Annotated in this window: 44 protein-coding genes and 1 pseudogene (2 of these 45 running past the window's edge); 32 read left to right on the forward strand and 13 right to left on the reverse strand. The window is 70.6% G+C overall.

All coding sequences use genetic code 11. The annotated features are described in order from the left end of the window. The 5 genes from FGX59_RS08660 to FGX59_RS08685 form a co-directional block, all read left to right on the forward strand. A protein-coding gene (locus FGX59_RS08660) for an alpha/beta fold hydrolase (RefSeq protein ID WP_138466133.1) crosses the window boundary here: on the forward strand, positions 1-97 show its end. It extends 893 nt beyond the left edge of the window; only the last 97 of its 990 coding nucleotides appear in the window; its start codon lies beyond the left edge, outside the window; it ends in the stop codon at positions 95-97. A gap of 1,095 nt (positions 98-1,192) precedes the next feature. Beyond that, a complete protein-coding gene (locus tag FGX59_RS08670) occupies positions 1,193-1,744 on the forward strand; it encodes a hypothetical protein (protein WP_138466135.1) in 552 nt (183 codons plus the stop codon). Next, entirely contained in the window at positions 1,741-3,111 is a 1,371-nt protein-coding gene (locus tag FGX59_RS08675) for a GAF domain-containing protein (protein WP_138466136.1), read from the forward strand. The genes FGX59_RS08670 and FGX59_RS08675 overlap by 4 nt, the downstream gene beginning before the upstream one ends. 386 nt (positions 3,112-3,497) lie before the next feature. Further along, positions 3,498-4,886 carry an FAD-binding oxidoreductase gene (locus FGX59_RS08680; protein ID WP_138466137.1) on the forward strand — a complete coding sequence of 463 codons (1,389 nt, stop codon included), beginning with the start codon at positions 3,498-3,500 and terminating at the stop codon, positions 4,884-4,886. Positions 4,887-5,614: 728 nt separating this feature from the next. Then, a complete protein-coding gene (locus tag FGX59_RS08685) occupies positions 5,615-6,112 on the forward strand; it encodes a c-type cytochrome (protein WP_138466138.1) in 498 nt (165 codons plus the stop codon). A 49-nt stretch (positions 6,113-6,161) separates the two neighbouring features. Here the strand turns inward: FGX59_RS08685 and FGX59_RS08690 are convergent, their stop codons facing one another. Both FGX59_RS08690 and FGX59_RS08695 read right to left on the reverse strand, forming a co-directional pair. Further along, entirely contained in the window at positions 6,162-7,073 is a 912-nt protein-coding gene (locus FGX59_RS08690; protein WP_138466139.1) for a DNA-binding response regulator, read from the reverse strand. Next, positions 7,070-10,417, reverse strand: a complete 3,348-nt coding sequence (locus FGX59_RS08695) for an ATP-binding protein (protein ID WP_138466140.1) — start codon at positions 10,415-10,417, stop codon at positions 7,070-7,072. Before FGX59_RS08695 ends, FGX59_RS08690 begins: the two co-directional genes overlap by 4 nt. Positions 10,418-10,595: 178 nt before the next feature. Between FGX59_RS08695 and urtA the strand changes: the two genes are divergently transcribed. From urtA to FGX59_RS08770, 15 genes are all read left to right on the forward strand, one after another. Beyond that, a complete protein-coding gene (gene urtA, locus FGX59_RS08700; RefSeq protein ID WP_138466141.1) occupies positions 10,596-11,876 on the forward strand; it encodes an urea ABC transporter substrate-binding protein in 1,281 nt (426 codons plus the stop codon). 88 nt (positions 11,877-11,964) lie between these two features. Next, positions 11,965-12,891, forward strand: a complete 927-nt coding sequence (gene urtB, locus FGX59_RS08705; protein WP_138466142.1) for an urea ABC transporter permease subunit UrtB — start codon at positions 11,965-11,967, stop codon at positions 12,889-12,891. A gap of 8 nt (positions 12,892-12,899) precedes the next feature. Beyond that, on the forward strand, positions 12,900-14,021 hold the full coding sequence (urtC, locus tag FGX59_RS08710) for an urea ABC transporter permease subunit UrtC (RefSeq protein WP_138466143.1): 1,122 nt from the start codon (positions 12,900-12,902) through the stop codon (positions 14,019-14,021). Positions 14,022-14,031: 10 nt separating this feature from the next. Beyond that, positions 14,032-14,784, forward strand: coding sequence for an urea ABC transporter ATP-binding protein UrtD (urtD, locus tag FGX59_RS08715; RefSeq protein WP_138466144.1), 753 nt, complete (start codon positions 14,032-14,034; stop codon positions 14,782-14,784). Positions 14,785-14,794: 10 nt separating this feature from the next. Continuing rightward, entirely contained in the window at positions 14,795-15,484 is a 690-nt protein-coding gene (gene urtE, locus FGX59_RS08720; protein ID WP_138466145.1) for an urea ABC transporter ATP-binding subunit UrtE, read from the forward strand. Positions 15,485-15,508: 24 nt separating this feature from the next. Continuing rightward, entirely contained in the window at positions 15,509-16,738 is a 1,230-nt protein-coding gene (fmdA, locus tag FGX59_RS08725) for a formamidase (RefSeq protein WP_138466146.1), read from the forward strand. A 58-nt stretch (positions 16,739-16,796) separates the two neighbouring features. Beyond that, positions 16,797-17,129 (forward strand): FmdB family zinc ribbon protein, encoded by a 333-nt coding sequence (locus FGX59_RS08730; RefSeq protein WP_138466147.1) that lies wholly within the window; start codon positions 16,797-16,799, stop codon positions 17,127-17,129. 210 nt (positions 17,130-17,339) lie between these two features. Then, positions 17,340-18,128: a hypothetical protein gene (locus FGX59_RS08735; protein WP_138466148.1), complete on the forward strand. Its 789-nt coding sequence runs from the start codon at positions 17,340-17,342 to the stop codon at positions 18,126-18,128. A gap of 142 nt (positions 18,129-18,270) precedes the next feature. Continuing rightward, entirely contained in the window at positions 18,271-19,317 is a 1,047-nt protein-coding gene (locus tag FGX59_RS08740) for a LacI family DNA-binding transcriptional regulator (RefSeq protein WP_138466149.1), read from the forward strand. A gap of 212 nt (positions 19,318-19,529) precedes the next feature. Then, entirely contained in the window at positions 19,530-20,657 is a 1,128-nt protein-coding gene (locus tag FGX59_RS08745) for an ABC transporter ATP-binding protein (RefSeq protein ID WP_138466150.1), read from the forward strand. A 176-nt stretch (positions 20,658-20,833) separates the two neighbouring features. Beyond that, positions 20,834-22,177 (forward strand): extracellular solute-binding protein, encoded by a 1,344-nt coding sequence (locus tag FGX59_RS08750; protein ID WP_171060574.1) that lies wholly within the window; start codon positions 20,834-20,836, stop codon positions 22,175-22,177. A 77-nt stretch (positions 22,178-22,254) separates the two neighbouring features. Beyond that, positions 22,255-23,127 carry a carbohydrate ABC transporter permease gene (locus tag FGX59_RS08755; RefSeq protein ID WP_206078325.1) on the forward strand — a complete coding sequence of 291 codons (873 nt, stop codon included), beginning with the start codon at positions 22,255-22,257 and terminating at the stop codon, positions 23,125-23,127. Continuing rightward, the gene (locus tag FGX59_RS08760; protein ID WP_138466153.1) at positions 23,127-23,951 is read left to right on the forward strand and encodes a carbohydrate ABC transporter permease; all 825 of its coding nucleotides are present in this window, start codon (positions 23,127-23,129) and stop codon (positions 23,949-23,951) included. The genes FGX59_RS08755 and FGX59_RS08760 overlap by 1 nt, the downstream gene beginning before the upstream one ends. A 115-nt stretch (positions 23,952-24,066) precedes the next feature. After that, a complete protein-coding gene (locus FGX59_RS08765; protein WP_138466154.1) occupies positions 24,067-24,543 on the forward strand; it encodes a heme-degrading domain-containing protein in 477 nt (158 codons plus the stop codon). Continuing rightward, the gene (locus FGX59_RS08770; RefSeq protein WP_138466155.1) at positions 24,536-25,351 is read left to right on the forward strand and encodes a tectonin domain-containing protein; all 816 of its coding nucleotides are present in this window, start codon (positions 24,536-24,538) and stop codon (positions 25,349-25,351) included. Before FGX59_RS08765 ends, FGX59_RS08770 begins: the two co-directional genes overlap by 8 nt. Positions 25,352-25,396: 45 nt before the next feature. On the opposite strand, the gene FGX59_RS08775 is transcribed toward FGX59_RS08770, so the two are convergent. Then, positions 25,397-26,161 (reverse strand): SDR family NAD(P)-dependent oxidoreductase, encoded by a 765-nt coding sequence (locus tag FGX59_RS08775; RefSeq protein WP_138466156.1) that lies wholly within the window; start codon positions 26,159-26,161, stop codon positions 25,397-25,399. Between the two features lie 149 nt (positions 26,162-26,310). Between FGX59_RS08775 and FGX59_RS08780 the strand changes: the two genes are divergently transcribed. The 6 genes from FGX59_RS08780 to FGX59_RS08805 are packed head-to-tail and all read left to right on the forward strand — an operon-like array spanning position 26,311 to position 31,822. Then, positions 26,311-27,111, forward strand: a complete 801-nt coding sequence (locus FGX59_RS08780) for an IclR family transcriptional regulator (RefSeq protein ID WP_240722332.1) — start codon at positions 26,311-26,313, stop codon at positions 27,109-27,111. Continuing rightward, positions 27,108-28,073, forward strand: coding sequence for a 2-dehydro-3-deoxygalactonokinase (locus FGX59_RS08785; RefSeq protein WP_138466157.1), 966 nt, complete (start codon positions 27,108-27,110; stop codon positions 28,071-28,073). The genes FGX59_RS08780 and FGX59_RS08785 overlap by 4 nt, the downstream gene beginning before the upstream one ends. After that, entirely contained in the window at positions 28,066-28,719 is a 654-nt protein-coding gene (locus FGX59_RS08790) for a 2-dehydro-3-deoxy-6-phosphogalactonate aldolase (protein WP_138466158.1), read from the forward strand. Before FGX59_RS08785 ends, FGX59_RS08790 begins: the two co-directional genes overlap by 8 nt. A gap of 55 nt (positions 28,720-28,774) precedes the next feature. Beyond that, complete coding sequence (locus FGX59_RS08795; protein ID WP_138466159.1) at positions 28,775-29,737, forward strand: tripartite tricarboxylate transporter substrate binding protein; 963 nt, start codon at positions 28,775-28,777, stop codon at positions 29,735-29,737. 57 nt (positions 29,738-29,794) lie between these two features. Next, a complete protein-coding gene (locus tag FGX59_RS08800) occupies positions 29,795-30,289 on the forward strand; it encodes a tripartite tricarboxylate transporter TctB family protein (RefSeq protein ID WP_138466160.1) in 495 nt (164 codons plus the stop codon). A gap of 21 nt (positions 30,290-30,310) precedes the next feature. After that, positions 30,311-31,822: a tripartite tricarboxylate transporter permease gene (locus FGX59_RS08805; protein ID WP_138466161.1), complete on the forward strand. Its 1,512-nt coding sequence runs from the start codon at positions 30,311-30,313 to the stop codon at positions 31,820-31,822. 871 nt (positions 31,823-32,693) lie between these two features. Here the strand turns inward: FGX59_RS08805 and FGX59_RS08810 are convergent. Then, a pseudogene (locus FGX59_RS08810) lies at positions 32,694-33,609 on the reverse strand (IS110 family transposase). 576 nt (positions 33,610-34,185) lie between these two features. Here FGX59_RS08810 and FGX59_RS08815 point away from each other — a divergent pair. From FGX59_RS08815 to FGX59_RS08830, 4 genes are all read left to right on the forward strand, one after another. Continuing rightward, the gene (locus FGX59_RS08815; protein ID WP_171060575.1) at positions 34,186-35,085 is read left to right on the forward strand and encodes a LysR family transcriptional regulator; all 900 of its coding nucleotides are present in this window, start codon (positions 34,186-34,188) and stop codon (positions 35,083-35,085) included. A 115-nt stretch (positions 35,086-35,200) separates the two neighbouring features. Continuing rightward, complete coding sequence (locus FGX59_RS08820) at positions 35,201-36,214, forward strand: TAXI family TRAP transporter solute-binding subunit (RefSeq protein WP_138466163.1); 1,014 nt, start codon at positions 35,201-35,203, stop codon at positions 36,212-36,214. An 85-nt stretch (positions 36,215-36,299) separates the two neighbouring features. Next, positions 36,300-38,480 carry a TRAP transporter fused permease subunit gene (locus FGX59_RS08825; RefSeq protein WP_240722334.1) on the forward strand — a complete coding sequence of 727 codons (2,181 nt, stop codon included), beginning with the start codon at positions 36,300-36,302 and terminating at the stop codon, positions 38,478-38,480. Then, positions 38,467-39,633, forward strand: a complete 1,167-nt coding sequence (locus FGX59_RS08830; RefSeq protein WP_138466165.1) for a mandelate racemase/muconate lactonizing enzyme family protein — start codon at positions 38,467-38,469, stop codon at positions 39,631-39,633. Before FGX59_RS08825 ends, FGX59_RS08830 begins: the two co-directional genes overlap by 14 nt. 30 nt (positions 39,634-39,663) lie before the next feature. On the opposite strand, the gene FGX59_RS08835 is transcribed toward FGX59_RS08830, so the two are convergent. The 7 genes from FGX59_RS08835 to FGX59_RS08865 form a co-directional block, all read right to left on the reverse strand. Next, positions 39,664-45,891 (reverse strand): Ig-like domain-containing protein, encoded by a 6,228-nt coding sequence (locus FGX59_RS08835; RefSeq protein WP_171060576.1) that lies wholly within the window; start codon positions 45,889-45,891, stop codon positions 39,664-39,666. Positions 45,892-46,303: 412 nt separating this feature from the next. Further along, positions 46,304-47,347, reverse strand: a complete 1,044-nt coding sequence (locus tag FGX59_RS08840; protein ID WP_138466167.1) for a substrate-binding domain-containing protein — start codon at positions 47,345-47,347, stop codon at positions 46,304-46,306. Positions 47,348-47,350: 3 nt separating this feature from the next. Beyond that, positions 47,351-47,989 carry a dual specificity protein phosphatase gene (locus FGX59_RS08845; protein ID WP_138466168.1) on the reverse strand — a complete coding sequence of 213 codons (639 nt, stop codon included), beginning with the start codon at positions 47,987-47,989 and terminating at the stop codon, positions 47,351-47,353. Next, a complete protein-coding gene (locus tag FGX59_RS08850; protein ID WP_240722336.1) occupies positions 47,986-48,822 on the reverse strand; it encodes an inositol monophosphatase family protein in 837 nt (278 codons plus the stop codon). Before FGX59_RS08850 ends, FGX59_RS08845 begins: the two co-directional genes overlap by 4 nt. Before the next feature lie 66 nt (positions 48,823-48,888). Continuing rightward, a complete protein-coding gene (locus FGX59_RS08855; RefSeq protein ID WP_138466169.1) occupies positions 48,889-50,001 on the reverse strand; it encodes an ABC transporter substrate-binding protein in 1,113 nt (370 codons plus the stop codon). A gap of 34 nt (positions 50,002-50,035) precedes the next feature. Beyond that, positions 50,036-51,181, reverse strand: a complete 1,146-nt coding sequence (locus tag FGX59_RS08860; RefSeq protein ID WP_138466170.1) for an ABC transporter ATP-binding protein — start codon at positions 51,179-51,181, stop codon at positions 50,036-50,038. Between the two features lie 3 nt (positions 51,182-51,184). Next, positions 51,185-53,008 (reverse strand): iron ABC transporter permease, encoded by a 1,824-nt coding sequence (locus tag FGX59_RS08865; protein WP_138466171.1) that lies wholly within the window; start codon positions 53,006-53,008, stop codon positions 51,185-51,187. Between the two features lie 243 nt (positions 53,009-53,251). On the opposite strand from FGX59_RS08865, the gene FGX59_RS08870 reads away from it, so the two are divergent. Further along, on the forward strand, positions 53,252-54,277 hold the full coding sequence (locus FGX59_RS08870) for an ABC transporter ATP-binding protein (RefSeq protein WP_138466172.1): 1,026 nt from the start codon (positions 53,252-53,254) through the stop codon (positions 54,275-54,277). Between the two features lie 81 nt (positions 54,278-54,358). On the opposite strand, the gene FGX59_RS08875 is transcribed toward FGX59_RS08870, so the two are convergent. Both FGX59_RS08875 and FGX59_RS08880 read right to left on the reverse strand, forming a co-directional pair. Next, positions 54,359-56,065, reverse strand: coding sequence for an iron ABC transporter permease (locus FGX59_RS08875; protein WP_138466173.1), 1,707 nt, complete (start codon positions 56,063-56,065; stop codon positions 54,359-54,361). A 65-nt stretch (positions 56,066-56,130) separates the two neighbouring features. Further along, a complete protein-coding gene (locus FGX59_RS08880) occupies positions 56,131-57,108 on the reverse strand; it encodes an ABC transporter substrate-binding protein (protein WP_138466174.1) in 978 nt (325 codons plus the stop codon). Positions 57,109-57,426: 318 nt separating this feature from the next. Between FGX59_RS08880 and FGX59_RS08885 the strand changes: the two genes are divergently transcribed. Continuing rightward, positions 57,427-57,671, forward strand: the 5' portion of a protein-coding gene (locus FGX59_RS08885) for a bifunctional 2-polyprenyl-6-hydroxyphenol methylase/3-demethylubiquinol 3-O-methyltransferase UbiG (RefSeq protein WP_206078326.1). It continues 478 nt past the right edge of the window; only the first 245 of its 723 coding nucleotides appear in the window; its start codon is at positions 57,427-57,429; its stop codon lies off the right edge, out of view.

Raw genomic sequence — 57,671 nt, forward strand, 5'->3', positions numbered from 1 at the left:
TCTGGGCCATGTCGCCGGGGCGCCGGGCCGCCACGCCGCCGAGACCGCCCGGATCGAGGCCGCCATCGCCGAATTGCTCGCCCCTCCGCCGGGGTAGCGGGGGCCGGTACGGCTTTGGACAGCTTGCGCCAAACCCTTGGAGCCCGCGGTATCCGGCCGATGGCTGCAGCCGGGCGGGAACCGTGCCTATTGCTTGGCGAAGGGCACGCTCCGTTTCACGCCGCCTAGGCCCACCGCAGCGATCCGCTGGCCCCGCAGGACGGCGCGGCCGGGCGCAGGGCCCGGCGCGCCAGGTCTGCCACTCGCGCTTGACCGCACCCGACGGCAAAGGCGCTCCGACAGGTCTCTGTCGGGGCACGTGTTCGGACAGGTGGCGCCAATACGCTGCCAATACGTGCGGAGAGGCCATCAAAGGAGGCGTCCGGGACGTCGCTACCAAGGGAACCGCATCTGGCAGGCTGCTGAAAATGGAACTTGGCAGGCTGGTGAAAAGTCCGTTTGGCCGAGCTGCTGGGGCAAGACTGGACCAATCGTCCAGAAAGCGGCTGGACTTGCCGATCTCTGAAGAAACCACCTGACCAGATCCGGAACAAATTCCTCCACAGCGAGGCCCTGGGTTCCCTTTTCGCCAGCCTGTCAGCGCCTTGCCGCGGAGGAAATCGTTCCAGTTCCGGCAAGGACCGCCCCCGGGATCGAACAAGTCCCGCCGCCTTCGGGACCTGCTGCTGACCTACGTGGCGGAACCGGCATTTTCGGCGCCCAGCCCGATGCAGCCAATGCGGCTCCCCGAAGCAGCAGAGATCCGGCCGGCTCAGGGGCGCGTTTCCGGCCCGGGTCCAGCCTGTTAGCGGAACCGGCTTTTCCTGTACCCTGCCAAGTGTGCCCGCCGGACACCGCCGGAAGCTCCGTGCCCCGGGGACAGAGCCCGGGGCTGAACGGGAGCACAGACAGCGTGCCGCTTCTGCCCGTCTCCCGGGTGCAAGCGTCGCTGTCCTGCGGAGGGTGGCCGGTGCGCGCCGAGCGGGGCAGCGCCGCTGGCGAAGCAGGCCGTGCCGCTGTGCCCCTGCCGGTCGGACCGCGGTCTGCGACGCCGTTTCCGGTCCGGATCCCGCAGATTGACAGGCGCGCGGTTCCGCGCTCTCCTCGCAGTTGCGGGGAGGGTTGGGCCCCGTGCCGGATCCCCTGATTTGCCATGACCGACGCCATTCCTCCCGCGCGTGCCGATGACGAGATCGCGGCCTTCCGCATGGCCGGGCGCCCCGGCGGCGCGCCGCTGACCGCCGATATCGCCGCCTTCCTGGAGGCCGGGCAGACCGTCGCGCTGGCGGCGGGCGGGCGCGGGGACTATCCGGTCTGCGCCATGGGCATCGGCTGCCGCGTGCTCTGCCCGGCGCCCGGCACCCTGCTGATCCGCGTCTACCTGGCCGCCGCCGCCAATGCCGCACTGCTTGCACGGGTGCGGGCGGGCGGCTCGGTCGGCGCGACCCTGACCGGGGTCGATCACCGCTCGATCCAGCTCAAGGCCGCCCATGGCCGGCTCGTCCCGACGGGCGCGGAGGAGATCGCGCTCCTCCATCGCCAGGTCGCGGCGCATCGCGACTGGCTGGAGATCGTCGGCTTCCCGCGCGACTTCGCCGAGACGCTGACCTGCTTCGCCGATGACGACGTCGCCTGCATCGAATTCCTGCCCGAGCGGGTCTATGTCCAGACCCCGGGGCCCGGCGCGGGGAGTCGGCTGGAATGAGCGCCGCGATCGATCTGGAACGGCTCCGCCCGTCGATGGAGGGCGTGGTCGCGGCGGTGCTGGCCACCTGCGACGCGGAAGGCCAGGTCAATGTCTCGCTGATCTCGCAGGTGCACTATGTCGGGCCGGGGCTGATCGCGCTCAGCTACCAGTTCTTCAACAAGACCCGCCGCAACCTGCTGGAGACCCGCCGCGCGGCGGTCACCGTGATCGACTGCGCCACGGCCGAGCGCTACCGGCTGTCGCTCGACTACCTGGAGACCGATACCGAGGGCCCGGTCTTCGAGGCGATGCGCGCGCGGCTCGCCGGGATCGCCTCCCATACCGGCATGGCGGGGGTGTTCCGCCTGCAGGGGGCCGATCTCTGCCGGGTGAGCGCGATGGAGCAGGTCCCGGGCCCGGCGCTGCCGTCGCCGCCCGCGGGGCCCAGCCGCCTCGCCGCAGCGCGCCGCGTGGCGGAGCGGCTGCGCGGCGCCGCCGATCCCGGCGCGCTGGCCGATGCCGCGCTTGCCGGGATCGCCGAAGAGCTCGGCATCACCCATGCGATCTTCCTGGCGGCGGATGCGGGGGAAAGGCGGCTCTTCACGCTGGCGTCGCTCGGCCATGCCGAGACCGGCATCGGCTCGGAAATCGCCTATGGCGAGGGGCTGGCCGGGGCGGCGGCGCAGTCCTTCGCGCCGGTGCGGATCACCATGATGACCGCCGAGTACCGCTATGGCGCGGCGGTGGCGGGCACGGCGCGCAGCCTGGGGCTCGACTGGGACCGGGCGCGGACCATCCCCTTTCCCGGCCTCGCCATGCCGGGCAGCCAGATGGCGGTGCCCCTGCGCTTCGGTGACCGTCTCTGCGGCGTGCTGCTGGTCGAGAGCCCCGAGATCCTGCGCTTCAGCCACGAGGACGAGGATGCGCTGGCACTGATCGGCGACCAGATCGGCGCGCTGATGGTGGCGCTCGATGCCGACCGGGCGGGCGAGGAGCCGGGCGAGCCCGCGGCGAAGGACGGCCCCGCCTGCATCGCCATCCGCCATTTCGACCGCGACGACAGCGTCTTCATCGGCCATGACTACCTGATCAAGGGCGTGGCCGGGGCGATCTTCTGGCGCCTGCTGCAGGAGCACGCGGCCAGCGGGCGCACCGAATTCACCACCCGCGAGCTCCGGCTCGACCCGGCGCTGCGCCTGCCCGGAAATGCCGAGAATTTCGACACGCGGCTGATCCTGCTGATGCGGCGGCTGGAGGAGCGCGCCGCGCCGGTCCGGCTCCTGCGCGCGGGGCGCGGGCGGCTGCGGCTGGCGCTCTCGGCGCATCCGGTCCTGTCGGAGGCCGATGCCGGCAGCAGCGCCCGGGCCGTGCCGGATCCGGCCTAGCCGCCCGCGGGACCTGGCTGCGCGGCGAAGGAGGCTGGCCATCTGCGGGACCCGCCTGTCCGACCGCAAGGACGGTCCGCGGGCAGGGAAACAGCCGCAGCCCGTCCAGACGCGGCTCCGGCAGGATGCCCGGCATTTCCCTCCGCACCGTCCAGTCCCCTGGCCACGACCACGGCCGCGGCGCCGGGCCGCTACGACAGGTTCATCCGCGAACCCGCGGCAGGTCCGGGCGGCGTCTTTTAGCGGTCTTTTAGCATTCCGCGCGGGATGTCTTAGCAAGCCCCGGCGGCCCCGCCGCGCTATTCCTCCGGCATCGCGAGCGGCCCGGCATCGGCGCCCGCTCCCGCAACCGGCCCCGGCCCGGGGCCCGCCGACAGGATGACGACATGGAACTCGAGACCCTCAGGTCGGCGGTGCGCGGCACCGTCGTCTCCGACCGCGATCCCGGCTATCCGGCGATCTGCGACGCGCTGCTCTTCAACGGGCGCAAGCCCGCCCGCCGGCCCCGGCTGATCGTCGAGGCGGCCGATGCCGAGGATGTCCGCCGCGCGGTGCGCTATGCCGCCGCCGAAGGGCTGGCCGTGTCGGCGCGGGGCGGCGGCCATAACTGGTCGGGCGTCGCGCAGCAGGCCGGGATGGTGATCGACCTGCGCCGCCTGGACGCGATCCGCATCGATCCGGTCCGGCGCCGCGCCGAGGCCGGGCCCGCCGCCACCAACCGGCGCATGGCCGCGGCGCTCGATGCGGCCGGGCTCGCCTTCCCCCTGGGCCATTGCGGCAGCGTGCCGCTCAGCGGCTACCTGCTGGGCGGCGGGCTGGGCTGGAATGCCGGGTCCTGGGGCGTGGCCTGCTTCTCCGTCGAGAGCCTCGAGGCGGTGCTGGCCGACGGCCGGCTGGTCTCGGCCAGCGCCGCCGAGCATCCCGGGCTCTTCTGGGCGGCGCAGGGCGGCGGGCCGCTCTTTCCCGGGATCGTCACCGGCTACCGGCTGCGGCTGCAGGAGGCGCCGGGGGCGATCTGCACCGCTCTGCATATCTACCCCTCGGGCCGGGCGGAGGCGCTGGCCGGCTGGATGGAGCGGCTGGCGGCAGAGGCGCCCGCCTGCCTCGAGATGACCGCCAAGTTCTGCCCCGCGCCGCCGCCCTTCGCCGACCGCGCCGCGCATCTGGCGATCGGCATCGCCACGGTCTTCGCCCGTGACGGGGAGGAGGCGGACAGGGTGCTGGCGGAGGTGGCGCAGAGCGCCCCGGCCGGCGCGATCGGGCAGGGGCCCGCGATGCCGACGCCCTTCGCCACGCTCTACGACACGGTCGACGCCGCCTATCCCGAGGGCCGCCGCATGGCGGTCGACGCGCTCTGGAGCGATGCGCCCGCCGCACTCTTCGCCGCGCTGGCCCGCGGGGTGGAGCGGGCGCCGACGCCCGAGTGCCATGCCATCGCCACGCTGCCGTCCGAGCGGGCGCCCCTGCCCGGAGACGGCGCCTTCTCGATGCGGGCGCGGGCCTTCGGCGCGGTCTACAGCCTCTGGCAGGACCCGGCGGCGGATGCCGAGGGCACCGGCTGGATGCGCGGCGTGGCGGAGGCGGCAGCGCCGGTGACGCGCGGGGTCTATGTCGGCGAGGCCGATCTGGCCCGGCCCGGCCGCATCCGCCAGGCCTATTCTCCCGCCGCGCTCGACCGGCTTCTGGCGCTGCGCGCCCGCTACGACCCGGCCGGGCTCTTCCGCCGCGACATTGCCGGGCTGCCGCTCGGCGCCGGGGCGGCGGAACCCGCCTGACCCCGGTCCCCGCCGATGTCCGAAGGGCATTTTCGTATGACCCGTTTCCCGTACCTTCCCGGCGCGCTCTGCCTGCTGGCGCCGTCCGCGGCCCGCGACAAGCTGGTCTCGCTGCGCTCCCATTCCGTCCCGCCCGACTGGCGCCCGCCGGAGAAGGCTCGGCCGAGGGCCGCGGCGCGGTCGCCACGGAAGATCTGGCGCCGGGCGTTCTCGCCCGCGCGGGCACCCAGGCGCGCAGCCGCCAGCCGCAGGACCGGGCGGGGGTGCAGTTCTTTCCCCGCGACCGGATCAGATTCGCCAATCGCGGCAGCCGCCCGGATGTCGTCTACAGCGCCTTCCGGCGCTTCCTCGATCCCGGCACCTCCGCGGCGGAGGGGCTCTCGGGCGCGCTGGCCACGGCGACGGCCGGCATCCCGGTCTGCCAGGAGACGCTGCGCGCCGACGGCACCCTCTTGCAGCAGGCCGCCTATGGCTGGAGCGGGGATCCGGGTCCGGCGTCCAGATCGGTCGGCCGGAGGGCATCGCCACCACCGTCAATGCCAATGTCCTGCCGTGCGAGACCGTCTCGATCGTCATCGCGATGCCGGCCATCGCCACTGCCTGGGAGGACGGCCCCGCCGCCGGACCGGCCGCGGCGCCGCTGCCCTCGGGCGCGCTGGCCATGACCGGCGGGCTGCGCCGCCCGGCCCTCCCGTCCCGATAACCGCAACCAAAGAAAGGATCTTTCCATGTCTCAGATATCCCGCCGCTTCGCCGTCCTTGCGATGGCCGCCTGCCTGCCCGCCGCCGCCCCAGCTGGAGAGGGACCGGTCGAGCGCGGCGCCTACCTGGCGCGGCTGATGGACTGCGCCGGCTGCCACATGCCGCGCGGCGCCGATGGCGCGCCCCTGCCCGGAGCCGGGCTTTCGGGCGGCTCGGTCGGCTTCGAGGTGCCGGGCTACGGCATCGTCTGGCCGCCGAACCTGACGCCGGACGCGGAAACCGGGCTGGGCGGCTGGAGCGATGCGGAAATCGCCGCCGCGCTGACCCGGGGGGTGCGTCCCGACGGGCGGGAGCTGGCGCCGGTGATGCCATGGCCGGGCTATGCCGGGCTGGCGCCGGACGACCTGGCGGCGCTGATCGCCTTCCTGCGCGCCGCGCCGCCCGTCGCCCATGCCGTTCCCGCGCCCGCGGGCTCGGGCGCCGATGCGGCAGGGCCCTATTTCACCGTGGCCCTGCCGCAGTGATCCCCGCCGCCGGGCGCGGGGATCGGAGCGCCCGGCGGCGCGGCGCCTGCTAGAGCCCCGAGATCGCCCGGTCGGCGAGCAGCGCCGCCGCGGTGCGGTTGTCGACGCCCATTTTCTGGAAGACCTGCTCGAGATGCTTGTTCACGGTGCGGGCGCTCAGCTCCAGGATCTCGGCGATGTCCTTGTTGGTCTTGCCGCGGGTCAGCCAGAGCAGCACCTCGGCCTCGCGCTGGGTCAGGTCGAAGCGCTGCGCCAGCGTCTCGCGGCGGCCGAGCCGCGGCTCGGCAAGGAAGCGGATCAGGAACTGCCCGTCGGCGGTGGTGCCCATGAACTCGCAGCGACCGCCCGGCCGCTCGAAGGCCGCGACCTCGGAGACCGCGCGCCCTGCGAGGCTGCCGATCCAGCCGGACATCTCGGCATCGCCGATCGCCTGCGACACGGTCAGCGCCCCGCCCGCGGTCAGCGCCTCGCGCGCCAGCGGCGTCGCCCAGGAGACCCGCCCGGCGGCATCGGAGACGAAGATCGAGCGGCCGCCGGAATCCAGCGCGGCCCGGGCGGCCGAAAGCTGGCGGGCATTGACGGTATGGACGGTGACGCGGGCGATCACCTCGTCGACGCGCACCGGCTTCGAGACATAGTCGACCCCGCCCGCGGCAAGCCCGCGGCGGATGTCCTCGGTGCCCGAGAGGCCGGTCATGAAGATGATCGGCGCCTCGATCATCAAGGGCGGGGCCTTCAGCCGGCGGCAGGTCTCGAACCCGTCGATCCCGGGCATCATCGCGTCCATCAGGATCACGTCGGGCGAGATGCGGCGCACCAGCTCGATCGCGGCCTCGCCGTTGCGGGCGACAAGCACGGTCGTGCCGCTTTCCTCCAGCGCGGTGGAGACCATCCGCACCGATCCCGGATCGTCGTCGACGATCAGCGCGATCGAGGGCCGGTTCGCCGCCAAGGGCGTCATGCTTCCATCCATTCCTGCAACTTCCCCTCTATCTCGTCCATCCGGTAGTCCTGAAGCATGCCGCGCAGCTCGCCGATCTGCGCCCCGGTGCCGTCGCCGCGCGCCTCGATCGCGTCGAGCCGCGCCTCCAGCCCGCGGGCATGGCCGATCCGCGCGCTTTCGGCCAGCAGCGCCAGATCCGCCGCCGGGATGCGCTGGCGCAGCAGCGTGTCGGGCGCGGGGGCCGGGGGCGGCGGCTCGTATTCCAGCACGAGCTTGAGGAGCGCGGCAATCGTCTCGAGCAGCTCGGCGAGGTTGTAGGGCTTGGTGACGAAGGCGTCGCAGACCCCGTCGCCGGGATCGTGCTGCCCCGCCTCGAGCGCATGGCCCGAGCACATCAGCACCGGCGTCGCGCGGTAGCCCTCGCGGCGCAGCCGGTGGGCGAAGCTCCAGCCGTCCTCGCCGGGCAGGTCGATGTCCAGGACGAAGAGGTCCGGCCCGATATCCTGCAAGAGCCGCGTCGCGGTCTCGGCATCCGGGGCGGCGACGACATTGAAGCCGGCCGGGCGGAAATAGCTTTCGAAGAGGCGCAGGTGGTTCAGGTCGTCATCGACGATCATCAGCGTCCGCCGCCGCCCGGCATAGCCGATGGCGCGGCGCGGCGCGCGCAGCCCCTCGCTGGTGGTCTGGCGCTCGGCATGGTCGGGGACCGAGGGCAGCATCATGCGCACGCGGAAGCTGCTGCCCTCGCCGGGGCGGCTCTCCACCGTGATCTCGCCGCCGGTGATCTCGACCAGCAGCCGGGTGATGGTCAGCCCCAGCCCCGAGCCGTTGCGCCCGGAACTGGCGCCGCGCTCGAAGGGCAGCCAGATGCGCTCCAGCTGCGAGGGCTCGATGCCGATGCCGGTATCGCTGACCTCGATCCGGGCGATCTCGTTGCGGTAGCGGAAATTCAGCGTCACCGTGCCCCGGTCGGTGTAGCGGATGGCGTTGCTGAGCAGGTTGATGAAGATCTGGCGCAGCCGCTTCTCGTCGGCGATGATCCAGGTCGGCAGCTTGCCCGAGGTGCGGATCACGAAATCCAGGTTCTTCTCGCGGGCGCGCAGCTCGAAGAGCTCGGCGATCTGGCCGAGGAAGGCCGGCAGGTTGATCCGGTCGCGGCTGAGATCGATGCGGCCGACCTCGATCTTCGAGATGTCGAGCAGCCCCTCGATCAGCCCGGCGAGATGCTCGGAAGAGCGGCGGATGGTCGAAACCGCCTCGCGCCGCCGCGGCGGGATGCCGGGATCGGCCTCGATGATCTGGGCGAAGCCGAAGATCGCGTTGAGCGGCGTGCGCAGCTCGTGGCTGAGCCCGGCAAGATAGCGGGTCTTGGCGGAATTCGCCGCCTCCGCCTTGTCCTTGGCCTCCTGCAGGGCGCGGTCGGTGCGCTCATGCGCGCGGATCTCGCGCAGGAGCCGCGAGGTCTGGCGCTCGGCCTCCTCGTTGGCCTTGGCGCGGGCCTCCTCGATCAGGATGAAGAGCCAGACGCCGATGCCGATCAGCACCATGGCGATGCAGAAGATGGTCAGCAGGATCGCGGTGAAGTTGCCGGCGTCGCGCCGGGTCCCGAGATACCACAGGAGCAGCGCGACGCCGCCGCTGAGCGCAGAGAAATGCAGCACGAAGAGCCCGAGCCGCGAGGTCAGGATCTTGCCTGCCGCGGGCGGCAGGCTTGTCTCCACCAGGCTGCGCAGCATCACGCCCGCCCGGCCATGCGGCTTGCAGCTGTCGTTGCAGGAGCTTTCCAGCGAGCAGCAGAGCGAGCAGATCGGGCCGCTGTAGAAGGGGCAGTGCGCCATGTCCGGCGCCTCGAACTGGTAGCCGCAGACGCAGCAGGCGGTCTCTTCCGCGGCGGGGGCGTCGGGCGCCGCCGGGCGCGCCAGGTAGTAGCGGCCGCGTGTCGCCCAGGCGATGCAGGGCGCGGCCAGGAAGGCGGTGCCGAGCGCGATGAAGGCCGAGAGCGCTGCGCCGACCGGGCCGAACACCCCGCCATTGGCGGCGAAGCCCGCGATCACCGCGATGCCCGAGGCGCCGATTCCCACCGGGTTCAGGTCGTAGAGATAGGCGCGGCGGAACTCGATCCCCTTGGGGCTGAGCCCGAGCGGCTTGTTGACGACCAGATCGGCCACCAGCGCGCCGATCCAGGCCAGCGCCACGTTGGAGAACGCCGCCAGCGTCGATTCCAGCGCGGCGAAGACGCCGAACTGCATCAGCAGGTAGGCGATGCCGACATTGAAGAACAGCCACACCACCCGGCCGGGATGGCTGTGGGTGACGCGCGAGAAGAAGTTCGACCAGGCGATCGAGCCGGCATAGGCATTGGTGACGTTGATCTTGAGCTGCGACAGGATCACGAAGGCGCCGGTCAGCCCCAGCGCCAGCCAGGGCACCGGGATCACCGCGTCGAAGGCTGTGAAGTAGAGATGCGCGGGATCGGTCAGGTGGCTCGCGCCCACGCCCGCGCCGAGCGCCAGCACCGCCAGGAACGAGCCCGCCAGCATCTTGGCGACGCCCAGAACCGCCCAGCCGGGCCCCGCGGCCAGCAGCGCCAGCCACCAGCGGCGGCGCTCGGCCGCGCTCCGGGGCTCGGGCAGGAAGCGCAGGAAATCGACCTGCTCGCCGATCTGCGCGATCAGCGACAGCACCACCGCCGAAGCCGCGCCGAAGGCCACGATCCCCTGGGCATGGCCGGCATGGATCCCCTCGAAGCCGGTCCAGGCCGCCGCATCCGCCCCCGCGAAGGGCAGCAGCAGGAAGGGCAGCAGGTGCAGCACGATCCAGAAAGGCTGGGTCCAGGCCTGGAAGCGGGAGATCTTGGAGAAGCCGCGGAAGACCAGCGGGATGATCGCCAGCGCGCTGAGGATGTAGCCCAGCGGCAGCGGCAGGCCGAAGCAGAATTCCAGCGCCAGCGCCAGGATCGTCGCCTCGAGTGCGAAGAAGATGAAGGTGAAGGTGGCGTAGATCAGCGAGGTGATGGTCGAGCCGATATAGCCGAAGCCCGCCCCGCGGGTCAGCAGGTCGATATCGGTGCCGTAGCGCGCCGCGTAGTAGCTGATCGGCAGCCCGGTGAGGAACAGGATCGCCCCGCCCACGAGGATGGCCAGCGCCGCCGTCTCGAAGCCGAAGCCCAGCGTCAGCGCGGCGCCGATCGTCTCGAGCGCCAGGAAGGAGATCGAGCCGATGGCGGTGTTCGCGACCCGGCCCGCCGACCAGCGCCGCGCGCGCTTCGCGGTGAAGCGCAGCGCGAAATCCTCCATCGTCTCGTCGGCCACCCACTGGTTGTATTCGCGCTTGGGGGGCGTGGCTTCCAGGTACCGTGTCATGGCGCTCCTCTCGCAGGACAGGAGCGGGCGCCCGCCGCTGCCGGTGGCCGTCCCTGTCCTGAGCCCAGTGGGATAGGGGGGAATTCTGCGCAGGGCCATACGTCATTCAACGTATACCGCAGTGCAGCATGCTGAGGAATGCTCGGGGCAAGAAAACGGAACCCGCAGTGGAGGCCCCATGTCCGACAACAAGAAAACCCCCGCCAACCCGTTGAAATCCGGTCCGAACCGCCGGGCGGTGCTGGCGGGCGGCGCGGCGCTGACGGCGTCGCTCTTCACCCCGAAATTCCTGCGCGCCCAGGACTTCCCGACCGCCGCCGTCAACACCACCGGCCTGGCAGTCACCGACGACACCGTGACCATCGGCATCCTGCATTCGATCACCGGCACGATGGCGATTTCCGAGACCGGCTCGGTCCAGGCGGAAAAGCTCGCCATCGAGCAGATCAACGCCCAGGGCGGCATCCTCGGCCGCAAGATCGAGTTCATCCAGGAGGACGGCGCCTCCGACTGGCCGACCTTCGCCGAAAAGGCGCGCAAGCTCCTGGTCAACGACAAGGTCGCCTCGGTGATGGGCTGCTGGACCTCCGCCAGCCGCAAGGCGGTGCTGCCGGTCTTCGAGCAGAATAACGGCATGCTCTACTATCCGACCTTCTACGAGGGCCTCGAGCAGAGCCCGAACGTCATCTATACCGGCCAGGAGGCGACGCAGCAGATCATCGCCGGGCTCGACTGGGTGAACCGGACCAAGGGCGCCAAGAGCTTCTACCTGCTCGGCTCGGACTACATCTGGCCGCGCACCTCCAACAAGATCGCCCGCAAGCACATCGAGAACTTCATGGAGGGCTGCGAGGTCGTCGGCGAGGAGTACTATCCGCTCGGCCATACCCAGTTCAATTCGGTCATCAACAAGATCCGCCTGAAGAAGCCCGACGTGATCTACGCCATCGTCGTCGGCGGCTCGAACGTGGCCTTCTACAAGCAGCTCAAGGCCGCGGGCATCGACATGACCAAGGAGGCGCCGCTGCTCCTGACCATCTCGGTCACCGAGGACGAGATCCGCGGCATCGGCGGCGAGAACATCGAGGGCGCCTATGCCTGCATGAAGTACTTCCAGTCGCTGAAGAACGAGAACAACCGCGCCTTCGTCGCCGCCTTCAAGGAGATGTGGGGCGATGACATGGTGATCGGCGACGTCACGCAGGCGGCCTATCTGGGCCCCTGGCTGTGGAAGGCGGCGGTCGAGAAGGCGGGCTCCTTCGATGTCGACAAGGTGCGCGAGGCCAGCCCCGGCATCGAGCTGCCCACCGCGCCCGAGGGCTACGTGAAGATCCACGAGAACCACCACCTGTGGTCCAAGACCCGCGTCGGCCGCGCCCAGGCCGACGGCCAGTACGAGGTGGTCTACGAGACCGAGGACCTCGTCGAGCCGAACCCGTTCCCCGAAGGCTACCAGTAAGCCCGGCGGAGGGACCGGCCGTTTCCCCCGGCCGGTCCCGGTTCGACGCCTCCTCCCCCTCAGCAGCGCGACACAGGAGCCACCGGTCATGTTCTCCGGCTACTCGATGTCAGAGCTCGGCGCGATCTTTGCCATGCAGGGATTCGCCGGCCTGATCCTTTTCTCGGTCTTCGTCCTCATGGCGCTCGGCCTGGCCATCATCTTCGGCCAGATGGGCGTCATCAACATGGCCCATGGCGAGTTCATGATCCTCGGGGCCTATGTGACCTACATGGTCAGCCACGTGTTCCAGACCTGGCTGCCGGGCCTCTTCGGCCTCTACTTCTTCGTGGCGATGATCCTCGCCTTCATCGCTGCGGGGCTGCTCGGCATGGCGGTCGAATGGGCGATGATCCGGCATCTCTACAAGCGCCCGCTCGACACGCTGCTGGCGACCTGGGGGCTCAGCCTGATCCTGCAGCAGATCTACCGCTCGGTCTTCGGCGCGCGCGAAGTGGGCGTGACCATCCCCGACTGGATGATGGGATCGCTGCCCCTGACCGATCTGATCGAGATCCCGATCAACGGCATCTTCGTCATGGTGCTGACCGTGGCGATCTCGGCGGCGGTCTACGTGATGATGTTCCGCTCGCGCTGGGGCCAGCAGGTCCGCGCGATCAACCAGAACCGGGTGATGGCGGGCGCCGTCGGCATCGACACCGAGCGCACCGACCGGCTGACCTTCGGGATCGGCTGCGGCGTGGCGGGCGTGGCGGGCGCGGCCTTCACCATGATCGGCTCCACCGGGCCGACCTCGGGACAGCTCTACATCGTCGACACCTTCCTCGTCGTGGTCTTCGGCGGCGCCGCGAGCCTTCTGGGCACCATCGCCTCGGCCTTCACGATCAGCCAGGCGCAGTCGATCATGGAGTTCTTCCTGTCGGGCTCGATGGCCAAGGTCCTGACGCTGCTCGCCGTGGTCGGCATCCTGATGCTGCGGCCCCAGGGCCTCTTCGCCCTCAAGCTGCGCAAGTGAGGTCCCCGATGAAAAAGCAGCGCCTCTTCGAACTCGACGAAGCCCTGGGCTTCGCCCTGCTGGCCGCGGTGATCTTCGTCCTGTTCCCGGCGATCCTCGACGACTTCCGGCTGAACCTCTTCGGCAAGTACCTGACCTATGCCTTCGTCGCGGTGGGGCTGGTGCTGTGCTGGGGGGCGGGCGGCATCCTCAGCCTCGGGCAGGGCGTGTTCTTCGGCCTCGGCGGCTACTGCATGGCGATGTTCCTCAAGCTCGAGGCCTCGACGCCCGAGAACACCGCCATCCAGTCCACCCCCGGCATCCCGGATTTCATGGACTGGAACCAGATCACCGCGCTGCCGATCTGGTGGCAGCCCTTCCACAGCCTCGGCTTCACCATCCTCGCGATCCTCGCCGTGCCCGCGATCTTCGCCTTCATCCTGGGCACCGCGATGTTCCGGCGCCGCGTCGGCGGGGTCTATTTCGCGATCATCACCCAGGCGGTGGCGGCGATCATGACCATCCTGGTGATCGGCCAGCAGGGCTATACCGGCGGGGTCAACGGCATCACCGACCTGCGCACGCTCCTGGGCTGGGACATCCGCCCCGACAGCGCCAAGGTCACGCTCTACTTCGTCAACGGCATCCTGCTTTTCGCCTGCCTCTTCGTCGCCCAGGCGGTGCGCAAGTCGAAGGCCGGGCGGATCCTGATCGCGATGCGCACCGCCGAGGACCGGGTCCGCTTCTCGGGCTATGACGTGGCCAGCTTCAAGGTCTTCGTCTTCTGCCTCGGCGCGGCCTTCGCCTCGATCGGCGGCGCGATGTTCACGCTGCAGGTCGGGTTCATGTCGCCGACGCTGGTCGGCATCGTCCCCTCGATCGAGATGGTGATCTTCTGCGCCGTCGGCGGACGGATGTCGCTGCTGGGCGCGGTCTACGGCGCGCTGCTGGTGAACTGGGCCAAGACCACCTTCTCGGAGAGCTTCCCCGAGCTCTGGCTCCTGGGCCTCGGCGGGCTCTTCATCGCGGTGGTGATGGCCTTCCCGAACGGGCTGGCCGGCCTCTACCAGGATTTCGTCCGCCCGCATCTGGGCTTCCTCCACCGCGAGCGGGCCCGCGCGCCCGCCGCAGACCAGAGCCCGGCAGAGTGAGGAGCGGATCATGAACGCATTGGCCAACCCGAATTTCGTGCTGATGGTCGAGGGGCTGACCGTGTCCTTCGACGGGTTCAAGGCGGTGAACGACCTGAGCTTCTATGTCGAGCCGAACGAGTGCCGCGTCATCATCGGGCCGAACGGCGCGGGCAAGACCACGGTGCTGGACCTGATCTGCGGCCGCACCCGCGCGACCTCGGGCAAGATCGCCTTCAAGGGGCAGGACCTGACCCAGATGCGCGAGGACCAGATCGTCCATGCCGGGGTCGGGCGCAAGTTCCAGAACCCCAGCGTCTACGAGGATCTGACCGTCTTCGAGAACCTCGAGATCAGCTATCCGCGCGGCTACTCGGTGCTGGGCGCGCTGGTCTTCCGCCGCGATGCCGAGGTCACGGCGCGGATCCGCGAGATCGCCGGGATGATCTTCCTCGACGACATGCTGGACGAGCGCGCGGCGATCCTCAGCCACGGGCAGAAGCAGTGGCTGGAGATCGGCATGCTGCTGATCCAGGACCCCGAGCTCCTGATGCTCGACGAGCCGGTCGCGGGCATGTCGGTCGCCGAGCGGCGCAAGACGGCGGAGCTCCTGAACCGGATCATCGCCGACCGCTCGGTCATCGTGATCGAGCATGACATGGGCTTCGTCGCCGATATCGCGACGCGGGTCACCGTGCTGCACCAGGGGAAGATGCTGAGCGAGGGCTCGATGGCCCATGTCCAGGCCGATCCCAAGGTCGTCGAAGTCTATCTGGGCCATTGAGGAGAGCACCATGCTGAGCATCCGCAACCTGACCGCGGCCTATGGCGAATCCGAGGTGCTGCACGGGCTGGACCTGACCGTCTCGCCCGGCCAGATCGTCGCCATCATGGGCCGCAACGGCATGGGCAAGACCACGCTGATGAAGACGCTCATGGGCATCGTCCCGGCCAGGAGCGGCGAGATCGACATCGGCAGGACGCCCGTCGCCGGGCTGAAGCCCCATGCCCGCGTCGCCTCCGGCCTCGCCTATGTGCCGCAGGGCCGGCAGATCTTCTCGGCGATGACGGTCGAGGAGAATGTCGAGACCGGGCTGACCGTGACCGGCCGCACCAAGGTGCCGCAGGACATCTACGAGCTCTTCCCCGTGCTCCTCGAGATGCGCCGCCGCCGCGGCGGCAACCTCTCGGGCGGGCAGCAGCAGCAGCTTGCCATCGCCCGGGCGCTGGCCTCCGAGCCGAAGGTGCTGCTGCTCGACGAGCCGACCGAGGGGATCCAGCCCTCGATCATCCGCGAGATGGCCCGCACGCTGCGCCGCATCCGCGACGAGCGGGGCCTGACCATCGTCGTCTCCGAGCAGGTGCTGAGCTTCGCGCTCGACGTCGCCGACCGGGTGCTGGTGCTGGAGAAGGGCGAGATCGTCCATGACAGCCCGCGCGCGGGCATCGACGAGGCCAAGGTCTCGAAATTCCTATCCGTCTGAAGTGAAGCCAAGAAAGGACGCCCCATGGCTGACACCCTGATTTCCGTGGATCTCGCCGAGAGCCCGCACACCAATGACTGCGTGCACAACCGCTGGCATCCCGACATCCCGATCGCCGTCTGGGTGGAGCCGGGCGACGATTTCAAGATCGAGACCTATGACTGGACCGGCGGGCAGATCCTCAACAATGACGACGCGGCCGATGTGCGCGATGTCGAGCTGGAGCAGGTGCACTACCTCTCGGGGCCGATCGGCGTGAAGGGCGCCGAGCCCGGCGACCTCCTGAAGGTGCATATCCTCGATATCGGCGCCAAGGAGGAGATGCAGTGGGGCTTCAACGGCTTCTTCGCCAAGAACAACGGCGGCGGCTTCCTGACCGACCATTTCCCGCAGGCGCAGAAATCCATCTGGGATTTCGAGGGGATGTTCACCAAGTCGCGCCACGTGCCCGGCGTGAAATACGCGGGGCTGATCCATCCCGGGCTGATCGGCTGCCTGCCCGACCGCAAGATGCTGGACATGTGGAACACCCGCGAGGCGGCGCTGAAGGCGACCGATCCCGACCGGGTGCCGGGGCTCGCCAACCTGCCGACCACGCAATCGGCGCATATGGGCAAGCTGACCGGCGACGAGAAGATGAAGGCCGCCTCGGAGGGCGCGCGCACCGTGCCCCCGCGCGAGCATGGCGGCAATTGCGACATCAAGGATCTCAGCCGCGGTGCGACCTGCTACTTCCCGGTCTATGTCGACGGGGCGGGGCTCTCGATGGGGGACCTGCATTTCAGCCAGGGCGATGGCGAGATCACCTTCTGCGGCGCGATCGAGATGGCCGGCTGGCTGCATATCCGGGTCGAGCTGATCAAGGGCGGGATGGAGAAATACGGGATCAGGAATCCGATCTTCACTCCCTCGCCGATCACGCCGAAATACGACGACTACCTGATCTTCGAGGGCATCTCGGTCGACGAGGAGGGCAAGCAGCACTATCTCGACGTCCATATCGCCTACCGCCAGGCCTGCCTGAACGCGATCGAGTACCTCAAGAAGTTCGGCTATACCGGCGCCCAGGCCTATGCGATCCTCGGCACCGCCCCGGTGCAGGGCCATATCTCGGGCGTGGTCGACGTGCCGAATGCCTGCGCGACGCTCTGGCTGCCGAACGGCATCTTCGAGTTCGACATCATGCCGGGCGCGGACGGGCCGACGAAGTTCCTCGACGGCTCGGTCGACGTCCCGCTGGCCCCCGATCTGTGATCCCGTCCGGGCGGCCCCGGCGGGCCGCCCCCTTCCTGCAGACAGTTCCGGAGCGATCATGCCCGTCTACGATTACGACTGCCCCGCCTGCGGCCCGTTCGAGGCCCTGCAGCCGATGTCGGCCTTTGCCGCCCCCTGCACCTGCCCGGTCTGCGCCGCGCCCGCGCCGCGCGTCCTGCGCACGGCGCCGCAGATCGCCAACATGGATGGCGGCCGCCGCCGCGCCCATGCCGTCAACGAGAAGAGCGCCGACAGCCCGCGCCGCGCCAGCCACGGGCCGGGCTGTTCCTGCTGCTCGGGCGGCGGGCAGAAGAAGAGCTCGGGCACGCTCTACCGCCCCGACGGCTCGAAGAGCTTCCCGAAGAAGCGCCCCTGGATGATCTCCCACTAGCCGGCGCGGCTCCGGGCGGCAGGTCCCCCTCCGGAGCCGTCCCGCCAGTTTTGCCTTGCCTTCCGGGACTGGTTGCGATTGAAATTGGAACGGTCCAAAATGGCTGCGGGACCGGAATCGCGGGCTCTCCGGCAGGAGGGCCCGTGCCGGTGCCTGCGCCTTGCAGAAGAGGGAGGACAGGCCTTGGGGCATAACGGATCCGTCGAAATCATGGTGTGGAAGCAGGTGCCGGGCGCCGCGCAGGATATCGGGATAGGCTCGGATGACAGCGTCTGGATCACGGGAGGAGAGGAGCGCGAGGACGGCTTCGCGGTCTATCGCTGGACCGGTCTCGGCTGGGCCGAGGCGGGCGGCACCGGCGTCGAGATCGCGGTGACGCCGGAGGGGCAGCCCTGGACGGTGGACCGGACCGGGCGGATCGCCAGATGCGCCGATGGCGGCTGGGAAACCCTGCCCGGCCGGGCGCGCGACATCGGCATCGGCGCGGATGGCAGCGTCTGGATCATCGCCGCCGAGGACCTCGCGGAGGGGTTCAACCTGCAGCGATGGACGGGGCAGGGCTGGCAGCCGGATGGCGAGATCGGCTTCGACCCGCTGCCGGACGGCACTGGCGGGGTGCAGGTGGCCCGCGGGCTGGCCTGGATCAACGAGGACGGCGCCTCTCCGGTGGCGGGGCGTCATGCGCGGCGGATCGCGGTGGAATCCGACGGCCGTCCCTGGGTGGTCGACGACCAGGGCGACGTCCATCGCCGGGTGCATGGCGGCTGGCTGCGGCTGCCCCATGCCGAGGCGACGGATATCGGCATCAGCGCGCATGGCTGCGTCTGGATCGTCGGCTCGGACCCGCGCAAGGGCGGCTACGGGATCTACCGCTGGTACCACGGCACGGACTGGGACACGCTCGACGGCGCGGGGCGGCGGATCTCGGTGCTTTCCGACGGGCTCACCTGGATCTGCAACGACGCGGGGGACATCTTCCGGCGCCATGTGAAGTGCTAGGGCGCGCTTGACGGCGCCGAAATTGGATCGTTACAAAACCGGCGGGACCGTGCTTTCTGGGCGCGGTCCCGTCGGCATTCATGCCGTCGGAACGACGCGACCGCTGGCAGATGTCCGCTGCGGAGCGCCACGGGAGTTGTGGATGGAAAAGAAGACCGGCAAGCGCGCCAAGGGCCCGACCGTGCGTAGCGTCGCCGAACGCGCCGGGGTGTCGAAATCCCTGGTCTCGCTTGTGATGAACGGCTCGAAGCAGGTCAGCGAGAAGCGCCGCGACGAGGTGCTCAAGGCGGCGCGCGAACTGGGTTACCGCCCGAATGCCCTGGCGCGCAGCCTGGTCTCCGGCCGCACCAACACGGTCGGGGTGGTGATCTCGAATGTCGCCAACCCCTGGTGGGTCGCGCTGGAACGCGGCCTCTCCGAAGAGCTCGACCGCCACGGCGTGCGCGCCCTGCTGGCCGATCCGCGGATGGATCCGGAGGTGGCAGACGGGCTGGTGGAGGCCTTCCTGGAGCTGCGGGTCGACGGCATGGTCTTCCTCGGCACCCAGCCGGTGGAGGAGGTGGCGCGGAACGCCTCGCGCGTGGTGCCGACCGTGCTCACGAGCTTCTCCCGCCCGATTGAGCTGCCGAATGTCGATTGCGTCAATGTCGATGACGAGAAGGGCATCGCGCTGGTGCTGGAGCATCTCTGCGCGCTCGGCCACCGGCGCATCGCCTATGTCGACGGCAGTGACCGGCTGGTGACCTCGGACAATGCCCGCCTCGCCGCCTACCTGTCGCAGATGGAGCGGCTGGGGCTCTCCGCCGAGATCCGCACCGACATCTCCGACGTGCCGCTGAACGAGGATGTGGGCTATGACGCCGCCCGCCGGCTGCTTGGCGCGGAAGTTCCGCCGACGGCGATCGTCGCGGGCAGCGATCTCGGCGCGCTCGGAATCCTGGCCGCTGCCGACGATCTCGGCGCAAGGGTGCCGCAGGATCTGTCGGTGACGGGCTTCGACAATACGCGCCTGTCCTCGATCCGGCACGTGTCGCTGACCACGGTCGATCCCAATGGCCGCGAGATGGGCCGACTGGTCGCCCAGTGCCTGGCCGGCAGAATCGAGTCTCCCGACCGTCCGCGCCGGGACGAACTGGTCGAGCCGTCGCTGGTCGTGCGCGCGACGACCGGCCCCGCACCCGGCCGATGATCCGCCAGATCTAGCTGCTCGGGCCGAAACCCGCCCCCCGGCGCGACAAAGGAGTTGACCGGGTTTGCGCTGCCGGATAACAAATTGGAACGGTCCAAGTCGTGCAATTCGCGAGTTGGACCCTTCTGGGAGGAGAAAGACATGAGGCAAGATGTGTGCCGGAACGCGGTTCCTGGCGCGGGATGCGGCCTGCCGGACAGGGCGGGGCGGCCATGCTGAACGGGACCTCCGGCGACGTGCTCGACAGGCCCGCGGCAGAGCGGGCCGGGCCGACCGCCTCTGCCGTCGCGCTCCGCGGCGTGCGGAAATCCTTCGGCCAGCTGCAGGTCATCCATGGCGTCGACATCGACATCGCGCCCGGGGAGTTCGTGATCCTGGTCGGCCCGTCGGGCTGCGGGAAGTCGACGCTCCTGAGGATGATCGCCGGCCTCTCCGAGATCAGCGGCGGCGATGTCCTGATCGGCGGCACGCGGGTCAACGCGCTCGAGCCGAAGGAGCGCGACATCGCGATGGTGTTCCAGAACTACGCGCTCTATCCGCAGATGACCGTGGCGCAGAACATGGGCTTCGCCCTGCGCATGGCCGGGCTCGGCAAGGCGGAGATCGCCCGCAAGGTCCGCGGCGCGGCCGAGATCCTCGGCTTGGAGCCGCTGCTCGGGCGCAAGCCCGCCGAGCTTTCGGGCGGCCAGCGCCAGCGCGTCGCGATGGGGCGGGCGATCGTCCGCAACCCCAAGGTCTTCCTCTTCGACGAGCCGCTGTCGAATCTCGACGCCAAGCTGCGCGTGCAGATGCGGGCGGAGATCAAGGCACTGCATGACCGGCTCGGCTCGACGATCATCTACGTCACCCATGACCAGCTCGAGGCGATGACGATGGCCGACAAGGTCGTCGTGATGCGCGGCGGCAAGGTCGAGCAGGCCGGGGCGCCGCTGGAGCTCTACGACCGCCCGGCCAATATCTTCGTGGCGGGCTTCATCGGGTCGCCGTCGATGAATTTCTTCCGCGGCATGCCGGATCCGGGCGCGGGCGGGCTGCGGCTGGAGGACGGCTCGCTCATCCCGCTGCCGCGCCTGCCGGCGCAGGCGCCAGGCCGCGGGCTGGTCCTGGGCATCCGCCCCGAGAGCATCGCGCTGGACGGCAGCGGCGGCGTGCCCGCCCGGATCCTCGTGACCGAGCCGACCGGGGCCGAGACCCATGTGATCGCCCGGATCGCCGGGCAGGACTGCGCCTGCCTCCTGCGAGAGCGGGTCGAGTTGCGCCCCGGCAGCACCGTCGGGCTCCGCTTCGACGCGGCGGCGGCGCATTTCTTCGATCCGGAGACCGAACAGAGACTGTCCTGACCGCGGGCGGAGCCCGGCCCGGCCTGGCGTCCGGCGGCTGCCGGAGACCGGGCGCAATGGAGGATTGCGCGGCGGCCCTGCGGCCGGCCCTGGGCAGCAGCACTGGAAGGAGGGGCCGGGCCGCGCCGCGAAGAGCGGGCCCGCCGCCTCGAATGACCAAGATGGGAGGAGGAACCATGAAGAAAGAGAGCGTCGAGAGCACCGGGCTGGCCCGGGCCGCGCGCCGGGCCGCGGCATCCATGGCGGTGGCGGTCCTGGCCCTGTCGGCCGGAACGTCCATGGGGATGGTCAATGACGACCCCGTCCAGCTGCGCCTCTGGACCGTGGCGCCGAAGCTGAACCGCGACGGCTACCAGGCGGTGATCGACAGGTACCGCGCGGCGCATCCCGAGGTGGAGATCGCGCTGGAATACACCGAAAGCGAGGCCTTCCTGCGGACCTACAAGCTGGTGATGTCCTCGGACTCGGCCCCGGACATCATCGAGTGCCCGCAGGGCCAGTCGGTGATGGGCCCGCTCGTCGCCGCCGGCCTGGTCATCCCGCTCGAGCCCTATGCCGCGCAGTACGGCTGGACGGACCGGCTGTCGCCGAGCCTCGTCAACCAGGCGCGGATGAGCGACGACGGCCGCTCCTATGGCAGCGGGACGCTCTACGGCCTGCCGATCAGCGGCAATGTCATCGGCCTCTACTACAACCGCGCGAAGGCGCAGGCGCTCGGGATCGATCCGGAGGCCTTCGCGACCATGGCGGATGTCGATGCCGCGCTGGCGGCGGCGAAGGAGGCCGGCGAGGTGCCCCTGATGATGGGCAATGTCGACGGCGATCCGCTGGCCAAGCTCTGGGAGGGCGTGGTCTCGGCCCATGCCGTTCCGGAGGCGAAGCGGGCCTTTGTCTACGGCCGGGCGGGCGCGCGGATCGACACGCCCGGGGTGCTGGCCGCGACGCAGCATGTGCGGGACTGGGTGGAGGAGACGTACATCTACCGCGGCGCGCCGGGGCTCGGCCGGGACGATGGCGTTGCGCGCTTCGCCCGCGGCGAGGGCGTCTTCATGGGGCAGGGGACCTGGTACCAGGGGACGCTGGCCGAGGCGATGGGCGACAATGTCGGCTTCGTGCTCTTTCCGCCGGCCGAGGCCGGGGCGGAGCCGCGGGCCAGCGGCTCGGCGGAGAAGCCCTTCTGCATCTCCTCGAAGTCGCGCCATCCGGAGATCGCCGCCGACCTGATCGACTTCTTCGGCCGACCGGAGAACGCGCAGATCCTCTATGACGCTTCGCTGCTGCCAATCGCCCCGGCGGAGGTTGACGGCGACCTGCCGATCGCGGGCCAGGTGCTCGAGGCCTGGACCGCGGTGCTCGGCGCGGGCGAGGGCGGCGGGCTGACGCTTCATACCGACTGGGCCACCTCCTCCATGGGGCGGACGCTCAATGGAGGGCTGCAGGAGCTCTATGGCGGCCGCATCGACAGCGCGGCGCTGCTTGCGCGGATGCAGCACGACTGGGCCGGGGCCTATGCGCAATGAGCCTGGCAAGCGATATCGGCGCGGCGCGCGGTCGGCGGAAGCCGCAGCGCGCCCTGCGCCCGCAGCGGGAGGGTGCCGTGCTGAAAAGCGGGATCGGCGGCCGCTACGCCCCCTATCTCTGCATCTTCCCGGCGCTGGCGATGTCGCTGTCGTTCATCGGCTTCCCGCTGGCGCAGACGGCCTGGTACTCGCTACATGCCTGGGACGGCATCTCGGCGCCCGAATGGCGCGGGCTGCAGAACTACGCCCAGGTGCTGGCCTCGGCGAATTTCCAGCAGGCGCTGCAGAATGTCGGCGTGCTCCTCGTGTTCTTCTGCATCATCCCGGTTTCGGCCGGGCTGGTGACGGCGGCGATCATCTCCAGGCGGAAGCTGCCGGGGATGGGCTTCTTCCGCAGCGTCCTCTTCCTGCCGCAGGTCATCGCGCTGGTGGTGACCGGGATGGCCTGGCGCTGGATGTACAGCTTCGAGGGCGTCATCAACCAGATCCTGACGGCCGTCGGGCTGGAGGACTACACCCGCATCTGGCTCGGCGATTTCGACTGGGCGCTGCTGGCGGTGGGGCTGGTGATGACCTGGGTGGCCAGCGGCTTCTCCATGGTGCTCTTCCTCTCGGGGATCGCCCGGATCGACAGCTCGCTCTATGACGCGGCGCGGATCGACGGCGCGGGCCCGGTCGCGGAATTCTTCGCCGTGACGCTGCCCGGCGTGAAGCAGGAGCTCGGCGTGGCGGTCACCATCACGCTGGTCGGCGGGCTGCGCGCCTTCGACGTGGTCTATGTCACCACCGCGGGCGGCCCCGGCACGGCCACCACCGTGCCCGCCTTCGAAATCTACGTGACGGCCTTCCGCGACCAGGCGGTCGGCCAGGCGGCGGCCATGGCGGTGCTTCTGACCGCGATGATCCTGGCGGCCGTGCTGATCCTGCGGCGCATCATGGGGATGAAGTGATGAGACGGGCGAACCTGAACCTGACCGTGAGCTATGCGATCCTCGGGCTGGCCGCGCTGGCGATCCTGCTGCCGCTCTACAGCATCCTCGTCGTGGCGATCTCGCCGCAATCCGCCCCGGCCATCGGCCTCGGCCTGCCGGCCGATCCGCAATGGTCGAATTTCGCCGCGGCCTGGGCGCAGGGCAATTTCGGCGTGCTCATCAAGAACAGCACCGTCATCGCGGTCAGCGTCGTTGCCGTCGCCGTGGTCTTCTCGGTGCTCAGCGGCTTCGCCTTCAGCATGATGGAATTCCCCGGCAAGCGGCTACTCTTCCTGCCCCTGCTCGTCGGCCTGGTCCTGCCCTTCGAGGCGGTGATCCTGCCGCTCTACTACAACCTGCGCGCCCTCGGCCTGACCGACAGCCCGCTCGGCGTGATCCTGCCCGAGGTCGGCCTCTATGTCGCCTTCGGGACGCTCTGGATGCGGGCGGTCTTCGCCGGGGTCAGCCGCGAGATCGTCGAGGCCGCGCGGATCGACGGCGCCAATGCCATGCAGCTTCTGTGGATCGTGCTGATCCCGATGTGCCGCCCGGCGATCACCACGCTCGTCGTGCTCTTCTTCCTGTGGAGCTGGAACGAGTTCCTGGTCTCGCTGGTCATCCTCCAGGATCCGCTGCAGCGGACCGCCCCGGCCGGGCTCGGGGCCTTCGTGGGCGAGTACCTGACCAATGTGCCCCTGCTCGCGGCCGGGGCCATCTATGTCGCGCTCCCGGTGGTGATCGTCTACTTCTTCCTGCAGCGATACATCATCGAGGGGCTGACCCAGGGCGCCGTCAAAGGCTGACCCTGGCGTCGCCAGCGGCCTGCCGGCCGCGCTCCCGACGCGGTTTGGACCGATCCAAGTGCCGCTGGCGACGCATCGTCTTCCGCAACACCAACCGAAGGAAAGGACCATCTCCATGCCTGGAATGCCCTCAGCCCAGACGCTTCTCGACCAGGAGAAGCGCTTCGTCTTCCCCCGCCTCGCCGAAAGCGACGGCATCCGCATCGGCAGGCGCATCCTCGAGCTTGCCGAGGCGCGCGACCTGCCCGTCACCGTCGAGGTCCGGCGCCTCGGGCGGGTCGTCTTCCGCGCCGCGCGCGAGGGGACCAATGCCGAGAACGACATGTACCTCGCCGGCAAGGCCCGCGTGGTCGAGCGCTTCAGCCATTCGAGCTTCTACGAGCGGCAGCGCCATGCCGAAAGCGGCGGCGACTTCACCCGCGACACCGGGCTGCCCTTCCCCGAATTCGCGCCCTTTGGCGGCGGCATTCCGCTGCTGGTCGAGGGCGAGGGCCCGGTGGGCGCCGTCATGGTCTCGGGCCTGGCCCAGGAAGACGACCACGCGCTGATCGTCGAGGCGATGGACAGCCTCCTGGCAGGCGCCCATGCGTGATCTCGGCGAGACCCCGGGCGCGGGCAAGCGCGGCACCGACATGCTCTCCTCGCTCTACCTGCCGCCGGGGCCGGACGGGCAGTGCCATCTCTACGAGCCCGAGACCATGGCCTGGGCGCGGATCGAGTTCGATGGCGACTACTTCCGCGGCACCGACATCGCGATCGGCGCGGATGGCAGCGTCTGGGTCGTCGGCAACGATCCCCGCCCGGGCGGCTTCGGCATCTACCGCTGGAACGGCCGCGTCATGGAGGATCGCGGCGGCGCCGGGACCGGCATCGCGGTGGGCCCCGACGGCCTGCCCTGGACGGTGGATGACGCGGGCAATATCGCGCGGCTGACGCCCGAGGGCTGGCGCGCCGTGCCGGGGCAGGCGCGCGACATCGGCATCGGCGCGGATGGCAGCGTCTGGATCATCGGCTGCGACCGGCGCGAGGGCGGCTACGGCATCTACCGCCGCGAGGGCGGGGACTGGGTCGATGCCGGCGGGGCGGCGCTCCGGATCAGCGTCTCGCCCGAGGGCGAGCCCTGGGTGGTGACCGAGCAGAACTTCATCTTCCGCAGGCTCGGCGAGCGCTGGTTCCAGGTGCAGGGCGGGGCGGTGGACATCGCCGTCGGCGCCGACGGCAATGTCTGGATCGCGGGGTCCGACCATGGCTGGCACGGCGGCTACACGGTCTATCACTGGAACGGCCGCAATTTCGAGTCGATCGGCAGCGCCGGCGGCCGCGTGGCGGTGGCGCCGAACGGCATGCTGTGGCTGATCAACTTCCGCAACGGCGTCTACCGCCGCGTCGTGCGGGTCTGAGGCGCGCGGGCCGGAGCGGACTCCGGTCCGGCCCGCGGCGGCGCGCTAGGGCATGAACTGGCCGCCATTCACCTCGAGCACCTGGCCGGTGACGTAGCCGCCGCTGCGGTTCGAGGCGAGGAAGAGGAAGGCCGGCGCGATCTCCTCGGGCCGGCCGAAGCGCCCCATCGGGATCCCGGCCGAGACCGCCGCGCGGCCGGCCGCGTCCTTGTCGGCATGGAAGGCGGTGTCGACCGTGCCCGGCGAGACCGTGTTGAAGCGGATGCCGTCGGCGGTGTGGAAGGTCACCCAGTTCTTCTGGATGTTCTGCAGCCAGGCCTTGGCCGCGCCGTAGAGGCCCGCGCCGGGTCCGCCGCCCGTGCTGCCCGCGATCGAGCCCACCAGGATCACCGAGGCCATCTCGCCCCGCTCGGCGGCCGAGCGCTTCAGATGGGGCAGGGCGAAGCGGGTGCACATCAGCGCCGAGCGGCAATTGACGTCGCCCACCGCGTCGTAGAACGCGTCGTCGATCTCTCCCAGCGGCTTGCGCCCGACCAGCGCGCCTGCGTTGTTCACCAGGATGTCGATGCCGCCGAGCTGTGCCGCCGCGGTCTCCACCACCCGTTCGCAGTCCTCTGTCCGTGACAGGTCGCCCGCCGCGAAGACGGCGCCGCCGAGTCCCTCGAGCAGCGTTTCGAGTCCCTCGGGCGTCCGCCTGCCGTTCAGGCAGACCTTTGCGCCGGCCTCGGCAAAGGCCCGTGCGGCCGCCAGGCCGATACCCTGGGTCGATCCGGTAACCAGGACGCGGCGCCCGGCAAGATCTTCGTACATAATGATTTTCCTCCTGCTCCGGGCCCGCCCGGCCCCCCGGCCGTCACGGTCCCGATTCTGTGGTGTCTCACTAAATGGGACATAGCAATACTATTTGACACATCTGGCGCCGTGATTCATAGTCCCGCCGCAAAGAGGAGGAGGGGAATTTGGAGGAGGATCGCGACACCAGGACCGCATCCGGCGCGGCGAAAGGGACCCAGACGCTGATGCGCGGGCTCGAAGTCGTCCGGCTGGTCTCGGAAGGGGTCTCGGATGCCGGGGGCATCGGCCGCGCCCTCGGCGTGCCGCGCAGCACGGCGCACCGGCTGCTGGCCAGCCTGGTGGCCGCGGGCTACCTGCACCACGTTCCGCAATCGGGCTATCTGCTGGGGCCGCAGCTGATCTTCCTCGGCCAGCGCGCGCGCGAACAGCGCCCGGTCCAGGCGCTCGCCGCGCCGGTGCTGCGGCGGCTGGCCGAGCTGACCGGCGACACCGTGCATCTGGGCGTGCCCGACGGGGCGGAGGTGCTCTATCTCGACAAGATCGAGGGCACGCGGGGCCTGGAGATGCGCTCGCGCCCGGGGCAGCGGATGCCGCTGGCGCTGACCGGGCTCGGCAAGGCGATGATGATCGCCATGCCGCCCGAGCGCTGGGAGCCGCTCTACCGCGCCGCCGCCGAAATCCAGTCCCGCCATCCCGGCCGCGTGCCGCCGCGGCCCTGGCCGGAATTCCGCGACGACCTCGAGGCCGCCGCAGGCCGGGGCTACTCCCTCGACCTCGAGGAGAACGAATTCGGCATCCGCTGCGTCGGCGCGCCGGTGCGCGATGTCTCGGGGCAGGTGGCCGCGGGGCTCAGCGTCGCCAGCGCGGTGCCCTTCATGCCCGAAAGCCGCCTGGCCGAGCTCGGCCCCGTCGTCGCGGCCCATGCCGCGGAAATCACCCGCAGCCTCGGAGGCAGCCCCGCATGACCGGACCGCACACCGCGCTGATCGCGCTCGACTGGGGCACCTCGAGCCTGCGCGCCTACCGGATGGGGGCGGCGGGCGAGATCCTCGAGACCCGCTCCAGCGGCGCCGGCATCCAGCATCTTCCCGCCCCGGGCGAGGACGGGTTCGAGGCCGCCTTCGAGGCGATCTGCGGCGACTGGCTCGCCGCGGCGCCGGTGCCGGTGGTGGCCGCGGGCATGGTCGGCAGCGCCCAGGGCTGGCGCGAGGTGCCCTATCTGCGCTGCCCGGCGGGTCCGGACGCGCTGGCCGGGGCCTCGCTGGGCTTCGAGACCCGAGCGGGCCATCGCGTGACCATCGCGCCGGGGCTGATCCACGATCCCGAGGGCGGCACGCCCGACGTGATGCGCGGCGAGGAAATCCAGATCGCGGGCACGCTGGCGGCCCATCCCGAGGCGGCGCGCGACGCGCTCATCGTCCTGCCCGGCACCCATTCGAAATGGGCGAGCCTCCGCGACGGGCAGGTGGCGGGTTTCGCGACCTACATGACCGGCGAGCTCTTCGCGGTCTTCCGCGCGCATTCGATCCTCGGGCGGCTGATGCCTGAGGCGGCGCCGGACGCGGAGGACTGGGACGCTTTCGGTGAAGGGCTGGAGCGCGCCCGCGACGGCGCGCTCGGCCATGCGCTCTTCAGTGTCCGCACGCTGGGCCTGACCGGGCGGATCGCGCCCGAAGGTCTGGCCGACTACATGTCCGGACTGCTGATCGGCCACGAGATCCTCGCCGCGGCCGAGGCCGAAGGACAGGACCGCCCGCTCTATCTCGTCGGCGAGGGCGAGCTGTGCCGCCGCTACGAACGCGCGCTTTCGCAGCTTCTCGGCCGCGCCCCCGCGGCCCAGCCCGGCAATCCCGCCCCGGCCGGGCTCTTCAGTCTTGCCGGAGCCGCCGGGCTCCTGGCGCCGGAAAAGGAAACCAGCCATGTCTGACAGCCTTCTGCAAGCCCGCTTCGACGCGGCGATGGCGGCCCTGCCGCTGGTGGCGATCCTGCGCGGCCTGACCCCGCAGGACTGCCTGCCGGTGTGCCGCGCACTCGAGGCGACCGGGTTCCGCCTGATGGAGATCCCGCTGAACTCGCCCGAGCCCTTCGACAGCATCGCGCAGGTCCGTGCCGCCATGCCCGCCGAAGTGCTGGTCGGCGCGGGCACCGTGACCTCGGTCGAGGCGGTCGCGCAGCTGGCCCAGACCGGTGCCGAGCTCGCGGTGATGCCGCATGCCGATACCAAGGTGATCCGCGCCGCCAAGGCGGCCGGGCTCCTCTGCGTGCCGGGCGTCGCCACCCCGACCGAGGCCTTCGCGGCGCTCGAGGCCGGGGCGGATGCGCTGAAGATCTTCCCCGCCGAGCTGGTCGGCCCGGCGGCGATCCGCGCGATGCGCGCGGTGCTGCCCAAGGGCACGCGGCTCTTGCCGGTCGGCGGGATTTCCCCGGCCACGATGGCGCCCTTCCTCGAGGCGGGCGTCGCGGGCTTCGGCCTGGGCAGCGCGCTCTACCGCCCCGGCGACAGCGCCGAAACGGTGGCAGGCCACGCCCGCGATTTCGTGGCGGCCTATCTGGGGCAGGCGGTCCCGGCCTGAGACATTCCGCGGTCCCGCCGCGTGGCGGGCCGCCCATTTCCTGTGGAGGATAACGATGGACAGACGCAGTTTCACCTTCTCGGCGCTTGGCGCCATGGCCGCACTCCCGCTTGGCGGGCGCGCAATGGCGGCCTCCTACCCGTCGCGGACGATCGAGATGATCGTGCCCTATTCCGCGGGCGGCGGCACCGACCTGGTGGCCCGCGCCTTCGCGGACATCGCCAATGAATCGCTGCCGAAGGCGATCGGCGTGGTCAACCGCACCGGCGGCGGCGGCGCGGTCGGGCTGACCGGCATCGCCCGGGCACGGCCGAACGGCTACACGATCGGGCTCGGCACCGCCGAGATCACCATGCTGCCGCATATGGGCATGGCGAGCTTCAAGGCCACGGACTTCACCGCCATCGCCCAGCTGAACGCCGACCCTTCCGCGATCACCGTCAAGGCCGACGCGCCCTGGCAGACGCTGGAGGAGTTCATCGCCCATGCCAAGGAGAACCCGGGCACGGTGCGGATCGGCAATTCCGGCACCGGCGCGATCTGGCACCTGGCGGCCGAGGCCTTCGGCAAGGATGTCGGCGCCACCTTCAACCACATCCCCTTCGAGGGCGCGGCCCCGGCGGTCACGGCGCTGCTCGGCGGCCATATCGAGGCGGTCAGCGTCAGCCCGGCCGAGGTTTCGAACTTCGTCGCCGCGGGCGAGCTGCGGATGCTGGGCGTGATGGCCGACGAGCGCGTCGCCGCCTTCCCGGAGGTCGAGACCTTCAAGGAGCAGGGCATCGAGCTGTCGGTCGGCACCTGGCGCGGCGTTCTGGTGCCGAACGGCCTGCCCGATGACGCGCTGGCGGCGCTGCGCGAGGTCGCGGCGACCGCGGGCCAGTCCGAGGCCTTCAAGGCGCAGCTCGCCAAGATGAACCTCAACCACGCCTATCTGGACGCCGACGCGTTCCAGGCCAAGATCGCGGCGCAGGACGAGTTCTTCGGCGAGCTGATGACCGAACTGGGCATGGCGCGCTGACCATCGCCCTCCGGGCGGCGCCAGGGCGCCGTCCGGCATTCACGAGGAGCCTTCCCCATGACTGATACCGGACCGGAGCAGGCGCTCTCCGCGCGGGAGCGCGCGGGCACGCTGGTGCTGCTCGGCCTCGTCGCGGCGATCTCCGTCGCGGCGATCCTGCTGACGCGGAGCTTTCCGCCGACCTCGCTGCCCACCGATGTCGGGCCCGCGCGCTTTCCCGTGCTCTATGCGCTGGTGCTGATCGCGCTGTGCCTCGTTTCCGCCCTGCAGACGCTGCGCGCGCCGGGGATGGAGGGGCTGCCGCCGGTGCCCGGCGCGGCCAAGCGCGTCGCGCTGGCCGTCGCCGCCGTCGCCGTCGCGATCGCGGTGATGCCGTATCTGGGCTTTCTCGTCACCGCGGCGCTCTTCCTCTATGCCGTGATCTGGCTGATGGGGCGGCGGCAGGCCGTCGGCAATGCCGTCTATGCGGTGGCTGCGGCCGCTGCCATCTACCTGCTCTTTTCCTACGGGCTGAACGTGCCGCTGCCCGGCCTCGCCCTCGGCGATGGCTGAGCAGGACGAACGGAGACCGTAATGTTTGATTTTGCAATGCTCGCCCAGGGGGTCGCCACGCTGGCGGCCAGCCCGATGGCGCTGGTCATGGCCGCGATCGGCGTGGTCATCGGCATCTTCATCGGCGCCATGCCCGGGCTCACCGCCACGATGGGCGTGGCGATCCTTCTGCCCTTCACCTTCGGCATGGACCCGCTGCCGGGGCTCCTGCTGATCTGCGGCGTGTTCTTCGGCGGGGTCTATGGCGGCTCCGTTACGGCGATCCTCCTGAAGATCCCCGGCACGCCCGCCGCCGCCGCGACCGCGATGGACGGCTATGCGCTGACCGAGAAGGGCCAGGCCTCGCTGGCGCTCGGCACCGCGACCGTGTCCTCCTTCCTCGGCGGCACCGGCTCGGTTCTGGTGCTGATCTTCCTCGCGCCGGTGCTGGCGCGCTTCGCGCTGAACTTCTCGGCGCCCGAGAGCTTCGCGCTGGCGGTGTTCGGCCTGTCGATCATCTCCTCGATTTCCGGCTCCTCGCCGGTCAAGGGGCTGATCGCGGGCATGCTGGGCCTTCTGGTGGCGACGATCGGGCTCGACCCGATGGGCGGCTTCCCGCGCTTCACCTTCGGCTTCCCCGATCTCTACGAAGTGCCCTTCATCCCGGTGATGATCGGCCTCTTCGCCGCGGCCGAGGCCTTCAAGACGATGGAGGATCCGGCGCGCCGCCTCGGCCAGGCCGCGCGGCTCGGCCGGCTTCTGCCCCCCTGGGAGAAGCTCCGGGGCGTGCTGCCGACCATCGGGCGCTCCACCGGGCTCGGCGTGCTGATGGGCATGATCCCCGGCGCGGGCGCCGATGTCGCCGCCTTCGTCTCCTACAACGAGGCCAAGCGCTTCTCGCGCAATCCCGAGAATTTCGGCAAGGGCGAGCTCTCGGGCGTCGCGGCCTGCGAATCCGGGGCCAATGCCTGCACGGGCGGCGCGCTCCTGACCATGCTGACCCTCGGCATCCCGGGCGACGCGGTGACCGCGATCATGCTCGGCGCGCTGACGCTGCAGGGGCTGCAGCCCGGGCCGCTGCTTTTCCAGCAGCACGCCGATCTGGTCTTCACGCTCTTTGCCGGCATGGTCTTCTGCTATGTGGCGATGCTCATCCTCGGGCTCGGGCTGATGCGGGTGATGGGCAATGTGCTGCGGGTGCCGACGGCGCTGCTGACGCCGACGATCCTGGTGCTCTGCATGGTCGGCACCTATGCGCTGAACAACTCGATGTTCGATGTCGGCGTGATGCTGGTTGCGGGGGTCGCGGGGTATTTCATGCAGAAATACGGCTTCCCGGCCTCGCCGGTGGTGCTGGCGCTGATCATGGGGCCGATGGCCGAGGCGAATTTCCGCCGCGCGCTGTCGCTGTCGAATGGCAGCCTGGATTTCCTCTGGACCCGGCCGATCACGGTGGCGCTGCTGGCGCTGGCGCTGCTGACGCTGTTCCTGCCGCTCCTGCGCTGGCTCTGGCAGGCCAGGCGGGGCGGAGGCAGCGCCCGGCATTCCGCCTGAGACGATCCCCGGACCGGCCGCCATCGCGCGGCCGGTTCCATTTTGCCCGCCCGGCAGCGCCTTGGGGCGGTGAGCCGCGCTAGCGGGGCCATGTCAATCACTGGCCCATGTCCGTGTCCTCCGCGGCCGGTTTCCAGCCGCCTTCCGGGCGCGCGGCGGTCGAGGCGCCGGGTGCAGCCCGGGCAAATGCGCGGCTGACCCTGCCTCCGGATGACGCTCCGGAGCAAGCGGACCGCCCTTCTGGCCCGCGCTGGCGGCGACCCGGAACGCCTGCAATCCCGCCCGGCCGGGGCCCGCGTCGCTCCAGCGCGTTCGCCATTCTGCTCGACCCCATGGCGTATCATGGGTCGTGCGGTGCGCGGAGGTCCCGGCTTGCCCATGGCGCTCTCACCCCGCCGGATCGACGCCGTGCCCCCCGGAAGCCGACACGTGCTGCCCCAACGCCCATGGTCGCTTTCGACACGGGATCCGAGGCCCGGACCGGGTTCGGCAGGTGGTGGATCACCTTGGATGACACACCGCGCCCCTTCCGGCGCTTGGCGGGCGGAGACCGGTCGAGGCCGATGCAGGCCATGGCCCTATTGCGGCACGACCAAAAGGCAAGCCAGGCGCCGCCGCGCAACTGTCCGGACATCGGGAACCGTGGGTGGACGGTCCTTCCGGGGCAAGCGCAAAGCTGCGATGGCAGCTCGGCGGGCGTGCATCCATCTGTCTGGCCGTGTCACGCGGACGTGCCGCCGGACCTGATGAAGTCCGAGGACCGGTCCCCAAATCACCGCGTCGCGCTCCGGGCGCCTGGTCCCCATGGGTTTCATGGTTGCCCATCATGGTCCTCCGCCCCTGCCGCGTGTCCTTGGCGGCAAGGTCCTTGTCAGGCTGCCGCAGCGCAGGTGCTGCCGCGCGTCGTCACCGCCCGGGCGATCCTCGCCGTCTTGTGCGCCAGGGCCGCTGCGGCGGTTTCCGTTCGAGATGCCGCGCGGCCCATGTGCCCGATTCGGACCGCTTCCGCGCCATCCGCATCACGGCGGAGACCTGCTTGCCGATGCCCGCCCTCCTCTGCCATGTGCGCGCGGCGTCCGTCCGAGCCACGCCGCGAACGGCCGTCCGGGACCGCGGCGGCGATCGCGCTGGCCATGCCCGGAATGGTGGCCGGGCGGCGGCTGGTCCCGCTGCTCCGCTGCCCGACGATGATCCGGCGGTGCAGCCCGTCCATTCCGGGTTCCAGGCGGCATAGCTGGCCGGTGACGGCATCGCGTGCGGGGCGCGCTGCTTCCGGCACCGCGTCACTTGCGGTCGTCTGGGCGGCAATCGCGGGGCCGCCGCCTCCCGGCGCTTTGGCGGAAATGATGCCGGGCCCGGCGAGATGGCCGCGCTGGTCCTCGACCGGCATCGTCCGCTGCCGGACCAGCCGATCCCGGGCCCTGCGCAGCATCAGCACCGCCTGCTGATCCACCGCCTTCACGATGACGAAACGCATCGACGGCCGGGCACGGCCCCGCAGACCGCTTCTGCGCCGGCCGCGTCCGTCTTGCCGCGTTCGACTGGGGCCGTATGGGCCGCGGGCATCCGCCGGACATCGTGCCCGGCGACAGGAGCTCCCGCGCGCGGTGATCTGCGATAGCGCAAGCGGCCATGCCGACATGGCACGGCGCGCGTTTCCCGAAGACCCCGCGCACCCCGCCACGGCGCAGCTGTCGCCGAATGAGCGTCTTGCCAGTCTCATCCGCGCCGGGATCCTGGAGAACGGTCTTGGCCAGGGCCCGACCGACCGTCTCCGGCTTGTCCATGGTCCGTGGCCCGCAACTCGGTGAACATGGAAGCCCCGCCATGTTCCAGCGGCACGAGCGCGGAAGGGCCGTCCGCCACATCACCGCAGTCATGCGGGCCGTTCCCGGGACCTTCGCGGCGCATCGGCGCCACGTTCCCTTCGCTTCCGCTTCGCCGGCCATCGCCTGATGCGGTCGTCCACCGTCATGCTCGTCGCCACCTCCGCCCGTGTCGCGCGAGCGGCCTTGCACTGGGGGAGTGCAGCCGCGCCCTGCGAGATCCGTCAGGGTCGCGGACGGGACCGGGTCCGGCTGACGGATGGCGACGGACGGGCGAATGGGGGCAGCATCGGCGGCTGCCTTTCGGGTTGGGTTCCTGTCCCGGTCCCCCGGCGTGGGTCTCGGGCCAGGAGAGGGTCAGCGCCGCCATAGTGCCCTGACCGCCGGCGCCGGACGATGCGCCCGGGGCAGGGAGGTGCTTTCTCCCGGGGGGCGGCGCTGGTAGGGTCCGGCGCGGCGGCGGTCGCGACCCGCCGCCGGGATCACCACGAGAGCGGCAGCCGCCCGGCGGCGGGTCGCCAGAGGCGGGATGCAGCCTTGAAACACCACCAGCTCGAAGCCTTCTACCAGGTCATGCTGACCGGCAGCGTCTCGCAGGCGGCGCGCAACATGGGGCGCACCCAGCCGACGGTCAGCATGGCGATCGGCGCGCTCGAGACCGACCTGCAGACCCAGCTCTTCGACCGGACCGCGGGGCGGATGCGGCCGCGCGCCGAGGCGGTGATCCTGTTCGAGCGGCTCCGCCCGGTGATGGAGCAGATGGAGGACATCCGCAGCTCCTTCTCGCAGATGGACGGCATCGCGCTGCCGCAGGTCTCGATCATCTCGGCCAACAATGTCGGCACCCACCTGATCCCGGCCTGCATCGCGCCGCTGGCCGCGCCCCGAAGCCCGGTGCGGCTGATGAACGGCTCCGCCGCGCGGATCGTCGCCGACATGGAGGGCCAGCTGCGCGACATCGCGGTGGCCGACGAGGGCGCGGGGGTCGAGCTGGCGGAAAGCCCGCTCTACGAGGTCGAGGCCTTCCGCGTGCCGGTCTACGCGCTCTTCCGCAAGGGGCTGGCCGGGGATCCGGGGCCGGTGATGACGGCCGCGACCCTGCGCGCGCATGCCGTCTATTCGCTCTACCGCGAGCATGTGGTCGGGCAGCGCACTGCCCATCTGGTGGGCGAGACGACCTTCGAGTTCCAGAATTTCTTCCCCATGGCCTGCCATGCGCTCAATACCGGGGCGATCGCGCTGGTGGACCGGATCACCTGCACCACGGTCGCCGCGCTGGCGGGGCGGACGCTCGATCCGGACTGGCGGCCGCTCGAAGAGAAAATCCATGCGCTATATTACCTTATGCGGCCGAAATTCCGCGCCCGCTCGGAGGCGGCGGATGCCTGCCACAATGCCATCCGGGCGGCGCTGAAGGCGCAGTCCGACCCGGGCTGAGCAGGGCGCCCATCAATGGCGTTTATATTCTGATAGGTTCCGCCGATTTGCATTGATGGCGCTGCGGGTGTTTCTCGGGGCCAGTCCTAACGGCAAACTCCAACAGGGTTCTCGCATGAAACATATCTCGGCTCGCCTCGGCGGGGCATTCGCCCTTGCCGGTCTGCTTCTGGCCGCGCCTGCGATCGCGCAGGCGCCGTCCTTCTTCCGCATCGGCACCGGCGGGGCAGGGGGCACCTACTATCCGATCGGCGGCCTGATCGCCAACGCGATCTCCAGCCCGCCGGGCTCGCGCCCCTGCGCCGAGGGCGGCAGCTGCGGCGTGCCCGGGCTGGTGGCGATCGCCCAGTCGACCAATGCCTCGGTCCACAACAACGCGGCGGTGGAGAATGGCGGGCTCGAGGCCGGGCTGACCGGCTCCTCGACGCTCTATGTGCAGTTCAACGGGCTCGGCGACTTCAAGGACAGCCCGACGCCCGACCTGCGGGTGATCGCGGCGCTCTTCCCCGAGGAGGCGCAGATCGTGCTGCCCGAGGACAGCGCCATCGCCAGCATCGGGGACCTGCGCGGCAAGCGGGTCAGCATCGGCGAGGCGGGCTCGGGGCTGCAGGTCACGGCCGAGGAGGTGCTGGGCGCCTTCGGCATCACCCGCGACGACTACACCCCGGTCGAGCTGAACAACTCCCAGGCCGGAGAGCGGCTGGCGGACGGCCAGATCGACGCCTATTTCGCCCTTGCCGGCGCGCCGACCGCGGCCATCGTCCAGGTCGCCTCGACCTCGGGGATGAAGCTGCTCGACTTCTCGCCGGAAGAGCTAGACACGATCATCGCGGCCTTCCCCTACTACGCGCGCACCACGATCGCGGCGGGAACTTACGAGGGCCAGGCGGAGCCGGTCGAGACCTTCGGCGTCAACACGATCCTCGTCACCCGGGCCGACGAGCCGGAGGATCTGATCTACGGCATCACCAAGGCGCTGTGGAACGACAACAGCCGCAAGCTGTTCGATGCGGGCCATCCCAAGGCGGCGACGATGACGCTGGACAAGGCGCTGAACGGCGTCGACACGCTGGGCGTGCCGCTGCATCCGGGTGCCAAGCGCGCCTATGACGAGCTGCTGGCGGAATGACCGGCCGGGCCCGGGCCCTTCCGCGATCCATGACAGGGAGGCGGGCCCGCAGCGGCCCGCCATCCCGGAACTTCGGACAAGACAGATGACCCCCGACGAGCATCAGGCGCAGGCGCGCCCGGCAGAGGCCGGCGGCGAGGATTTCGCCGAGATCCGCAGGCCGCGGAGGCAGGCGCGCCGCGCGCTCTGGCTCCTGGGACTGGCCTTCGGGCTCTACCATTTCGTGACGGCGGGCTTCGGCGTGCCGGTCCACCGCGTGCATATCGCCATTCACCTGGCCGGGGTGGCGGTGATGGCCTACTGCTATTACCCGCTGTCGCGCCGTTCCATCCGGCCCGGGACCGAGGCGCGGATCCCCGCCTGGGATATCGCGCTGATGGCCGGGACGGTGGCGGCGCTCTTCTACCTGCCGCTCTACTGGCGCAGCGGCAGCTTCGGCATCGGACCCTGGGCGGTCGAGGTGCTGCCGCAGACACTGCGCCAGGGCAATCCCAACACGCTCGACCTGGTCTTCGGCACCTTCCTGATCCTCTCGGTGATCGAGCTGTCGCGGCGCACGCTGGGCTGGGCGCTGCCGCTCATCTCCTTCGCGGCGATCGGCTATGCGCTGTTCGGGCCGCAGATCCCAGTCGCCATCCTGCAGCATCCGGGCGTCGACTGGCGGCAGTTCGTCAACAACATCTACTTCCCCTCCGAGGGCATCTTCGGCCTGCCGGTCTGGGTGGTCTCGACCATCGTGATCCAGTTCGTGATCTTCGGCGTGATCGCCCAGGCGACCGGGCTCGGCGAGTTCTTCATCGCCAATGCCCAGGCCATCGCCGGGCGGCAGACCGGCGGGCCCGCCAAGGTCAGCGTGCTCTCATCGGCCTTCTTCGGCTCGATCTCGGGCTCGTCGATCGCCAATACCGTCTCCACCGGCTCGCTGACGATCCCCAACATGAAGCGGCTGGGCTATCCCGCCACCTTCGCCGCCGCGGTCGAGGCCGCCGCCAGCGCGGGCGGGCAGATCACGCCGCCGCTGATGGGCGCGGCCGCCTTCATCATGGCCGAATTCCTCGAGGTGCCCTACACGACGATCATCCTCGCCGCGGTCGTCCCGGCGCTGATGCACTATACCGGCGTCTTCGCGCAGGTGCATTTCACCGCGCTGCGGCTGGGGCTGAAGCCCGACGCCACCGGACGGCTGCGCGACATCCTCGGCATCTGGCGCCATGGCTGGCGGCATGTCTTCCCGCTGGCCGCGCTGCTCGTCATCCTGTTCTCGGGCTACACGCCCTACATGGCGGCCTTCATTGGCATCTCGGTGGCCGCGCTCTTCGGCTTCACCTCGATCCGGCGGCCCGCGACGCTGGTGCTGAACCTCGCCTTCGTCGCCTTCGCGGCGAGCCGGACGCTCGACGGGGCGTTCTCGCCCGCGACCGGCGCCTTCCTGGCCATCGCGGGCGTCACCGCGGCGCTGCGCCGCGACGAGCCGCAGCCGCTGCGGCAGCTGGCCGAAGCCTTCGTCACCGGGGCGAAATACGCGCTGATCGTCGGCGTCGCGGCGGCGGTGGTGGGGATCACCATCGGGGTCATCAACACAACGGGCGTCGGCTTTCGCGTCGGCTTTCTCGTGACCTCGGGCGCGGCGCAGATCGCGGGCGGGCTCTCGGCGCTGGTGCCGCTCGATGTCTACAGCCTGCAGAAATTCATCTCGCTGCTGCTGATCGCGGCCTGCTGCATCCTGATGGGGGCGGGGCTGCCGACCACGGCGCTCTACATCCTGCTGGCCACCGTGGCGCAGCCCGCGCTGGCGCAGCTCGGCGTGCCCGCCATCGCCTCGCACATGTTCGTCTTCTACTACGGCATCATCGCCGAGCTGACGCCGCCGGTCTGCACCACCGCCTTCGCGGCCGCCGCGATCGCGCAGTCGCCGCCCTTCCGCACCGGCATCGCCTCCTTCAAGCTGGGGATCGGCAAGATCGTCGTGCCGATGGTCTTCTGCTACGCGCCGTCGCTCCTGCTGGTGGCGGAGGGCTTCACCTGGCGGAGCCTCGCGATCGACGGCGGCACCTGCGCGATCGGCGTGGTGGCCATGTCCGCGGCGCTCTCGCGCTACCTCCTGAAACCCGTCGGCGCGCTTGCCGCCGCCCCGGTCTTCGCCGGCGGCCTCCTGCTGGCCGTGCCGGATCCGCGGGCGGACATCGCCGGCGCCCTGATCTGCCTCGGCATGATCGCCCTCCTCAACAGCTCCAGAAAAGGGAGAGAACCCAGTGCGCGTCACTAACATGAAGGTCTACCGGATCACCGAAGGCGAGCTGCATCCGGTCCTCGTCGAGTTGCAGACGGACGAGGGCATCACCGGATGGGGCGAGGCGGCCGTGGCCTACGGGCTGGGCGCCAAGGCGGTGGCCGGGATGCTGGCGGACCTGGCGCCCAAGGTGATCGGGGCGGATCCGCAATTCCCCCGCAATGTCTATCACGACATCTACGACAACTCGTTCTGGACCAAGGGCGGCGGCGCCATCGTCTTCGCCGCGATCAGCGCCATCGACCATGCGCTGTGGGACATCAAGGCCAAGTCGCTGGGCGTGCCGGTCTGGACGCTGTTCGGCGCGTCCTTCCAGGACGAGATCCCGGTCTATGCCAATGGCTGGAACTACCGCAACGACGACGTGACCGAATGGGCCCGCGCGGTCGAGCGGCCGCTGCGCGACGGCTACACGATGCTGAAGACCTATCCGCTGGCCTTCCGCCTGCCGGGCGGCACGCTGAAGCATGTCACCCGCCGCGCGCTGACGGCGGAGCAGTTCCAGATGGCGGTCGACCGGGTGCGGCTGCTGAAGGACATCGTCGGGAACCAGGCCGAGATCCTGCTCGATCTCAGCGGCGGCATGAACAACGACCAGCTGATCCGCTTCATGGCGGTCTGCGAGGAGGCGGGCGTGTCCTGGGTGGAGGAGCCGCTCGACGCGTTCAACACCGGCGGCCTGCGGCAGATGGCCGGGCGCTGGAACATCCCCATTGCCGCAGGCGAGCGGGTCTATACCCGCAACGGCTTCCGCAACCTGCTGGAGACCGGCGGCGTCGACATCGTCATGCCCGATGTCGGCAATTGCGGCGGCATCTTCGAGCTGGTGCAGATCGCCGCGACCGCCGAGGCCTACAATGCCCGCGTCTCGCCGCATAACTGCGCCTCCTCGCTGTGCACCGCGGTGTCGATGCAGGCCTGGATGGCGACGGCCAATCCGATGCCGCTGGAGACCTATCCCTACTTCCCCGAGGCGAACGGCTATGTCCAGGTCCTGCGCGACCCGCCCGAGGACCGCATCCGCAACGGCCGCCTGGAGGTGCCGGACGCGCCGGGGCTGGGTGCCGAGATCGACACGGCGCGGATCGCGCCCTTTGCCGATTTCGACTATCTCGACGCGGCCGCCTGACGGGGCCGGGGCCCGCGGGCCCCGGCGATCCTAGAAGCCGTTGGAGAGGTTCTCGTAGACGAGGACCTCGCCATGCGTCCAGCCGATCGAATAGATGTCCATGTCGCCGTCATTGTCGAGATCGGCAAGCTGCGCGCCGTCATGGTGCTCGTCGCCCTCGTAGACCAGGTGCTGCCCCCAGGCCGAGCCCGCGCCGTCCAGATTCTCGAAGACATGGAGCCCCAGATCGCCGGGATCCGCGGGCAGGTGCTCGCCCGCCACCACGTCCATGTCGCCGTCGCCGTCGAGATCGAAGACATCGACGCTCTGGGGATTGCCCGCCAGCTGGTTCGAGATCGCGTGCTCGGCCCAGAGCGCCTCCGGGTCCGCGCCCTGCTCGTACCAGGCCAGCGTGGTGATGCTGCTCTCGTGGCCGTAGCCCACCAGCGCGTCGAGATCGCCGTCGCTGTCCATGTCGACCAGATGGACGCGGTCGGGCTCGGCCTGGGCTGGCGGCTGGTGCAGCGCGACGCGGGTGAAGGCGCCGCCGTCATTGCGCAGCCAGTCGAAGCCGGTCAGGATGTCGTTGTCGCCGTCGCCGTCGATATCGGCCGCGTCGAGCCCCTCGCCCGAAGAGAAGGCCGAGAGCTGCGACCAGGCCCAGGTCCCGCTGGCCGGATCGTCCGGCACGGTCAGCACCTGGGTGCCGCCCGCCCCGTTCTGCCAGGACAGCACCACTTGCAAGGGCCCGCCATCGGAGAAGCGCGTCACCGTCGTGCCCTGCAGGAAGGCGCCCTCGGCATCGGCGATATTGACGTGGATGGTGAAGTTCCCCGCCCCGTCATTCTCCGCCCAGGCGAAGCTGCTATTGGCGGAACTGCCGATGCCCTGGGTGCCGAGGATGTCGAGATCGCCATCGCCGTCGAGATCGAAGACCGCGGCGAGGTTGTTCAGCGGCGCGCCGATCGCCATGCGCACCCAGTCGCCGCCGATCGTGCCCGGATTGCGGTACCACCAGCCGCCGGTGACGATGTCCAGCAGCCCGTCGCCATCGAGATCGGCGGCCTCCTCGAAGATCGCGCGATAGGGCCGGTCGCCGTCGATCACGGTGCGGTTCCAGGCATAGAGCACCGGCTCGGTCAGGGTGTTGTACCAGATGTTGATCTCGGACTCGTGGAAGCCCTTGCCGAGGATGTCGAGATCGCCGTCGCCGTCGAGATCGCCCAGCGTCGACTCGTGGTTGTCCGCACCGGTCGCGACCAGCGTCACCTCGAAGCTGCCGGTGCCGTCGCCGAACAGCGCCCAGGTCTCCGCCCCGGGATTCTGGCCGTCGAGGTTCATTTCCGCGACGAAGATGTCGAGATGCCCGTCCTCGTCGAGATCGGCGATCTCCAGGCTGTGGCCCTCGTCGACGATGGTGCCCAGCAGGTCGGTGCCCGTCCAGTTCGCCGCGACGGTCGGATCGCCCGAATAGGTGTAGAGCATCAGCGGCCCGTCGGCATCGCCGCTGGAGATCACCACGTCGAGCCGCCCGTCCTCGTCGAGATCGCCGACCGCGGTCTGCGGATAGGGGAAGCCCGCGTCGATCGTCGTTGCCAGGTAGTCCGCGCCGCCCTGCCATTTCAGCCAGTAGCCGCCGACCACGATGTCGAGGATCCCGTCGCCGTCGATATCGCCGGTATCCATCCCCTCGCTGATCGCGCCGTCGTAGATCTGCACCTTCGGCCAGAGCTGCGTGGGATCGGCCGGGATCTCGGCGAGGTAGATGCCGTTGCCCGCGCCCTTCTGGTTCCAGAAGGCGAGCTCGTCGGTGCCGTCGCCGTCGAAATCGCCGAAGGCCATGTCATGCTGCTGGTTGGCGCCGCCGGTCTTCAGGACATGGCTCTGCCAGGTGTCGCCCTCGCCGTAGAGGCCGGGATTCTCCCACCACCAGATCTCGGTCGACTTGGAATCGCCGCCCAGCACCAGGTCGAGATCGCCGTCGCCGTCGATGTCATGGACCGTGCCGCCGGCCTCGATGTCGAAGCTGCCGGGCTCGATCACCCGCTCGGCGAAGCGCCCGTCCGGCTGCTGCAGGTAGAGCGTGACCGCCGGGCCGCCCTTGCGCCCGGCGATGATGTAGTCGTCGAGCCCGTCGCCATTGGCGTCGAAGACTTGCGCGGCGGTGTATTCCGCGGTGGCCGGGCGCGGCAGCCAGCCGGTCCCGGTCGAGACCTGCCGCCAGTCCGGATCCGCGCCGGAGGCGGCCACGACGGCGAGGCTGACATCGAGGACCGCGATGGCCGTCGAGGCATGCGTGCCGTCGCTGATCGTGTAGGCGAAGGTCGCCAGCCCCTCGAAATCGGCGGGCGGCGTGTAGGCCAGCGTGCCATCGCCGCGATCGGCCAGCGTGCCCGCGCTCGGCTGCGAGAAGGACTGGAAGGCCAGCGTGTCGCCGCCGGGATCGCTGTCATTGGCCAGAAGCTCCGCGATGTCGATGACCGAGACGGCGCCCTTCGGCAGTTCGATCAGGTCGGTCACGGCGAGGGGCGCCCCCGGGACAGGGGCCAGCGCGCGCGCCGCCAGCATCGCGGCATCCGCCCCGGAGAGCGGCTGGCCATAGAGCTCGAAGCCGTGGATCACCCCGTCGAACCCTTCCGACAGCTTGTCGGCATAGCCCGGCGAGGAACTCCACTGCGTGGCGCCCAGCACCAGCGGCTCGGCATTGGCGGCGATCCCGCCGGCATAGGCGGCGGCGGCCTCGAGCGTGCCGTCGAGGAAGAGCTTCAGCCCCGCCGCGCCGAAGCTCACCGCGGCATGGTGGAAACTGCCCGCCGCGATCTGCGTCTCGGCGAGCAGCTCGTAATTGGCGCTGCCGGACTGGATCCGCAGGCCGATCCGGCCATCCTCGAGGAAGACGCCGACATGGCCGCCATCGCCGTAGCCGGAGGCGTCCTTCGACAACAGCCAGCTGCGCCCGTCGGCATTGCCGGCCTCGAAGGCGAAGGCCAGCGCGCCGTCCTCCACCGCCATCACCGGGTCATGCGGCAGGATCACGGCATCCGCGGCCGTGCCGCCGAATTCCATCGCCCCGAGCGCGAAGGCGATGCCCAGAAGGTCGGCATCGGTGACGGCGACGGTGACGGCCGCCACCGTGGCGGCGCCGTCGCTGTCCGACACCTCGACCCGGAGCGCGTAGCTGCCGGGTCCGCCGGCCGCCAGCGCCGCGGCATCCGCGACGGTCACCCGCCCGGCGGCATCGACCGAGAAGATCCCGGCCGGATCGCCCGAGAGGATGCGGTAGGACAGTGCCTGTCCCTCGGGGTCGCTGGCCCCGATGCGGCCGGCCACGCTGCCTTCGGGGGCATCGTCGTCGATGGCGAAGGCCGCGTCCGCGGCGCTTGGCGGGTCATTGACGGCGGTGACGGCCACATCGACCATGCCCGTGGAAAGCCCGCCCCGTCCGTCCGCCACCGCATAGCCGAAGCTGTCCGGCCCGGCGTAATCCGCATCCGGCGTGTAGCTGACCGTGCCGTCGGCATTGAGCACGACCGCGCCATGGGCCGCCGCGCCCACGGAGAAGACGGCCAGCGCGTCGCCCTCGGCATCGCTGTCATTCGCCGCCGGGTCGAAGCGCAGGACCATGTCCTCGCTGGTCGCCACCGCGTCGGCGCGCGCCACCGGGGCGGTGTTGCCCGCCGCCATGACCGAGACGAGCACCGCCGCCGCGGCCTCGCGGCTGCCGTCGCTGGCGGCATAGGTGAAGCTGTCGATCCCGGAAAAGCCCGCCGCGGGGGTGTAGACCAGGTCGCCGGGCTGCGGGCCCGCGGCCAGCGTCCCGTGGGCGGGCTGCGTGTAGCTGGCGAGGGACAGCAGGTCTCCGTCGGGATCGCTGTCATTGGCCAGGAGGTCGCTCGCCGCGATGGCCAGCGCCACGCCCGCGCCGGTCTGCAGATAGTCGTCCGCGGCAACCGGCGGCAGCCCGCCCAGATCCTCGCCGAGGATCGGATCGGCGGCGGATTCGAACCAGTCGAACATCGAGACGAAGCCCGGCGGCGTCTCGTCATTGCGCCCGGTGCTGCCGGCGAAGGGGCCGATCTGCGCGGGGACGAGATCGCTCTGGAGCGTGATCGCCGTGATCCAGTCCGTGCCGTCGGCGGAATGCTCGAAGCGGAATTCGGTGCCGGTGCGGGTGATCCGCAGGAACAGCGCGTCGCCCGGCGCCACCGGCTCGCGATAGGGGAAGCCGCGCGAGACCCCGTCGACATCGCCGACCAGCAGGTAGAGGCCGCCCGGCGTATAGGCGATGTCGAAGCGGAACCAGCGCGTGTCGCTTTCCAGCACCAGAATCCCGTGCTCTTGGTAGATCTGGTCCGGCTCGTTGAGGAAGCGGATGGCGACCTGGAAATCCCCGTCTTCGACGGATTGCAGCAGCCGCGGCGTGGTCATCGCGCGGTAGGCATCGACGGAGACGCCCGCGGGCGAGGTGATCTGCAGCCAGGACTCGGTGCCGTCGCTTTCCAGCTCCGCCGTGCCCGCGATCCCCTCGAAGAGCCATTCCGGCCCGAGCGTGCTGCCGCTGAAATCGTCCGAGACGAGCCCGCCGGCCTCGCCGCCCACCGTGACGGCGACGGTCGCGGTATCCGTGCCGCCCTTGCCGTCGGCGATCCTGTAGCCGAAGCTGTCCGTGCCGGCGAAGCCCGCGGCGGGGGTGTAGAGGATCCGCCACTGGGCATCGACCGCCGCCGTGCCATTGGCCGGCCCGCCTGCGAGCGTCACGCTCAGCGCGTCGCCGTCGGCATCGCTGTCATTGCCCAGCACCGCGACCAGGACGGCGGCGCCCTCTGCCGTGCGGGCGGTGTCGTCCGCGGCAAGGGGCGCGTCATTGACCGGCGCGACGGTCAGCCTGGCGGTCGCCAGATCCGTCCCGCCCTTGCCGTCGGTCACCCGGTAGGTGAAGCTGTCGCTGCCGTGGAAATCGGCGTCGGGCGCGTAGCTGAAGGATCCGTCGCCGTTCAGCGTCAGCGTGCCGTGCAGCGGGGCGGCGGCAAGGCGCGCGCGCAGCCCGTCGCCATCCGCATCGCTGTCATTGGCAAGCACCCCGCTCGCCAGCGCGATCGCCAGGAGCGTGTCCTCGTCCAGCGCATAGGCGTCGTCCCGCGCCACCGGCGGCGTGTTCGGATCGGCCAGGACGCTCAGCGACACCGTGGCCGTGGCCGTGCCGCCCTTGCCGTCCGCGACGGTGTAGCCGAAGCTGTCGGGCCCCGCCTCCGCGCCCGCGGCATAGGTCACGGTGCCGTCCCCATTGTCGGTGACCGTGCCGAGCGCGGCGCCCGTCACCGCGGCGATGGCGAGCGCGTCGCCATCGGCATCGCGGTCATTGCCGATCAGGTCGATGACGATCGCGCGGCCCGCGACCACGCTGCCGCCCGCGTCATCCGTTGCCACGGGCGCGTCATTGACCGGCGCCACCTCGACATCGATCCGCGACCGGGAACTCCCGCCCTGGCCGTCGCCGATGAAGGCCGTGAAGCTGTCCGTGCCGCTGAAATCGGGATCGGGCGCGTAGGTGACCAGCCCCGTGGCGGGATCATAGGCGGCGCTGCCGTGATAGGGCTGCCGGGCGAGGCCGAGGAAGACCGGCGTGCCGCCATCGGGATCGCTGTCATTCTCCAGCAGCTCCGCCGCCGCAAAGCTCAGCGGCGTGTCCTCCTGCGTGGCGTAGCTGTCGAAGCGGGGCGCGGGCGGCGCGTTCGGTGTGCCTGCCAGCGCGGCGATCTCCTCCGCCGAGAGCACGCCGGAATAGATCTCGGGATCGGCGATGGTGCCCTCGAAGGGCGCGTCGAAACCGGCCTGGCCGCTGTCGCTGGCCCAGCCGCGGCCGCCCCATTGCATGGCCTCGGCATTCAGCCGCCAGTCCATCACCAGCGTGTCGCTGGCCACCAGCACGCCATCGACCCAGAGCGCGACCCCCTCCGCGCCGAAGGTCGCGGCGATCTCGTAATCCCGTCCCGCGGCGATGCCGTCATAGGTCAGATAGACCTCGGCGCTGCCGTCCTGGAACCGCGCCTTCAGCCGGTCGCCGTCGAGGAACACCGCGAAATGGTTGCCGCCGCCGCCATAGCCGTAGGCATCCTTCGAGAACAGCCCCTGCTGGCCATCGGTATCCGCGGCATTGAAGGAGAAGGCGACGCTGCCCTCCGCGATTTCGAAGGCCGCGTCATGTCCGAATTCCAGCACGTCGCCCGGCGCGCCGCCGAGATCGATCGTCCCGACGCCGCCGAAGATGAGATCTGCCAAGACTGTTCCCCCCGTTCCGCTTGTCCTTTGGCCGGCGCGCAAACGGGTGTGGCTGTGAAGGGACGGCCCCCGGAGGGCGTCCTCGAACGCAGCCGGGGTACGCAATCACTGGCTAAGGGCGGCCGTCCAACTCCGGTTTCCCCAAGACGGGCCCGCGCGGCTCTGCCTGCCCGGACCCGCGGCACGCCCGCCAGCTCCGCGCCCGTCCCCTCGGGACATGCGGGCGGCAGAGCGGGTGTCCAAGGGCGGGCCGCTGATATGCCCGCAAGCTTGGAGTGGCCGCCTCCCTTGCGTCAACCTTAATTGCACGGTTGCGCCAAGTTTACTGTCCGGCAAGAATCTTGCCTCCGGTCCGCCTGCCGGGCTTTTGCCCGCGCCGCCAAGGGGATCCGCGCGGCGGCGGGCGGGGGTCTCAGGGTCCCGGCGGCGGGGCGCCCTCCGGGCCGGGGCGCACGGTGGCGCGCCAGACCGGGGCGGCGGAGAGGGTGGCGACCTCGCCCGGGGCCGTTTCGCCGGTCAGCATGCGCTCGACCTCCTCGGCGATGCGGGCATAGGGCTGGGCGAAGGTGGTCAGCCCGTAGCCGCGCCAGGCGGCCTCGGGGATGTCGTCGAAGCCGATCACGCAGAGCTCGCCCGGCACGGCGAGGCCGAAATCCTGCCGCGCCGCGTCGAGGAAGCCGCAGGCCACCAGATCGGTGATGCAGAAGACGCCGTCGGGGCGGCTGCGCCCGGCCAGCAGGCTGCGCGCGGCGGCCGCGCCGTCGGCATAGTCGCTGCCCGGGCCGCGCCACAGCACCGGCTCGAGCCCGCGCGCGGCCGCCGCTTTGAGGAACATCGCCTCGCGTGCGGCCAGGCTGGGGGTGCCCTTCGACGAGCTCGCCAGCCCGATCCGGCGGCAGCCGGCCCGCAGCAGCATGTGGAGCGCGTCCTCCATCGCGTCGCGGTAGTCGATCCGCACCTGGTGGACGCCCGGCCCGGCCTCGCCGCGGTTGATCAGGATCACCTTCTGCCCGGCCTCGACGCAGCTGCGCACCATGTGCCCGGGCGGCGTGCCCGACATCACGATGCTGGCCGAGGCGCGGTAGCTCAGCGCGCGCTCCAGCGCGTCCTGCGCGCTGTCGGGATCGGCGGTGACGTTGATGACCATGGCCATCCGGCCGGCCGCCTGCAGCCGCCGGGTCAGCGCGTCGAGCAGCATCCCGTGATAGGGCCGGGTCATGTTCGAGGCCAGCAGGCAGACCGGCCGGCTCTCGTCCTTGGAGATGCCGCGGGCCAGGTGGTTGACGTGGTAGTTCAGCTCCTTCGCCGCCGCCATCACCTTGGCGCGGGTCTGCGCCGAGACGCTGGCCCCGTCGGTGAAGGTCCGCGACACGGCCGAGCGCGACACGCCCGCCAGCCGCGCGACTTCGGCGGCGGAGGCGGGGCGGGGCGGCTCGGGGCGGCGGGGCGGACGCATGGCTCAGCTCCGGGGCAGATGGGGCGCGATCATCCGCACCATATCGGCCGACCACTGGGCCGCATCAACCAGAACCTGCTTGGGCGCCTGCGGCCATTCCTGCGGCTGCAGCTCGCGGGCCACGCGGATATGGTCGATCGCCGCCTGCAGCGTCGGGTAGGTCCCGGGGCATTCCAGATGCAGGAAGAGCGCCACCAGCGTCACCGAGCGCGAGCGCCCGCCGCGGCAGTTGACCAGCACCGAGCCGCCCGCGGGCCAGGGATAGCTGGCCTTCTGCGGCAGCTCCTGCTCGATCAGCCCCTTGAGCTGGTAGTAGCCCGCCAGCAGCATGGAGGCCGGGTTGCCCGGCCCGTCGACGATGCCGAGCTTGTAGTAGCGCACCGGCCCCCAGCCGAAGGGCAGGGCGCGGGCCTCCGGGTCGGGACGGGTCGCCATGTTGATGTCGAGATTGACCGCGCAGTTCAGCACCGCGCCGATCCCGTGCGCCGCCAGCAGCGCCGGATCCGAGGCGGCCTGCTTGTTGCCGACATAGAGGCCGGTGCCGGTGCCATGCAGGTCGGCATGGACCAGGTGCATCGGCGCGCGGGCGGCATCCTCGCGGGCGAAGATGTCCTTGATGGCGGAAATGTCGAGATCGTTCACGCGGCCGGTTCCTTCAATGCGACAGGAGCGGCCGAGGCCGCGGCCAGGGCGGGGGCGAGCGCCGGGGCGGCGGCAAGGACCGGGCGCAGCGCGGCCAGACCGGCGGCGCCTGCGGGGCCCCGGGCGACGCGGCCCCCGGCCTCCTCGACCATCAGCAGCCCGGCGACGCAGTCCCAGCTGTTCATCGCGATCTCCAGATAGCCGTCCGAGCAGCCCTCGGCGACATGCGCCAGCGCCAGCCCGCCCGAGCCCGCGCGGCGGATATTGGCGCCCTCGGCCAGCACGCGGCGCTGCGCCTGCAGATAGGGGTCGACGGCATGGCGGCGCGACCAGCCCATCTCGATGCAGGCGGCGTCCATCGCCGGGGTCGCGGCGGCGCGGATCGTCCGGCCGTTCTTCGTGGCGCCGCGGCCCTTGCGGGCGAGGTAGAGGTCATCGAGCACCGGCTGGTGGATCGCGCCGAGCAGGCACTCGCCCTCGAGGCAGAAGGCCAGGATGACGCAGAAATGCGGCACGCCGCGGGCGAAATTCGCGGTGCCGTCGATCGGGTCGATCACCCAGGTGGCGCGGCCGGGCGTGCCGCCGCCCTCTTCGCCCAGGATGGCGTCCTGCGGAAAGGCGCGGGCGATCTCGCCGCGGATCAGCGCCTCGACCGCCAGATCGGTCTCGGTCAGGAAATCCTGCGGGCCCTTCATCTCGAAGCCGGCCGCGTCGCGGCGGGCAAAGCCCTCGCGGGCGCGGGCGGCGGCGCGGGGCATGAGCGCGCGCAGGAAGGCCTCGCGCGCGTCGAGGTCGATCGCGGGCGCGGCGGGAATTGTGTCGGTCTCGGTCAATTGCGGTCTTTCATCTTGCAGGGCGGGCGGGCCGGAACATCTCCGGCCCGCCCGCGGAAAGCAGGGTCACTGGGTCATCTGGCCCGCGCGGGCGAGCGCCCAGATGTCCTGCCAGTCCTGGCGGCTGGCCCAGTCGTCGCCCGAAGTGGCGGCGGCATAGCCCAGCATGCCGTCCAGATGCGCCTCCATCCCCGAGGGTTCGCCTGCGGGGATCGGGTTTTCGGGATTGGCCGAGATCTTGCCGTCGATCGCCTGCGGCGCCCAGCCCTCGGCGGTCAGCATGTAGTGGACGAAGAGCTTCGCGGCATTCGGGCTGTCGGTGCCTTCGGTGACCAGCATGAATTTCGGATAGAGCAGCCCGACCATCGGCTGCATCGAGGCGCAGATGCCGAGCTTCATGCCGTTCTCGTTCTCGCGGTACTTGGCGGTCGACATGATGCCGAGGAAGTTCTCCGTCGCGTCGGGGGCGCCCACGGCCAGCGCCACGTCGCTGTCGGAATTGGTCAGGAGCGGCTGGTTCGCGGCCAGCGCGACGACGAAGGCCTCGGTCGCGCTGTCGAATTCCGTTTCCAGCGGCGTGCCGAAATGCGCCTGGTAGGCGGCGGCGATCTCGGCGTCATGGTGCATGGCGAGCTGGTTGAACCAGTCGGTGTACATCGACTTGGCCAGCGGATCGGGCATCGAGACGCGGCCCTGCCAGGCGGGCTCGGTCAGCGCCCAGATGTTGTCGACCGGGCAGGCGTCGTTCAGCGCGGTGTTGTAGGTCCAGACCACCGGCTCGCGCGAGACGATCAGCGGCGACTGCAGGCCGGGCGCGATCTTGGCCGCCATGTCCTCGGGCAGGTAGCTTGCGGCATAGCCCGGTTCGATCAGCTGCGCGGTGGCGGCGGGCAGGTCGGAGACCAGCACCACGTCGGCCTGCACGTTTTCGGCCTGCGCCTCGCCCGCGACGATCTTGATGGTGGCGGCGGCCTTCGATTTGATGCCCGTCGCCTCCAGCCCGTACTTGGCGGCGAAGGCCTCGGCCTGCTCGCGGATCTTGCCGGTGGAGTCGTAGACGGTCAGCGCGGGCTCGGATTTCGCCGCCGCGAGCAGGGCGGCCTCGTCGAAGCCCCCGGCCAGCACGGGCGCGGCCAGCGCGGTGGAGAAGAGCAGGGCGGTCGCCAGGGTCGTTTTCATGTCGCGATCCTATCGGAATGGAGAAGGGGGATGGTCAGGCCGGCCCCGCGGCAGCGCGGGAGCGGAGGGGCGCGTCTGCGGGGGACGCGCTCGGGTCCCGGCTGCCGGCGAGCCGCCGGCCTTCGGGACAGAAGAGGTGCAGCGCCTCGGGGCGGGGCTCCAGGTAGACCGCGTCGCCCGGCCGCCAGGCGGGCGGGGACTGCGTGGTGTGGATCAGCGGCCGCGGGCCGGAGGCGTCGGCGCAGCGCATCTCGATCAGCCAGGCGCCGCCGGTGGGCAGGATCGCCTCGATCATCGCGGGCACCGCGCCGGGCCGCTCGCGGCTGCCGAGCACCATGCCCTCGGGGCGCAGCCCCAGCGTCGCGCCCGCGGGCAGCGCGGCATGGCGCGCCGCGCCGGTCAGCGCGCGGGCGGTGTCGCAGTCGGCGGGCATCAGGTTGATCGGCGGGTTGCCGATGAACTCGGCCACGAAGCGGTTGGCGGGGCGGCTGTAGATCTCGTCGGGCTGCCCGTATTGCTGCAGCCGGCCCTTCGACATCACCGCGATATGCGTGGCCAGCGTCATCGCCTCCCACTGGTCATGGGTGACGAAGACGATGGTGGTGTCGAAATCGCGGTGCAGCCGCGCCAGCTCGGTGCGCATGGTCAGCCGCAGCGCGGCGTCGAGATTGGAGAGCGGCTCGTCGAGCAGCAGCACCCCCGGGGTCAGCGCCAGCGTCCGCGCCAGCGCCACGCGCTGCTGCTGCCCGCCGGAGAGCTGCGCCGGATAGCGGTCCTGAAGCCCCTCGATTCGCAGCGTGGCGACCATTTCGGCCACCCGCGCGCGGCGTTTCGCGGCCGGCATCCGCGCCACTTTCAGCCCGAAGGCGATGTTCTGCGCCACCGTCATGTGCGGCCAGAGCGCGTAGGACTGGAAGACCAGCCCCAGCCCGCGCTTCTCCGGCGGCACGAAAATGCCCCGGGCGATGCTGTCGAGCACGCGGCCATCGATGCGGATTTCGCCCGCGCTCAGCGTCTCCAGCCCGGCGAGCATGCGCAGGATGGTGGACTTGCCGCAGCCCGAGGGGCCGAGGATGCAGGTGAAGGACCCGTCCTCGATCCTGAGCGAGAGGCCGTCGACGGCGGGGGCGGCCCCCTTGGCGTAGCGCTTGACGAGCGTGTCGAGATGGATGGTCGGCATGGATCAGCTCTCCAGTCCCCGGGCCAGCCCGGTGCCGGTGGCGCGGTTGATCGCCAGCGTGCCCAGCAGGGCGATCAGCGCGATCATCAGCACCACGGCATTGGCGGCCTGGGTGTAGTTGTAGTCGACGAGACGCAGCGAATAGGTGGTGAGCACGTCGGTGGCGGGAACGGCGAGGATGACGAAGAGGCTGACCCCCTTGATCCCCGAGATGAAGGGCATGAGGATCGCCGTGACCAGCGCGCCCTTCTGGATCGGCAGGATGATCGCGCCCATCCGGCGCAGCCAGCCCGCCCCGGCGACGCGGGCGCTTTCCTCGACATCGCGGCCGAGCTGGGTCATCGCCGAGATCCCGGCCCGCGAGGCAAAGGGCATCTGGTCGGCGATCAGCGCCAGCAGCAGGATCCAGGGCGTGCCGTAGAGCGCCGGCAGCGGGCCGTGCGGCACCGCGAAAAGCGACAGCATGGCCGCGGCAAAGGCGATCCCCGGCACCAGATAGGGGAAGAAGGTCACCTGCCGCAGCGCCGTGCCGAGCCCGCGCAGCGGCGAGCGGGTCACGGCATAGCCCGTCAGCAGCCCCAGCAGCCCGGCGCAGAGCGAGGCGGTGCCGACGATCCGCACCGTGTTCCAGGCCGCCGCCCAGAATTCCGGGGCGCGCAGGATGCCGGTTTGCAGCGCGATCGTGCCGAGCCCGCTGCCGATCCAGTAGTCGAGGGTGAAATTCGACCACTCGAACCGCCCCGGCAGGCGCATCACCGTCGAGAGCGCCAGCGCGCCCAAAGGCAGGATCACCGCGACGAAGACCAGTCCCAGCGCCAGCGCCAGCGCCGGATAGCCCAGCAGCCCGAGGCCCTGGCGCCGCTCCATCGCGCCCTTGCCGCCGACCGTGGCGAAGCGCCGGGCCTCGCGCATCATCCAGGTGTCGAGGCTCAGCGTGACGATGCCGACCAGCATGATGACCCCGGCGAAGACCGCGGCCATGCCGCTCTGCTGGGTGTTGATCGCGCGGTAGAGCGAGGTGGCGAGCGTCTCGAACTGCACCGGCAGGCCCAGCACGTAGGGCACCGAGAACTCGCCCACCGCATCGGCGAACATCAGCAGGCAGGCCGACATCACCGCCGGGCGCATCAGCGGGAAGACGATGCGCAGCGCCACGGTGCGCCGCCCTGCGCCCAGCATCCGCCCCGCCTCCTCCAGCTGGCTGTCGAAGCGGCGCAGCGCATTGCCGACCAGCAGGATCACGAAGGGGATGAAGTTCAGCGTCATGATGACGATGGTCGGAAAGGCGCCGTAGGAGACCCAGTCGGGCAGATCCGCGCCCATCGCCTCGAACCAGCCGGGCTGGCCGCCGGTGGTGGCATTCTTGAAAAGCACCGTCCAGGCCAGGGCGAAGGTCCAGGCGGGTAGCATGAAGGGGATCACCAGGGCGGTCGCCAGCCAGCGCCGTCCGGCGAGATCCGAGCGCACCAGCAGCCAGGCCATGAGCGTGCCGATCGCCAGCGCCGCCGCCGTGGCGGTCCCGGCCACGGCCAGCGTGTTCCTCAGCGGCGTCCAGAAGATGATCTGCGACATGCGCGAGGCGAAGGCGCGGTCGAGATAGTAGCCGGTCCAGCTGCCCTCCGGGCTGCCGGTGCGGGCCGCGTCGCCGGTCTGGGTCAGGAACATGTCGGAGAAGATCGAGACCACCGGCACCACGATCAGCCCGAGAAACAGCGCCAGCAGCGCCACCCCGATCAGCAGGGTCGGATCCTGGCGGGCGACTGCGATGCGGTGGCGGAGCCTCGCGCCCCGCTGCCCTGCTGCCTCTGTGCGTGTCAGTGCCGTCATGTCGCTCCCGCCTCGTGGTTCGGGGCCGAGCTCTAGGCCGCCGAGATGACAGGGGCATGACAATTTGCAACTATGTGCAAAAAATAAAGCACTGGTATCATGCGATGATTTTCCGGCATGAATGGCCCGCTGCATGCAGGTGCCGGTCGCCAGCCTTGCGCCGCCCCGCTGCGGTCCCTGTCAAGTTCCGGTTACAGGCCTGTGGCAGAAGGCCGGACCGGCACGGCGGAAAGGGGACGGAGAATGGGAATCGACGCATGCGGGCTCGGCCGCGATTTCGGCGCGCAGACGGCGGTGGACGCGGTCAGCTTCCGGCTGGAGCCGGGTGAGCTCTTCGCCATTGTCGGCCCCTCGGGCTGCGGCAAGTCCACCCTCCTGCGGCTGATCGCGGGGCTCGAGCGGCCGAGCCGCGGCAGCCTGCGCCTCGGCGGCCGGCTGGTGGCAGGCGAGGGCGTCTTCGTCTCGCCCGAGGCGCGCGGCACCGGTGTCGTCTTCCAGTCCTACGCCCTCTGGCCGCATATGAGCGTGCTCGGCAATGTCGCCTTCCCGCTGGAAGCCTCCGGGCTGGGCCGGGCGCGCGCGGCAGAGGCGGCGCGCCCGCGCCTCGAAACAGTGGAGCTCGGGGCCCATGCGGACCGCAGGCCCGCGGAGCTCTCGGGCGGCCAGCGCCAGCGGGTGGCGCTGGCGCGCTGCCTGGCGGGCGGGGCGGCGACGATCCTGATGGACGAGCCGCTGGCCAATCTCGACCCGCATCTGCGCGACGCGATGGAGCGCGAGCTGATGCGCTTCCACCGCTCCTCCGGCGCGACGACGGTCTACATCACCCATGACCAGCGCGAGGCGATGGCCCTGGCCGACCGGATGGCGGTGATGCAGGACGGGCGCTTCCTGCAGCTCGGCGCCCCGCAGGAGCTGCATGACCGCCCGGCTTCGGCCGCGGTCGCGGGCTTCATCGGCGCGGGGTCGCTTGTCGGTGCCCTCTGGCAGGGCGGGATCGCGCGGGCCGGGGCGCTGGAGATCCCGGCAGAGGCGCAGCCGGGCCAGGCGGAGGGGCCGGTGCAGCTGCTGGTGCGTCCCGGCGCGGTGCGCCCCGATCCGGCAGGCGTGCCGGGCCGGGTCCGCGAGGCCACCTATCGCGGGGCTGTCTGGGAAGGCCTCCTCGACATGCCGGGCCTCTCCGCCCCGCTGCCGCTGGCGCTGCCGCAGCGCCTGCGCGCGGGCGAGACCCTGCCGGTCCGCGTGACCCATGGCTGGGTGCTGCCCGGCTGAGCGGCGCGGCCTCCCTCTCCCCCGCGGGGAGAGGGCCGGGGTGAGGGGGAACCGCCCCGGACCGGGAGCCTCCGGCGCCGGTCAGAACCGCCAGGGCACCACCCCGGGCGGCGCCCGCCGTCCCAGCAGATCCAAGAGCCCCATCAGCGCCACCGTCGCCGCCACCGTCACCGAGGCCATCGCCGCCGCCAGCACCGTGTCGCCGCCATCCTCGTAATTGTAGATCACCGTGCCGATCGTCTCGTTGCCGCTCGACCACAGGAGCGCCGAGACCGTCACCTCGTTATAGGCGGTCAGGAAGACCAGGATCGCCCCCGAGGCCGCGGCCGGGGCGATCAGCGGCAGGACGGTGCGGCGCAGCCGCAGCAGGTACCCCGCCCCGGCGATCCGCGCCGCCTCCTCGAGCGCCGGGTCGAGCTGCGCGACCGCCGCCGAGACCGGCTTCAGCGCGATCGCGAAGAAGGCGCAGAGATAGGCCAGGAAGATGATCCCCAGCGTGTTGTAGAGCGACAGGCCCAGCAGCGGCAGCGGCCGCAGGAAGGCGAGGATGAAGGCGACCGAGATCACCAGCCCGGGGATCGCATAGGCCGTCTCCGCCAGCCCCGCCATCGCCGTGCCGCCCTGGCGGATGCGCCGCGCCGGGGAGGCCATGAGCCGGGCGAGGACGACCGCGCCGAGCGCGCAGGCCCCTGCCGCGGCCGCCGCGGTGCCCAGCGAATTGGCGAAGGCGCGCAGCGTCACCTCCTGGCGCAGCAGCACCTCGGCGAAATTCTCCCAGGTCAGCGTCGCGCGGGTCAGCGCCACCCCGTAGGTCGGCACCAGCGCGGTCGCGAAGAGCGCGCAGAAGGGCAGGACCAGCGTCCCCAGCACCAGGAGCCCGAGCGCCGCCTCGGCCGGCAGCCGTCCGCGCCCGAGCGCGATCCGCAGCGGCGCCTGTGCCCTCCCGGCCAGCGCGCTGCCCGCCCGCCGCAGGAGCCGCGACTGCAGGAGCAGCACCGCCACGGCCACCGCCCCGAGCAGCGCCGCCAGCACGGCAACATCCGACAGAACGCTCGGGCCGAAGCTCGCCAGCCGCTGCCAGATCAGCACCGGCAGAGTGATGTAGCGCGCCGGAATGCCCAGGAGCGCCTGGATGCCGAAATTGCCGAGCGCCGAGACGAAGGCCAGCGCGGCGGCGGCGATCAGCGCGGGGGCCAGGAGCGGCAGCACGATCCGCCGCAGCAGCATCGCCGGCCGGGCGCCCGCGATCCGCGCGGCCTCCGCCAGATCCCGCGGCAGCGCGCGCAGCGCCGCCAGCACGACGAGGAAGACCAGCGGCATGTGCTGCAGGCCCAGCAGCAGGATCACGCCGCCGCGGGAATAGAGCGGATGCGTGCTGCCCAGCGGCGGCGCGAGGCCCAGCGTCTTCAAGAGCGGGCTCGACGGCCCCATCGCCTGGATCCAGGCGATGGCGGTGACATGCGGCGGGATCATCATCGGGATCAGCAGCAGGAAGGTGAAGACCCCCTTGCCGCGCAGATCCGTCAGCCCGACGAGCAGCGCCACCGCCGTGCCGAGGACCAGCGACAACAGCGCCGAAGAGGCCGCGCTGTCGAGCGAATGGAAGAGCGCCCGCAGGGTCTGGGCCCGGCCGAGCTGCCCGGCCAGCGGCGCGAGCGACAGCGCGCCCTCGGGCATGAGCGCGGTGCGCAGCAGCAGGCCCAGCGGCCAGGCGAAGAGGGCGAGGGCGGCCAGGCCCGCGATCAGCAGGACCAGCAGCTCGCCGGAGGGAAGGGGGGGCCGTTTCATGGCGGCTCTTCTCCGGTGCGGAAGGCGGCCCGGCGGGAGGCTCCCGCGCGGGCCGGGACGGCGGATCAGCCGCCGAAGATCTCGGTGAACATCTCCTTGGCGGCCCGGTCTCCGGCCAGCGCCGCGGCCGGGTCGAAGGGCAGGAGCCTGATCTCCTCCACCGGCGGGAAGCCCTCGGGCGGGGTCACGCCCGGCATGGCGGGCAGGTAGCCCATCGAGGAGGCCAGCTCCTGGCCCTCGCGCGAGATCAGGAAATCGACGAAGGCCTTCGCCGCCTCGGGGTTCTGCGCGGTCGACAGGATCGCCACCGGCTCGGTCACGGCCGAGACGCCCTCCTCGGGGAAGACGAACGCCACCGGCGCGCCCTTGGCCTTCTCGCGGATCGGCAGGTAGTCGACGACGAAGCCGTAGAGCTTCTCGCCGCCGGCGACCGCCTGGTAGGTGCCGCCATTGCCGCCCTGCGGATTGGCGCCCTGCGCGGCCAGCGCGCGGTAGTAGTCCCAGCCGAGGTCGTCATCGGCGGTGATCGCATCCATGTGGATCGTCGCCGCGCCCGAGGTCAGCGGCGAGGGCATGGCCAGCCGGTCCTTCGCCTCGGGCTTCAGCAGGTCCCGGTAGGAGGCGGGGACCATCGGCGCGCCGGTATTGTAGACGATGCCGGTGGTGATCAACTTGGTCGAGAAATAATGGCCCTCGGGATCCATCAGCCCGTCGCCATAGGCCGAGACATCCGCCCCGGGATAGGCCATCAGCCGCCCCTCGGCCTCGAGCCCCTCCATGGTGACGCTGTCGGCGATCAGCAGAACGTCGGGCTGCGGCGCGCCGGCGGCGAATTCGGCGCGCAGCTTGGCCATGATCTTGGTGGTGCCGTCTCGGATCCACTCGACCTCGACGCCGGGATGGGCGGCCTCGAAGGCATCGACAGTGGCCTGGGCATCGGCATTGGGCTGCGAGGTGTAGAGCACCAGCCTGCCCGTGGCGTCCTGGGCGAGGGCGGAGCTGGAGAGCAGGGCGGCGGCGAGGCCGGCGAGGGCGAGGCGCATGGGGGATCCCTTTCGGTCGCGGTTGCAGTCCGGCAGCCGGTAGCAGCGGATCGTGACAGGAATGAAACAGCCGGGGGATTTTCCGCCGCGCCATGCGGCCACGGGCGGCCACGGGCGACCGGCGCCGGGCGCAGTGTGTCCTTGCGGAGCACGTCGCGGACGGATCGCCTGCGGCCTGACGGATCGCCTTGATTCCGAAGGTATTAAGATGCGAAGGATCGTTGGAATCAGGGGCGGCTCCGGGAGGAAAGACAGGCCGGGGCCGCTGCCGGAGTGCAGTGCTAGTGGGCGTTCAGCCCAGTTCAGGGGCGAATGCAGGTGAAACGGAACGTCGGATCGCGCGGGGTCTTCGGACCGCAGACTGGGGGCAAGCTCGAGGACATGGTCCGGGCCCTGCCGGAACGGGCCGAAGTGCTCGACTATGGCTGCTTCGGCTTCGACCTGCACAAGCGCGCCTCCGCCCTGCGCGGCGACTTGCGCCACTACGCGGCCGATTTCAAGGAGCCCGACACCCGCCCCGAGGGCGTCGAATTCGGGCTGCTCGACTACGAGACCTCGCGGAC

The organism is Poseidonocella sp. HB161398 (genome assembly GCF_005870025.1).
Taxonomy (GTDB): Bacteria; Pseudomonadota; Alphaproteobacteria; order Rhodobacterales; family Rhodobacteraceae; genus Mangrovicoccus.

What these genes read in the sequence shown, in the direction of transcription:
- FGX59_RS08855 (WP_138466169.1), bottom strand. Translation starts at nt 50,001, where the DNA reads ATGAAAACGACCCTGGCGACCGCCCTGCTCTTCTCCACCGCGCTGGCC.
- FGX59_RS08800 (WP_138466160.1), top strand. Translation starts at nt 29,795, where the DNA reads ATGACTGATACCGGACCGGAGCAGGCGCTCTCCGCGCGGGAGCGCGCG.
- urtA (WP_138466141.1), top strand. Translation starts at nt 10,596, where the DNA reads ATGTCCGACAACAAGAAAACCCCCGCCAACCCGTTGAAATCCGGTCCG.
- FGX59_RS08680 (WP_138466137.1), top strand. Translation starts at nt 3,498, where the DNA reads ATGGAACTCGAGACCCTCAGGTCGGCGGTGCGCGGCACCGTCGTCTCC.
- FGX59_RS08795 (WP_138466159.1), top strand. Translation starts at nt 28,775, where the DNA reads ATGGACAGACGCAGTTTCACCTTCTCGGCGCTTGGCGCCATGGCCGCA.
- FGX59_RS08675 (WP_138466136.1), top strand. Translation starts at nt 1,741, where the DNA reads ATGAGCGCCGCGATCGATCTGGAACGGCTCCGCCCGTCGATGGAGGGC.
- FGX59_RS08740 (WP_138466149.1), top strand. Translation starts at nt 18,271, where the DNA reads ATGGAAAAGAAGACCGGCAAGCGCGCCAAGGGCCCGACCGTGCGTAGC.
- FGX59_RS08840 (WP_138466167.1), bottom strand. Translation starts at nt 47,347, where the DNA reads ATGCGTCCGCCCCGCCGCCCCGAGCCGCCCCGCCCCGCCTCCGCCGCC.
- urtE (WP_138466145.1), top strand. Translation starts at nt 14,795, where the DNA reads ATGCTGAGCATCCGCAACCTGACCGCGGCCTATGGCGAATCCGAGGTG.
- FGX59_RS08820 (WP_138466163.1), top strand. Translation starts at nt 35,201, where the DNA reads ATGAAACATATCTCGGCTCGCCTCGGCGGGGCATTCGCCCTTGCCGGT.
- FGX59_RS08870 (WP_138466172.1), top strand. Translation starts at nt 53,252, where the DNA reads ATGGGAATCGACGCATGCGGGCTCGGCCGCGATTTCGGCGCGCAGACG.
- urtB (WP_138466142.1), top strand. Translation starts at nt 11,965, where the DNA reads ATGTTCTCCGGCTACTCGATGTCAGAGCTCGGCGCGATCTTTGCCATG.
- FGX59_RS08685 (WP_138466138.1), top strand. Translation starts at nt 5,615, where the DNA reads ATGTCTCAGATATCCCGCCGCTTCGCCGTCCTTGCGATGGCCGCCTGC.
- fmdA (WP_138466146.1), top strand. Translation starts at nt 15,509, where the DNA reads ATGGCTGACACCCTGATTTCCGTGGATCTCGCCGAGAGCCCGCACACC.
- urtC (WP_138466143.1), top strand. Translation starts at nt 12,900, where the DNA reads ATGAAAAAGCAGCGCCTCTTCGAACTCGACGAAGCCCTGGGCTTCGCC.
- FGX59_RS08745 (WP_138466150.1), top strand. Translation starts at nt 19,530, where the DNA reads ATGCTGAACGGGACCTCCGGCGACGTGCTCGACAGGCCCGCGGCAGAG.
- FGX59_RS08735 (WP_138466148.1), top strand. Translation starts at nt 17,340, where the DNA reads ATGGTGTGGAAGCAGGTGCCGGGCGCCGCGCAGGATATCGGGATAGGC.
- urtD (WP_138466144.1), top strand. Translation starts at nt 14,032, where the DNA reads ATGAACGCATTGGCCAACCCGAATTTCGTGCTGATGGTCGAGGGGCTG.
- FGX59_RS08765 (WP_138466154.1), top strand. Translation starts at nt 24,067, where the DNA reads ATGCCTGGAATGCCCTCAGCCCAGACGCTTCTCGACCAGGAGAAGCGC.
- FGX59_RS08875 (WP_138466173.1), bottom strand. Translation starts at nt 56,065, where the DNA reads ATGAAACGGCCCCCCCTTCCCTCCGGCGAGCTGCTGGTCCTGCTGATC.
- FGX59_RS08690 (WP_138466139.1), bottom strand. Translation starts at nt 7,073, where the DNA reads ATGACGCCCTTGGCGGCGAACCGGCCCTCGATCGCGCTGATCGTCGAC.
- FGX59_RS08770 (WP_138466155.1), top strand. Translation starts at nt 24,536, where the DNA reads ATGCGTGATCTCGGCGAGACCCCGGGCGCGGGCAAGCGCGGCACCGAC.
- FGX59_RS08775 (WP_138466156.1), bottom strand. Translation starts at nt 26,161, where the DNA reads ATGTACGAAGATCTTGCCGGGCGCCGCGTCCTGGTTACCGGATCGACC.
- FGX59_RS08880 (WP_138466174.1), bottom strand. Translation starts at nt 57,108, where the DNA reads ATGCGCCTCGCCCTCGCCGGCCTCGCCGCCGCCCTGCTCTCCAGCTCC.
- FGX59_RS08805 (WP_138466161.1), top strand. Translation starts at nt 30,311, where the DNA reads ATGTTTGATTTTGCAATGCTCGCCCAGGGGGTCGCCACGCTGGCGGCC.
- FGX59_RS08825 (WP_240722334.1), top strand. Translation starts at nt 36,300, where the DNA reads ATGACCCCCGACGAGCATCAGGCGCAGGCGCGCCCGGCAGAGGCCGGC.
- FGX59_RS08730 (WP_138466147.1), top strand. Translation starts at nt 16,797, where the DNA reads ATGCCCGTCTACGATTACGACTGCCCCGCCTGCGGCCCGTTCGAGGCC.
- FGX59_RS08790 (WP_138466158.1), top strand. Translation starts at nt 28,066, where the DNA reads ATGTCTGACAGCCTTCTGCAAGCCCGCTTCGACGCGGCGATGGCGGCC.
- FGX59_RS08670 (WP_138466135.1), top strand. Translation starts at nt 1,193, where the DNA reads ATGACCGACGCCATTCCTCCCGCGCGTGCCGATGACGAGATCGCGGCC.
- FGX59_RS08865 (WP_138466171.1), bottom strand. Translation starts at nt 53,008, where the DNA reads ATGACGGCACTGACACGCACAGAGGCAGCAGGGCAGCGGGGCGCGAGG.
- FGX59_RS08760 (WP_138466153.1), top strand. Translation starts at nt 23,127, where the DNA reads ATGAGACGGGCGAACCTGAACCTGACCGTGAGCTATGCGATCCTCGGG.
- FGX59_RS08695 (WP_138466140.1), bottom strand. Translation starts at nt 10,417, where the DNA reads ATGACACGGTACCTGGAAGCCACGCCCCCCAAGCGCGAATACAACCAG.
- FGX59_RS08750 (WP_171060574.1), top strand. Translation starts at nt 20,834, where the DNA reads ATGAAGAAAGAGAGCGTCGAGAGCACCGGGCTGGCCCGGGCCGCGCGC.
- FGX59_RS08860 (WP_138466170.1), bottom strand. Translation starts at nt 51,181, where the DNA reads ATGCCGACCATCCATCTCGACACGCTCGTCAAGCGCTACGCCAAGGGG.
- FGX59_RS08785 (WP_138466157.1), top strand. Translation starts at nt 27,108, where the DNA reads ATGACCGGACCGCACACCGCGCTGATCGCGCTCGACTGGGGCACCTCG.